Source organism: Streptomyces sp. 6N223, from assembly GCF_052246635.1.
Taxonomy (GTDB): domain Bacteria; phylum Actinomycetota; class Actinomycetes; order Streptomycetales; family Streptomycetaceae; genus Streptomyces.
In genome coordinates this window covers 1-55,509 of sequence record NZ_JBQQCA010000051.1, presented here as the reverse complement: position 1 = coordinate 55,509, position 55,509 = coordinate 1, and the positions used below count along the sequence as shown (strand labels likewise).

The window sequence follows — 55,509 nt, the reverse complement described above, 5'->3', positions numbered from 1 at the left end:
GGCGGCGCCGGCCGCGACCGCCCGGGCGGCAGGACTGCAAGCTGAACAATCGAGGCTAGCGGGCACGAGATCCCGTGTGGACAACCTCCAGCGCCGTGTACTCCGCCCGCCCCTCGTCGGCGCGGTCGGGCAGGAGGAGCAGGGTGCAGGCGCGCTCGATGCGAGCGTCCAGCCGCTCCCAGGCCCCGAGGGAGCCGAGCAGGGCGGCCGGGTCGGCGTGCGACCGGCAGGCGGCCCGGGCGAGGCAGGCCGCCGCCCATGCGTTCTCGTCGGCGTCCGGTGCCGCGGCCGAGAGGCGCTTCGCCGCGTCGGGCAGCCCGGCGGCGGCCGCCAACTCCGCGGCGGCCGCGCGGGCGTAGGCCGCGTACACGTCGCCGGGCACGCCGTCGGCGAAGGCTCGCGAGACCAGCGCCTCGGCGTCGGCGAACTCGGCGGTGTGCAGGGCAAGCCGGGCCTCGACGAACGTGACGGCGGCCGGCAGCACCCCGCCGCCGGCCACCTCCGTGATCCGCGCCCGCCACAGCGCCAGCGATGCGTGCTCCCCGAGCAGGCCGTACGCCAGGAAGGTGCAGGCCACCGCCGGGGCCATCCAGAGCGGGGCCGGGCGGCCGGCGAGCTCCCACTGGTCCCACATCCGGCTCGCGTGCTCCACCGCCTCGTCCAGCCGGCCGGTCAGCACCAGCGGCGGAACCAGCCGGCTGGCCGTGATGTGCGTGTGGCGCAACAGGTCGTCGTCCAGGCCCGCCCGCGCCGCGGCCAACCCGCCGGGCAGGTCACCGATCATCATCGCGTAGGCGCACGCCCGGCCGAGGGTGTTGCAGATCTCCGGCGCGTAGTACGGGTCGTCGCGGTCCATCAACGGCAGCAACGCCAGCCGCTCCCGGGTGATGCGGTAGGCGTCCCGCAGCCGTCCGGCATGCAGCGCCGCCGTGCCCGTCGCGCAGAGCCCGGCGCTGATCAGCGCCGGATCGCCGGCCGCCCGCGCGGCCCGGACGGCCTCGGCGGCCAGCGCCGGGTCCGGGCTCGCGTCCCCGGCCAGCCATGCGGTCGCGGTGGCCAGGACCGCCGCGACCACCGGATCATCGGCGGCACCGGCACCGGCACCGGCCGCGATCGCCTCGTCCAGCAGCCCGTGCAGGCGGTCGCGGGGGATCGGCGTCTCGAACGCTTCGGGGTAGCGGGCCGCGGTCTCCACCGCCCGAGCCAGATCGACCGCCCGCTCCGCGCCGCCCTCACGCGCCGCCGCGGCCAGCAGCAGCTCGAAGACATGCTGGTTGGACGTGGTGCTGACGTGCGCGCAGCCGGCCGCCGTGCGCAGGTCGCGGGCCGCCTCGGCGGGCGTGGTCGCCCGGGTGGCGGCAAGCCGGTAGTGCCCGAAGGACTCCATGAGGTACCGCCGCGCGTAGCTCAGGTGCGCCAGCGACGCGGCGAGCCGGTGGGTCACCGGATCGGGCTCGGGCGCCGCCGCGGCGATGGCCGCCCGCAGGTCGGCCGCGGTGGCGTCGAAGTCGTCCCGCCACGCGCCGTCGAGGCGGCCCTCGAGCGCGAACGCGGTCTCGGCCGCCCAGCGCAGATGGCGTTCCCTGGTCGAGGCGCCCTCACCGGCGAGCTCCAACTGCTCGAGCGCGAAAGCCCGGACCGTTTCGAGCAGCCGCCACCTGCTCGGCGTGCCCCTCAGGTGCACCACCAGGGTCTTGTCCACCAGCCGGCCGAGCAGGTCGGTCGCCCCGGCCCGGTCACCGGCGATGGCGACCGCGGCGGCCACGTCGAACGCCCCGGCGAACGCGCCGAGCCGGCGAAACAGCGCCTGCTCCTCGGCGTCGAGCAGCTCGTAGCTCCACGAGATCACCGCGCGCAGCGAGCGGTGCCGCTGGTCGCCGCCCCGGCCGCCGGACAGCAGGCGCAGCGCGTCCTCCAGCGCGGCGAGCAACCCGGTGGCGCCCAGCGAGGCGCTGCGCGCGGCGGCCAGCTCGATCGCCAGCGGCATCCCGTCCAGCCGGGCGCACAGCTCCGCGATCACCTCCGGCTCGGCGACGAACTCCGGATCCGCGGCGAGCGCCCTGTCGCGGAAGAGCCGTTCGGCGTCACCGGCCAGCGGCAGCGGCGCGATCGGCACGGTGCGCTCGCCGGGGATGCTCAGCCGCTCGCGGCTGGTCACCAGGATCCGGGTTCCCGGGCAGGCGGCCAGGATACGTTCGGCGAACGCGGCCGCCTCCTCGATCACGTGCTCGCAGTTGTCGAGCACCAGCAGCGACCGGCCGCCGCCGAGCCGCGCCGCGACCGCCTCCTCGAGCGGCTGGTGCGAGCCCTCGGTCACACCGAGCGTGGTCGCCACCGCCCGGGCCACGAACCCCTCCCGGACCGGGACCAGATCCACGAACGCCCCACCGGACGGAAACGCCGGCCCGGCCGCCTCGGCCACCGCGACGGCCAGCCGGGTCTTGCCGACGCCACCCGGGCCGAGCAGGGTCACCAGGCGGGCGTCGTCGATCGCGGCCAGCACCGCGGCACGCTCCGGCTCCCGCCCGACGAACGTGGTGGTCGCCGCCGACGGCAGGCCGGCGAGGCGCCCCGGCTCCCGCCCGCCGGCGCCGGCCTGCCGGGCCAGCTCGGCCAGAGCCCACCGGTCGCTGAACCCGTACTTGCGCAGCAGCGACGACACGTGGCTCTCCACCGTGCGTACCGAGATGTGCAGGCGGTTGGCGATCTGGGCGTTGGACAGGCGCGCCCCGATCGCGGCAAGCACCTCCGCCTCCCGCTGGGAGATCCGGCCGGTGCCGGGCAGCTCAGCCACAGCCGCGTCATCCCCTCACTCGTAGCCGTCTCCGCGAACCCATCCGTGGACCCATCCGTGGTGGACGGCGGCTGGCACGGATGCCCCGGGATCCCGGTCGGACCGATGCTGGACACAGCCGACCCCGAAGGAGGGCGTCATGACCACCCTAATGTCCAACCCGATGTCGAACCTGGTGTCGAACCCGGTGTCGAACCCGCGCAGCGAGCTGGACCAGCTGATCGTCGCGGTGCGCCGGGCCGTCGCCCGCAACGCGGACTGGCGGCAGACCGCGGTTTTCGTGGCCGACGCCCTGCGCCGGCACATGCCGCCGGCCGACCTGCTGCTCACCCCCGCGCAGCGGATCGGCGAGCGCGGCACCCACAGCAGCCAACGCCTGCACGTCGAGCCTGACGGCTCGTTCTCGATGGTGGCGATCGTGTGGCAGCCGGGGGCGGTGACCAGGATCCACGACCACGTGACCTGGTGCGTGTTCGGCGTGCTGGAGGGTGTCGAGCACGAGGATCTGTACACGCTGTCCGAGGACGGCACCCACCTGCTCGAGGCCGGCGTCAACCCCAACCTGACCGGCGAGGTCAGCGCGTTCGCCCCGCCCGGCGACATTCACCGGGTGCGCAACAACTCCGAGACCACCGCCGTCTCGCTGCACATCTACGGCACCGATCTCTCCCGCATCGGTTCCAGCGCGCGGCGCTGGTACGACCTGCCGGTGCGGGGCTGACAGCGGTGTACGCCCTGGTCGGCGCCGCACCGGTGGCAACCGGCGGCGCGGCCTCCGGGACCCGCACGACGAAGAACGTGACCAAGAAGGAGCACTGGCATGACGATCCAGCGGATGGACAACGTCAGCATTGTTGTCGACGACCTTGAGGCCGCTACCGCGTTCTTCCTTGAACTCGGCATGGAGCTGGAGGGCGAGGCGACAGTCGAGGGCCGGTCGGTGGACCGCATGGTCGGCCTCGACGATGTCCGGGCCGACATCGCGATGGTGCGGACGCCGGACGGCCACGGACGACTGGAGCTGACGAAGTTCCACTCGCCGACGGCGGTCGGCGCTCAACCGAACGCACCGGTGAACACGCTGGGCATCCGCCGCATCATGTTCGCCGTCGACGACATCGACGACATCCTCGCCCGCCTGCGCGCCCACGGCGCCGAACTCGTCGGCGAGGTGGCGCAGTATGAGGACAGCTACCGGCTCTGCTACGTCCGCGGCCCCGAGGGCATCCTCGTCGCGCTGGCGGAGCAGATCGGCTGACGGGTCCGTGGCGGCCGAACTGGACGTCGTCGATGGCATCCCGGACGAGTATCTGGAAGCGAGCGGCACCTACAAGATGACGCCCGAGCAACGGGTCGAGTGGGAGGCGGAGGTGCGTTCGCTCTACCGCGACGGCATGGTCCGGATCGTCGTGACCCCGACGTGGGCGAAGCTGATCGACTTCGAGACGACCCTGCCGAGCCCGGTCGAGGAGCTGATCCGGCAGCGGGAGGAACGCCAGCGCGCCTGAGCGCCGCGCGGTCGCCCGCGCCTCACACCCCACCGCGCGGTGGGGTCTGCCCGGAGCCGAAGGCGTTCTCAGCGGTGTGTCGGGGCGCCGCTCGTCACTGGCCCACCAGGCCGGGATGGAGGGTCTTGGTGAAGACCACGCCGCCGCCGAGCTCGCGCAGGCGGACCGTCAGCTCGCCGCCGTCGCCGTCGATCTCCACCTCGCCGTAGAACTGGTAGCCGCCCAGGGGGTTGCCGAACTTCTCCGGCGCCTTCACGAAGACGCGCTCGGGGCCGAAGGTGGCGTCCAGCTCGCTGGCCGGGCCGGTGCCGGCGTTGAGTGGGCCGGTGACGAACTCCCAGAACGGCTCGAAGTCGGTGAACGCCGCCTGTGCGGGCTGGTAGTGCTGCGCGGACGTGTGGTGCACGTCGGCGGTCAGCCACACCGTGCCGGTGATCCGCCGGTGCTTGATGTGGCGCAGCAGCTCGGCGATCTGGAGCTCGCGGCCCAGCGGGGCGCCGGGATCGGCGTTGGCGATCGCCTCGAAGTCGGTCTCGCCGTCCGCGATCACCAGGCCCAGGGGCATGTCCGCCGCGATGACCTTCCACACCGCGCGGGAGCGGGACAGCTCGGCCTTGAGCCACTCCAGCTGCTCGCGGCCGAGGATGCCCTGGGTGTCCTCCGGCTGGCGGTTGGGGGAGTTGGCGTTGCGGTAGGTGCGCATGTCGAGGAGGAAGACGTCCAGCAGCGGGCCGTAGCGCATCGCCCGGTATATACGGCCCTGCCGGGAGGAGGGCGAGATGGGGAAGTACTCGAGGAACGCCTGGCGTGCCCGTGCCGCCAGGACGTCGACCGACTTCTCGGTGTAGCGTTCGTCGTCCAGGATCTCGCCGGGATACCAGTTGTTGACCACGTCGTGGTCGTCCCACTGCGCGACCGTCGGCACCTGGGCGTTGAACCGCAGCAGGTTCTCGTCCAGCAGGTTGTAGCGGAAGTTCCCCCGGAACTCGGCGAGGGTCTCGGCGACCTTCGCCTTCTCCTCGGTGATGACGTTCCGCCACACCCGCCCGTCCGGGAGCTGCACGGTCTCGGTCAGCGGATTGTCGGCGTAGATCGTGTCGCCGCTGAAGAGGAAGAAGTCGGGGTCCAGGCCGCGCATTTCCTCGAACGCCCGGAAGCCGCCGATGTCCGGGTTGATGCCCCAGCCCTGCCCGGCGAGGTCGGCGGACCACGTGAACCGCACCCCGTCGCGCCGGCGCTCGGGCGCCGTGCGGAAGGTCCCGGTCGCGGGCTCGCTGGTGAGCCCGGGGTCGTCCGGGTCGGCCAGCAGCACCCGGTAGTGCACCTGCTGGCCGGGCGGCAGGCCGGCCAGCGCGGTGGTCCCGGTGTAGTCGGTGCCGGGGGCCAGCAGAGGGCCCTGAAAGCGGCGGGCGTTGCGGAACGACTCGGTCGCCGCGGTCTCGACGATCATGCGGGCCGGGCGGTCGGAGCGCGCCCACACCAGCCCCGAGGTGCAGGTCACGCTCCCGGCCTGTACGCCCCACCGCGCCTCGGGACGCCCCGACCGCTTCTGCGCGGGCGCGCGGTTGGCCATCGCGGGCAGCGCGAGTCCCGTCAGCCCGGCCGCGGCCACGGCGGCGGCCCCGCCTCCGATGACCGCGCGGCGCCGGGCGACGCGCCTCGAACTCGCCCCGGATATCGGCTCGTTCATCGCCGTTCCCTTCGATCAGGTCGATGGGGCCTCAGCCTAGTTCGTGTCCGGGGCGGTGGGCCTGTCACATGCGCTCGGGCGCCGTGATGCCGAGGAGGCCCAGGCCCCGGGCGAGGGTGGCGCGGGTGAGGTGGCACAGAGCCAGGCGGTTGGCGCGGCTCCCGGGGGTGTCGGCCTTCAGGACGGGGCAGGACTCGTAGAAGTCGGTGAACGCCTTGGCCAGGGCGTAGAGGTACGCCGCGAGGCGGTGGGGCTCCAGGGTGGCGGCGACGGCGTTCAGGGTGGCGGCGAACTCGTCCAGGAGGAGGGCGAGGGCGCGCTCGACGGGCTGGAGGGGGACGTCGGGGACGAAGCGCGGCGTCGCTTCAGTGGCATTGGCCCTGGCCCTGGCCTTGGCCTCGGCCTCGGACCTGCGGAGGATGGAGGAGATCCGGGTGTGGGTGTACTGGAGGTACACGCCGGTCTGGCCGCTGAAGGAGACCATGCGCGCGACGTCGAAGGCGTAGTCCTTGAGCCGGGAGGTCGACAGCTCGGCGTACTTCACCGCGCCGACGCTCGCCACCCGGGCGATCTCCTCCAGCTCCGCCGGGGCGAGGCCGGTCTCCCGCTCCGCGATGATCTGCCGGGCCCGGTCCAGGGCGTCGTCCAGCAGGTCGGCCAGCCGGACCGTGCCGCCCGCGCGGGTCCGGAACGGGCGGCCGTCCGGGCCGTTGACCGTGCCGTTCTTGACGTGGACGGCCTCGGTGCCGTCCGTCAGCCAGCCGGCCCGCCGGGCCGTTCGGAAGACCATCTCGAAGTGCTGCGCCTGCCGGGCGTCCACGGCGTACAGCAGCCGCGTGCCCTTCAGCTCCCGGATGCTGTAGCGGATGGTGGCCAGGTCGGTGGCGGCGTACCCGAAGCCGCCGTCCCGCTTGCGCACCAGCAGCGGCACCGGCTGGTCGTCGGGGCCGAGGATGTCGTCGAAGAAGACGACGAGGGCGCCCTGGCTCTCCTGAAGGATGCCCTTGTCGCGCAGTTCGGCCACGACGTCGTTGAGCCAGGGGTTGTAGAAGGACTCGCCCTTCACGTCCTCGGGAGTGAGGAGCACGCCGAGGCGCTCGTAGACCCGCTGGAACGCCCGCTGCGACTCGCCGACGATCTCGCGCCAGACGGCGGTGGACTCCTCGTCCCCGGCCTGCAGGGCGACGACGCGCCGCTGCGCGCGTTCCTTGAACGCCGGGTCGGCGTTGAACGCCTCCTGCGCGCTCCGGTACAGCGCCTGGAGGGCGGAGACCCCCTCGGTGCGCCAGTCCCATCCAGGGCGTTCGAGGATGTGCTGGATGAGCATCCCGAACTGGGTGCCCCAGTCGCCGATGTGGTTCTGCCGCACCACCTCGGCCCCGAGGAAGCCGAGGACGCGGACGAGGGCGTCGCCGATCAGCGTGGAACGCAGGTGACCGACGTGCAGCTCCCGGGCGACGTTCGGCGCCGAGTAGTCCACGACCACCCGCTGCGAGGTCTGGGTGGGGGGAACGCCGAGCCGGGGGTCGGCCAGCCGCGCGGCGAGACGTTCGAGGAGGGCCGCGTCGGAGAGGGAGATGTTGAGGAAGCCGGGGCCGGAGACCTCGACCGAGGTCAGCCACGGCAGGCCCTGGCCCGCCAGGCGGTCGCGCAGCGTGGCGGCGAGGTCGCGGGGCCTCAGGCCGGTGCGCCTGGCGAGCGGCAGGGCGGCGTTGGACTGGAAGTCGGCGCGGTCGGAGCGTCGCACCAGCGGGTCGGTGTTCGCCAGTTCGGCGGGGAGGGCCTCGCCCATCGCCGCCGCTACGGCGGCCTCCACCTCGTCGGCCAGTGACCGGACCTGCTGGGCCTGCTCGGCCATGTGCGCACCATCCCTTCGGCTCTGTTCGATTCGTCCCTTCCTACCGTGGGCGCGGGCCGGCCGGCGACGGGTTTTAGGTTGGGGCGCGCATGAGGCGGGGCGGGCATGAGGCGGGGGCGGATGGCCTTCGCCCCCGCTCCGACGATGCGGGTCAGGTGGCGAAGATGAGGTACAGGTCCCAGCCGCCGGCGTCGGCGGGCTCGCAGGCGAAGTCGTCGGCGCCGCCGGGGTGGGTGGGGTAGAGCCATGGCTGCGCCGCGGCCACGCACTCGTCGTAGGTGGGGTAGGTGTCGTGGTACTGCCAGTAGTCCATGACGCTGACGTCTGAGGCGCCCGGTGCCGCCGCCGCCGTCCCGCCGGCGAGCGCGACGCCGACGGCCACTGCGACTCCAACCACCGCCGTGCGCAGGCGAGTTCTCATGGAATGCCTCCCTCGGGCAGAGTGACTGCCGCTCATTAAACGGGGAGGTGGGGCACACGACAAGGCGTCTTTGAAACGTTATACGCACTCCTGCGGAACGGGGGGCGCGTGGGTGCCGCTATGCCTGCCGGGCCTGCCGGGCATTCAGCGCCTCCGTCTGCAATGACCTGAGCAGACCGTAGGCCGTCTGGATGAAGGGCGCGCGGAGGGTGGAGGTGCTGGTGTTGGCGAAGGCGGCGAGGGCGGTGCCGGTTTCCGGGGAGAAGCCGGCGAAGGAGGTGAAGCCGCGGCTGCCGCCGGAGTGGAAGTAGACGCTGTAGGTGGGGAAACGCCGCAGGTTCCAGATCAGGGCGGTCTGCTGGTGGCCGGCGTGGGCGAGGCGGGGGCGGAGGACCTCGGCGACGGCGCGGGCGAGGGGGGCGGGCGGGCGGAGGTGGGCGTGGAGGAAGCGGAGCATGTCGTGGGCGGAGGTGCAGACGCCGCCCGCCGCCGGGAGGCCGTAGGTGGTGGCGGACGGGATGGGGTGACCGCGCCGGTGGCCGGGGGCGAGGGCGGCGGGAGCGGCGGGGGCGTTGGGGGTTGCGGACAGGACGGCGGTGTCGCGGAGGACGAGGGGGGCGGCGATGCGGGTGGCGACGAGGTTGGGGTAGGTGTCGCCCGTGGCGTTGGCGAGGAGCTGGCCGAGGAGGCCGACGCCGAAGTTGGAGTAGCGCACGCGGCGTCCGGGGGCGGGGCGGGGGCGGATGCGGGCGGCTGCGTGGGCGAGGTCGGCGGCGGTGTAGTCGGCGTAGGGAAGGGTGTACCAGCGGGGCAGGGCGGAGCGGTAGAGGTTCGGGGGCAGGCGCGGCAGGCCAGAGGTGTGGGTGGCCAGGTGGAGGAGGGTGATGTCGCCGGCGCGGCCCCGGCGGGGGCGGGCGTGGGGCGGGAGGTGACGGGTGATCGGGTCCGTGAGGCGTACCTCGCCGCGCGCATGCATCTCGGCGAGGAGCAGGCCGGTGAAGGTCTTGCTGAGAGAGCTGGCCTCGAAGCGGGTGTGGGGGGTGCAGTCGCCGAGGCAGGCGGTGTGGAGGCGTTCGCCCTGGATGGTGGCGAGGGCGATGGCGGTGGCGCGCGGGGCGGCGGCGGCGAGGGCGGCGAGCCGCTGTCCTGGCTCCCCGGCACCGGTGCCGGTGCCGGTCACCGGGTGCTGCCCAGGGCGCGGGAGAGGGCGAGGGTGCCGGCGATGGCGGCGACGACGGTGGGGTGGTGGTGGGCGAGGAAGATTTCGGCCGGGTCCTCGGGCAGCGGCCGGTCGTCGTGGGGCATGAGCCCGTCGTCGTGCTGCACGGCGGCGAGCCGCTGCCACGGCTCGGGACCGCAGACCGGCTCGTCCAGGCAGGCGTCGACGATCAGCAGCTCGCAGATGAGGTCCCACTGGCCGACCTCCGTCCACGCCTCGACCCAGACGGGCAGCCAGAGGCGCAGGTACTCCTGGAGCGGCTCGGGCAGGCCGTCGCGGATGGCGCCCCAGTCGGTGAGGTGGAAGACGGTGTGCGTGACGCAGTAGGCGGTGAACCAGTCGACGGCCCACGGCTCGGGGGTGCCGCCCAGCCAGGTCGCGTCGGCCAGCGCGCGCCAGTCGCGGTCGTCGTGGCCGCGGTGGGCTTGGTGGGCAGGGAGGCCGCGGCGGGCGGGGAGGCCGACGATGCGGGCGGCGTTGGCCACGGCCAGGCGGCGGTTGGGCATCACCTCGGCCGCCTGGGCGGTGCGCAGCGGGCGAAGGTGAGCGAGCAGGCGTTCGAGCCGGGGGTGGCGGTAGCCGGCGCGGGCGAGGTGGGCGTAGAGCTCCAGCGGGTCGGTCATGTGGGGGTGGCGGAGCTGGCGTTCGTAGAGCAGGTCGCCCTCGCGGAGCTGCTCCCAGGCGAAGTCGAGGAGGCGGCGCGCGGTCTCCGCCTCGCGGGGGCCGGTGACGCCCTCGCGCAACGCCAGCGAGGCGACGAGCGCGGTCTCGCCGAGCGGCTTGTAGTCGTGGTCGGGGTCGGTCATGGAGATGGTGATGTCGGCGGGCAGCGCGCCGAGGGTGTGATGCTCGCCGAGCCAGGCGAAGGCGCGGCCGGCGAGGCGGTGGGCGGTGGCGGCGATGGGCGCCGTGGGCGGCGTTTCGCTCATGAGGGCTCCCCGGAGGAGGTCGGGTGAGGGTCAGGCGAGGGTCAGGACGCGTCGGCCGATCTCGGCCTCGAGAACGGTGCGGGGCTCGACGCCGCCGAGGAGCAGGACGTGGTCGAGCAGCGGGCCGGGCTCCAGCGGCAGCGGGTGGCGGCCTTCGACTTCCAGCAACGCCAGCCAGCGGCCGAGGCGCGCGGCGAGGGCGTGGTCGCGGCGCAGCAGCGCCCAGGCGGCGCCGCGGGCCAGCGATACGCGGCCGTGGCGGGCGGCCTCGTGCACGGAGGTGTCGATGCCGGGGAGTGCGAGGGGTGAGAGCTGAGCCATCGTCACCGACCAGGCGCGCCAGGCGGGGGGGTCGGAGTCCGGCGGCGTGGGCGTGGGTGCGGCGTGGGGGGCGGGGGCGTCCAGGCCCGTGAGCTGGGCGAGGACGTGGTCGCGCCAGGCGGCGATCTGGGCGTCGCGGTTCGCGTCGTCGTCGGCGTCGGCGTCAGCGGGGGCGTTCGCCGTGGCGTTCGCGGTGGCGTGGGCCGGGGGGAAGAGGCGCAGGGACTCGGCGACCACGGCGGCCTCGATCATGGGCGGCGCCGAGCGGGTCAGGGCGTGGGGCGCGAGCGCGTCGGCGCCCAGGATGCGGACGGCGGCCAGGGCCGGGCGGGGGTCGGGGGCTGCCTCGACGAAGTCGGCGAGGTAGTGCGGCGGGCCGGGGCCGGGGCCGTGGCCGGAGTCGGGGCCGGAGTCGGGGCCGGTGTCGGCGCTGAGGGCGCCCAGGACGTGGGTGGCGAGCACGGCGGCCGACTCGGCGAAGTCGGTCCGCGTCCGCGCGGCGTCGGCGTTCGGCATCCGGTGGATCACCTCCGCGGTGGGCGGTGTGTCGGAGCGGCGGGGCATGTTAGGGGCACGCGGCGACGGGCGCATCCCGAGGGGAGCATCGCCAACCGCGCGCCGGTGGTGCCGGTCGGAGCTAGACCTTCTTCGGTGCCTTGGGCTCCTTGGGCTCCTTGGGTGCGGCCACCAGCAAGGCGAGCACATGGCCGCCGGCCTCGGGGGCGAAGCGCGGAGCGTCGCTCGTCGGCGCCTCTCGCTGGAGCGCCAGTCCCAGGACGGCTTCCTGCTCGGCCGGCGGCGCGAGCCCGGTGGCCTTGGGCCGGGTTATCTGGCGGTTCGCCATTGTTCTCTCCTCTCGGATCGTTGTGAACGAGTGCCGCGCAGGGGGGCGCGACCTCCTCTTCACGGTAGACAAAGTTGGATAAAAGGCACAAATGCTGGATTCTGCACCATGTGAAAAAGGAGAAACACTTGAAACTCGAACAACGCGCGCGACGCCGCAGGTGTGCGGGCGGCTCGTTCGGCGTCGGGCACGTCCCAAGGTCCAAGCCGCGGGCGGGAACGCCGGGTTCGAGCCGTCGCCGGTGTGAACCACGCGCGTGGCGGCCGTAGCGCCGAGTCTTGCGGAACGCCATGAACTGGCGTGCCATGAACGGAGGCCAAGACCGAACGGAAGACCCGACGAAGGGTGTCTCATGCGCCATGTCGAGATCGGCGTCAGCGACGTCGGGCGCTCGCTGGACTTCTACCGCGGGCTGCTCGGGTTGCACCCTGTCCCCGCACCGCCCGCGCCCGGCGTTCACTGGCTCGGCACGGGAGGCGACCAGGCCCTCGTGAAGCTGGTCCAGGCCGCCGAGAACAGCACCCTCGGCGGCTGGTCAGGCGACGACCTGCAACGCGGCCTGCGCCACGTCGGCTTCAAGGTCGGCGACGTCCGCCGCCAGGCCGAGCGGCTGCGCGCCGCCGGGGTGGAGTTCACGCTCGAACCCCTGCGCGCGGTCGGCGACGTCACCATCGCCTTCTTCCGCGACCCCGACGGCACCCTGCTGGAGATCATCGACGGGCACCTGCACTACCACACCGTCTACGACGAACGTCTCGCCGCCCGCGAACGCCGTGCCGCCGAGGCCCGGCCGCCGGAGGCCGGGCCGGTCCTCGACCACGTCGCCGTCACCGTCGCCGACCGCGACGCCGCCCTCGCGCTCTACCGCGACCGGCTCGGCTACCCGCTGATCGGGCGGCTGGTCCACGACCAGGATCCGCGCGGTTTCGCCATCGACTATCTCCAGGCGGGCCCGGCCGTGCTGGAGCTGTTCACCTTCGCCGCGCCCACCGCTCCCCCGCCGCCCGGGCCGGACGACCGGCGGCTCGGGCTGCGCGGCATCGCCACCGGACTCGGCCCCGGACTCGGCCCCGGCGTCCCCGCCGACCCCGACGGGGTCCGGCTCCTGCCCTGACAACAGTCGGCGGCGAGCCGGACTGCGAGACTGAGTGTCATGACCAACGATCTTCCCCCTGCCCTCCAGTTCCCCGACGGCTTCGCCTGGGGGACGGCGACCGCCAGCTACCAGATCGAGGGGGCGGTGGCCGAGGACGGCCGCGCGCCGTCGGTGTGGGACACCTTCGCGCACACCCCCGGCAAGGTCCAGGCGGGCGACACCGGCGACGTGGCCTGCGACCACTACCACCGCTACCCCGAGGACATCGCCCTGCTGGCCGAACTGGGCGTCACCCACTACCGCTTCTCCCTCGCCTGGCCCCGCGTCCAGCCCACCGGGCGCGGCCGGCTCAACCCCGGCGGGGTGGACTTCTACAGCCGCGTCGTCGACGGGCTGCTGGAGCGCGGCATCACCCCGTGGGTGACCCTCTTCCACTGGGACCTGCCGCAGGCCCTGGAGGACGCGGGCGGCTGGCCGAGCCGGGACACCGCGCTGCGGTTCGCCGAGTACGCGGCGGCGATCCACGAGCGGCTCGGCGACCGGGTCCGGGACTGGACGACGCACAACGAGCCGTGGTGCGCGGCGTTCCTGGGCTACGCCGACGGCCACCACGCGCCGGGCCGCACCGACGCGGGCGACGCCGTGCGCGCCGCCCACCACTTGCTGCTCGGGCACGGCCTGGCGGTCGGCGCGCTGCGCGAGCAGGGCGCGCGCCACCTCGGCATCACGCTCAACCTCTACCCGGTCGACGCGGCGAGCGCGTCGGAGGCGGACGCCGACGCCGCGCGCCGCATCGACGGGCTGATGAACCGTCTCTTCCTCGACCCGGTGCTGCGCGGTTCCTACCCGGACGACGTGCTGAAGGACCTGACGTCGGTGACGGACGCGGGGCATGCCGGGCATGTGCGCGACGGTGACCTGGCGGCGATCGGCGCCCCGCTGGACTTCCTCGGCGTCAACTACTACTCGCGGCACGTGGTGCGGGCGGGCACGGCCCGGCCGGGGCGGCCCTCGCACTGGCCGGGCGCGGAGGACGTGGAGTTCGTGCGGCGGCCGGGCGTGCCGGTGACGGAGATGGGCTGGGCGATCGACCCGGAGGGGCTGTACGAGATGCTGACGCGGGTCACGCGGGAGTACGGGCCGCGGCCGGTGTATGTCACGGAGAACGGGGCGGCGTTCGACGACCGCGTGGCCGAGGACGGCACCATACGCGACGAGGCGCGGCGGGCGTACCTGGACAGCCACTTCCGGGCGGCGCACCGGGCGCTGGCGGACGGGGTGGACCTGCGCGGGTACTTCGTGTGGTCGCTGATGGACAACTTCGAGTGGGCGCACGGGTACAGCAAGCGGTTCGGGCTGGTGCACGTCGACTTCGCGACGCAGCGGCGGACGATGAAGGACAGCGGCCGCTGGTTCGCGGCCGTCACCCGCGCGAACGGGCTGCCGGCGGCGTAACGGGGGGCGGCGGCGTAACGGGGCGTGGCGGCGGATGTCGGTCCGGCGGCGCATACTGGCTGCTAGCCCTGCTGCCCGCCCAACCACACGGGAGGACCCGTGTCGATGATCCCCTCGCTGCGCCAGGCCGTCCGCCTGGGACACCGCGACCGCCGCCGCCCGGGCCGGGTGGATTTGTCCCATCCGGCGCGCTCGCCGCTCGGCTCGGCCGTCGTCAACTGCGCGGTCTACCGGGACGGCGTGCGGCAGTCGGGGAACCTCCCGCCCAAGGAGGCGCTGGCGCAGGTGCGCAGCGCCCAGGGGCGGGCGTTCGTGTGGATCGGGCTGCACGAGCCGACGCAGGCCGAGTTCGCGGACATAGCCACGCTCTTCAAGCTCCACCCGCTGGCGGTCGAGGACGCGGTGGAGGCGCACCAGCGGCCGAAGCTGGAGGCGTACGACGACACGCTGTTCGCGGTGCTGAAGACCGTGCGGTACATCGCCAACGACCGGCTGACCTCCACCAGCGAGGTGGTGGAGACCGGCGAGGTCATGGTCTTCGCCGGGCGGGACTTCGTCGTCACCGTGCGGCACGGGCGGCACGGCTCGCTCGGCCCGCTGCGGGAGGACCTGGAGCACACGCCGGAGCACCTGGCCCAGGGCCCGGCCACGGTGCTGCACGCCATCGCCGACCACGTGGTGCACGAGTACGAGGTCGTCACCGACGCCATCCAGGACGACATCGAGTCCGTGGAGGCCGAGGTCTTCGCCGACCGGCGCGGCGCGGACTCCGGCCACATCTACCAGCTCAAGCGGGAGCTGCTGGAGCTGAAGCGGGCCGTGACCCCGCTGACGGGTCCCCTGCGGCGGCTGGCGGAGGAGCCGTTCGCGATCGTCACCCCCGACATACGCCGGTACTTCGGGGACGTCTGCGACCTGCTGGCGCGCACCTGCGAGCACCTCACGGGCTACGACACACTGATCGACTCCATCCTCCAGGCCAACCTGGCGCAGGTGACCGTCAAGCAGAACGAGGACATGCGCAAGATCAGTGCCTGGGTGGCGATCCTGGCCGCCCCGACCATGATCTGCGGCGTCTACGGCATGAACTTCGATCACATGCCGGAGCTCACCTGGACATTCGGATACCCGATGGTGCTGTCGCTGATCGCCACCGTCTGCGTGCTGATGTACCGGGGCTTTCGGCGCAACGGCTGGCTGTGACGGAGAATGGGGACGGGGATGGGGATGGGTGGAGCGTGCTGTGCGCCGGGGCGTGGCCCGGCGGAGCCAGAGCGGGAGCCGGTGGCCGTGGCCGCGCCCGTGCGCGTCGCGCTGACGGACGGGGCCGGGGCCGGGGAGATGGTGGCGCTGCCGGGCGGGGCGTTCCTGATGGGGGCCGACGACGAGGCCGGCTTTCCGGCGGACGGCGAGGGGCCGGTGCGCGAGGTGCGGGTGGCGGCGTTCGAGATCGACGTCCACGCCGTGACCAACCGGCGCTTCGCGGCGTTCGTCGAGGCCACCGGGTATGTCACGGACGCCGAGCGCTTCGGCTGGAGCTTCGTCTACGCCGGGTTCCTGCCGGCCGAGCTGCGCCGGCGCTCGCGGCGGCCGGAGGTGACGCCGTGGTGGTGCGGCGCGCCGGGCGCGGACTGGCGGCGGCCTGAGGGACCGGGGTCGTCGGTCGAGGACCGCTGGGACCACCCGGTGGTGCACGTGTCGTGGGCGGACGCGGCGGCGTTCTGCGACTGGGCGGGCCTGCGGCTGCCGACGGAGGCGGAGTGGGAGTACGCCGCGCGCGGCGGGCTGGTCGGCGCTCGGTACCCGTGGGGAGACGAGCTGACGCCCGGCGGCGAGCACCGCTGCAACATCTGGCAGGGCCGCTTCCCCTTCAAGAACACGGGGGAGGACGGATATCTCGGGACCGCGCCGGTCGATGCGTACGAGCCCAACGGCTACGGGCTGTACAGCGTGTCGGGGAACGTGTGGGAGTGGTGCGCCGACTGGTTCAGCCCGGACTGGCACGTCACCGGCCCGCGCCGCGACCCGGCCGGCCCGCCGGAGGGCGAGGCGCGGGTGATGCGCGGCGGCTCGTACATGTGTCACGAGTCCTACTGCAACCGGTACCGGGTGGCGGCCCGCAGCAGCAATACGCCGGACAGCTCGGGTGGCAATATCGGCTTTCGCTGCGCGCGCTAGGGTGCGCGCGCCAGGGGCGGCCGCGGCCTAGGCGAGTGAGTCGGTGATGCGCTCCTCCAGGCCGACGTAGTGCTGGCGCACGGCGTCCCTGGCCTGCTCGGGGTCGCCGCTGAGGACCGCGTCGAGGATCGCGGCGTGGTTGCGGTAGATCTCCATGGGGTCGCGGTGCGGCACCGAGGGCGCCGCCCGGTGGTAGGCGACCCAGAAGAGGTCGAAGAGCCGGAGCAGCATGGCGTTGCCCAGGTCGGTGAAGAGCAGCCGGTGGAAGGCCCGGTCCTGCTCGGCGAAGCTCTCCTTGCGCTCGGCGCGCTCCAGCATGGCGGCCAGCTCCGCGCGCAGCGCGGCGACGCTGGCGGGGGTCAGCTCCCGCATGGCGTCGGCGATCATGGCCGACTCCAGCGCCTTGCGCAGCGCCACCAGCTCTCCCAGGGCGCGCGGGCCCTGCATCAGGCCGTAGGGGAGGTTGTCGAGCAGCGGGGCGAAGGAGAAGTCCTTGATATATACGCCGCTGCCCCGCCGGGTCTCCAGGACGCCGGTGGACTCCAGCGCCTTGACGGCCTCGCGCACCGAGTTGCGGCTGACGCCGAAGATGCGCGCCAGCTCGGCCTCCGGCTTGAGGGGATCGCCGGGGCGCAGGCCGTGCTCGATGATGTAGTGCCGTATCTCGTCCTGCACGGTCTTGTGCACGGGCGCGGCATCGGGCAGCCGCTGGAATGTCCGCCGCACGGGTCTTTTCCGCTCTGTGTCGCTCAACTCGTACCACACCCTTGACAGCGTTTGTGTCATGATCCTACGGTCCCACCAACTTGTAGGATATCCATCAGCATGCCCGGGAGGGCCGGTTCGGTGCTGAGCCTGAAGGACCTCACGGTCGAGTTCACCACGCCCGCCGGCGTGGTGCGGGCCGTGGACGGCGTCAGCTACGAGGTCACGACCGGCGAGACGCTCGGCGTCGTCGGGGAGACGGGCTCGGGCAAGAGCGTCACGGTGCTGGCGGCGCTCGGCCTGCTCTCGGCCGGGAACGTCCGCCGCGTGAGCGGGCAGGCGCTGCTCGACGGCGCCGACCTGCTGGCCATGCCCGAGCAGGAGCTGCGGCGGGTGCTGGGCCGGGACGTGGCGATGGTCTTCCAGGACCCGATCTCGGCGCTCAACCCGGTGCAGCGGGTCGGCGACCAGATCGCGGAGACGCTGCGCGTCCACGACCACTCGCTCTCCGCCCGCGCGGCACGCGCCCGCACCGTCGAGCTGCTGGAGCTGGTCGGCGTTCCCCACCCCGAGGGCCGGTACGACGGATATCCGCACCAGTTCTCGGGAGGCATGTGCCAGCGGGCGGTGATCGCGATGGCGATCGCCAATCAGCCGCGGGTGCTGATCGCCGACGAGCCGACGACGGCGCTGGACGTGAGCGTGCAGGCGCAGATCCTGGACGTGCTGCAGGTCGCGGCGCGGGAGACGGGCGCGGCGACGGTGCTGATCACGCACGACCTGGGGGTGATCGCGGAGACCGCCGACCGGGTGTGCGTGATGTACGCCGGGCGGGTGGTGGAGACCGGCTCGGTGCGGGAGCTGTTCGCGCGGCCCCGGCACCCGTACACGGCGGCGCTGCTGAACTCGCTGCCGCGGCTGGACGTGACGGTGCGGCGGCTGGCGCCGATTCCGGGGCAGCCGCCGGATCCGATCCGGCTGCCGGAGGGGTGTGCGTTCGCGCCGCGGTGCCCGGTGGGGGGCGACCGGGAGGTGTGCGCGGTGCAGCGCCCGGCGCTGCGCGCGGCCGCGGACGGCGGGGGCCTGAGCGCGTGCCACTTCCCGGACGAGGTGGGCGAGGGCTCCGCCCCCGTACCCCCGGCCGCCCTCACCCCGGCACCCCACCCGGGGGCGGGGACCGTGGGCGGGGAAGAACGGGCCGTCGCGCCGGTGCTGGCCGTGCGGGACGTGCGGAAGCGGTTCCCCATCCGGGGCGGGGTGTTCGCCCGCGCCTCCGGGTGGGTGCATGCCGTGGACGGCGTCTCGTTCGAGATCCAGCCGGGGCGCACGCTCGGGCTCGTCGGGGAGTCGGGCTGCGGCAAGTCCACGCTGGCGCGGATGATGCTGCGGCTGATCGACCCCACCGGCGGCTCGATCAGCGTCGCGGGCCGCGAGCTCGCGCGCGCGGGCCGCGCCGAGCTGCGGCACGTGCGGCGGCAGGTCCAGATGGTGTATCAGGACCCGTTCGCCTCCCTCAATCCCCGGCTGACCGTGGGCGACAACGTCGCCGAGCCGCTGCGCCTCGCCGGCGGCTTCAGCCGCACCGCGCGGCGGGCCCGCGTGCTGGACCTGTTCGACCGGGTCGGGCTGCTGCCGGAGCACGTCGACCGCTTCCCGGCGGAGTTCTCCGGCGGGCAGCGGCAGCGCGTGGCGATCGCGCGGGCGCTGGCGCTCCAGCCCCGGCTGCTGATCCTCGACGAGCCGGTCTCGGCGCTGGACGTCTCGGTCCAGGCCCAGGTGCTGAACCTGCTGGCCGACCTCCAGGCCGAGTCCGGGATGGCGTACCTGTTCGTCAGCCACGACCTGTCGGTGGTGCGGCAGGTGGCCGACGAGGTGGCCGTGATGTATCTCGGCAAGATCGTGGAGACGGGACCGGCCGACCGCGTCTACCGGCAGCCGTGTCACCCCTACACGCGGGCGTTGCTGGCGTCGGTGCCGATCCCCGATCCGGCGGGGCGGGAGAAACGCCTCAGGGCGCCGCTCGGCGGGGACGTGCCGAGCCCGGCGGATCCGCCGTCGGGGTGCCGCTTCCGGACGCGGTGCGCGTTCGCGGAGGAGCGGTGCGGGCGGGAGGAGCCGGTGCTGCGGGGGCTGGAGGGCGGACTGACGGCGTGCCACTTCGCCGAGCGGGTCGTCCTCGCGGACGGCCCGGCGGCGGACGGCGGGGCGGAGAAGGTGGTGGGCCCATGAGCGACGAGCCACTGCGCAAGGACCCCGAGGACTCCGCCCCCGGCCCGCCGGCCGCCCACACCCCGGCACCCCACCCAGGGGTGGCCGACGACGACGCCCAGCCCGGGGCGGCCGACGACGGCGCCCAGCCCGGCGCGACTGACCACGGCGCCCAGCCCGGGGTGGGGTGCCGGGGTGTGGGCGGCGAACGGGGTCCGGGGCGGAGCCCCGAGGGGAGGGCGGGCGGGGGAGACTCCCCTCCCCGCCGGGGCCCCCAGCGATTCGGCGCCGTGCGGCGGTTCGCGCGGTCGCGCAGTGCGCTCGTCGGGGCCACGGGTCTCGGCGTCCTCATCCTCGTCGCGCTGCTCGCACCGCTCGTCGCGCCGTTCGATCCGAATGAGCAGAGCGAGGAGAACCTCCTCGGCCCCGGCGCCTCGCACCTGCTCGGCACGGACGAGCTGGGGCGGGACATCCTCTCCCGCCTCATCTTCGGCGCCCGCGCCTCGCTCCTCGTCGGCTTCGGCGCCGCCGCGCTCGGCGCGCTCGTCGGCGTACCGCTCGGGCTCGCCGCCGGCTACCTCGGCCGGTGGGTGGACTCGGTGGCGATGCGGCTCCTTGACCTGCTGCTGGCCGTGCCCGGCATCCTCCTCGCCCTCGTCATCATCGCCGTGCTCGGCCCGGGCCGGGGGAACCTCATCCTCGCCATCGGCATCGGCGCCGTGCCCGAGTTCGGGCGGCTGACGCGGGCGGCGACCCTCGCCATCCGGGAACAGGACTTCGTCGTCGCCTCGCGCGGCATGGGCGCGCCCCCCGCCGACACCATGTTCCGCACCGTGCTGCCGAACATCCTCGGACCGATCCTGGTCCAGCTCGTCGTGACCGCCTCCCTCGCGGTGGTGGTCGAGGCGGGGCTGAGCCTGCTGGGGCTCGGCACCCCGCCGCCCGCGCCGTCCTGGGGCGCGATGCTCCAGGAAGCGCGCTCGTACCTCTACCAGAGCCCCTGGTACGGGGTCTTCCCCGGTCTCTGCCTGGCCTTCACGGTCTTCTGCCTCGACCGGGTGGGACGTGGGCTGCAACGGGCGGTGGGCACGGCGGTGTCCAGCGGAGCGCGGGAGGGGACGCTCTGATGTACGCCTACCTCGTCCGCCGCCTGTTGCAGTTCGCGGTCGTCCTCTTCCTCGGCTCGATCGCGGTGTGGGCGTTCGCCTTCGCGCTGCCCGGCGACCCGGCGACCGTGCTGACCGGCCCGGACGCCTCCGGAGCCGAGCTGGCCGCCACCCGCGAACGCCTCGGCCTGGAGCGGTCCGTGATCGAGCAGTACGGCGTGTGGCTCGGCAACGCCCTCACCGGCGACCTCGGCACCTCCTACTTCTCCGCCGAGTCGGTGTGGTCCACGCTGATGGACACCGTGCCGGCCACGGTGCAGCTGGCGGCGTTCGCCATGACGCTGACGCTGCTGATCGCGCTCCCGGCCGGGCTGGTCGTGGCGCTGTGGCCGCGCTCGGCCGCCGGGCGCGCCATCCAGGCGTACCTCACACTCGGCCTGTCCATCCCGGCGTTCTGGCTCGGGCTGCTGTTCATCATCGCCTTCGCGGTGCAGCTCGACGCGCTGCCCTCCACCAGCGACTACGTGCCCTTCCTCACCGACCCCGGCGGGGCGCTGGAGGCCACGATCCTGCCCGCGCTCGCCATCGCCGTGCACGCCTCCAGCGTCGTCGCGCGCTTCCTGGCCGCCTCCATGCGGGAGGTGATGGGCCGCGACTTCATCCGCACCGCGCGGGCCAAGGGCGTGCCCGAGCGGCGCGTGATCTGGCGGCACGGGCTGCGCAACGCCGCCCTGCCGACGGTCACGATCGTCGGAATCCAGCTCGGCGGCTTCCTCGGCGGCACGGTCGTCATCGAGGCGGTGTTCAACTACCCCGGCCTCGGGCGGCTGCTCTACACCTCCATCGGCGAACGCGACTACGCCGTCGTGCAGGGCGGCGTGCTCTTCGTGGTCGCCGCGTTCCTCTGCCTGAACCTGCTGGTCGACATCGTCTACGCCTACCTCGACCCGCGCATTCGCCTTTCCTGACACACACCGTTGTTTGTGAGGAGCCTGCCATGGCAGTACCCGCCTCCCGGCGGCCGAGCGCGAGCCCGAGTCGCCGATCCCTGCTGAAGGCCGGAGGGGCCGCCTCGGCCGGCTCGCTGCTCGGCGTGCCGCTGCTGGCCGCCTGCGGCGAGGGGTCAAGCGCCTCGGACGGGCGGCTGACGCTGGGGACGACGCAGATCATGCAGTTCGACCCCTACCAGACCAACTCCGCGATCCACATCCACGCCTTCTACACCTACCTGCTGGACTACGCCGACGGCTACAAGGCCCGGCCGGCGGGCGCGGAGCGCTGGGAGTTCGCCGCCGACCACCGCTCGGTGGAGATCACGCTGCGGGAGCAGACCTTCCACTCCGGCGGCGCGGTGACCGCCGACGACGTGGTGGAGGGCGTGCGGCGGGCCAAGGATCCGGAGGCGGGCTACACGATGGCCGAGCCCTCGGCGTTCATCGACGGCGCCACGGCGACCGGCCGGCGCACGGTGCGGCTGGACTTCACGGCGCCGACGCCCGACGAGCTGGTGCTGGACTGGATGTTCGCCTTCCCCCTCGTCCCGGCCGGCCGCAACGACGCGGCCAGGCTGGAGACCGAGCCGGCCGGCTCCGGGCCGTTTCTGATGGACTCCTTCACCCGCGACCGGCAGCTGGTGGTCCGCCGCAATCCCGACTACTGGGACCGCGGCCTGCCGCGGCTGGACGAGATAGAGTTCCGCTTCTTCCGCGACGAGGAGTCCCTGGTCAGCGCCCTGGAGTCGGGCGACGTGGACGGCGCGGTCTACCTGGCGCCGCGGCACGAGGACCGGCTGCTCGACCGCTTCACGCTGGTGGAGGGCGGCGGCCGGATGGACCTGTTCTTCATGAACGCCTCGCGCCCGCCGTTCGACAACAAGGCGCTGCGGCAGGCGCTGGCGCGGGCGATCAACCGGGAGCGGATCATCGAGCAGGTCCGCTTCGGCATCGGCGAGCCCATCTACACGGCGTTCATGCCCTCCTCCCCGGCGTTCGACGAGGAGTTCATGACCTCCAGCGCCTACGACCTGGCGGCGGCCGAGGCGATGCTGCGGGACGCGGGCGGCCCGCGCGAGGCCACCGCCGGCGTCGGCGACGAGCCGGGCGCCATCGACATCCTCCAGATCATCCAGGCGGACTTCGAGGAGATCGGCTTCACGCTGAACATCGACCCGATGGAGCAGACGACGTTCCTGGAGGAGCTGTTCGCCAGCAACCTGGAGTGCTGCGTGGCGGCGCAGCCGAACAACCTCCAGTCGCCGTCGCTGGTGGCGCGCGGCCGGCAGATGCTGCCGACGACCGACAACGTGATGCTCGGCGAGAACCTGCCGCGGGCGTACGCCGACGCGGTGGAGGAGGCGAGGACCGCCGTCACGCCGGACGCGCAGCGCGCGGCGTGGGCGCGGCTGAACGAGGTGCTGGTGGAGGAGGCGTGGGCGGTCGGCATCGCGACGCGGCCCTCGCTGCACGGGCTGGACAGGTCCGTGTCCGGACTCGCCGTCGACCAGCGCGACTTCCTGGAGCTGACCGACACCCGCAGGGACTGACCGCGCGCACGCACGGACCGAACGAAAGAGGGAACCCATGGACGCCTTGCCGTACGCGACCGCCGACCCGGTGATGAGCCTGCTCACCGCCGTGTTCACGCCGTTCGACGAGGACGGCGGCCTGGCGCTGGACACCGTGGAGCGGCAGGCCGACGCGGTGCTGGCGTGGGGCTCCCCCGCGGTCTACGTCGGCGGCACGGCCGGCGAGGGCGCCTCGCTCAGCACGGCCGAGCGGATGCTGCTGCTGGAGCGGTGGTGCGAGGTGGCCGACGGGCGGCTGGACGTGATCGCGCACGTCGGGCACACCAGCCTCGGCGAGGCGCGGGCGCTGGCGGAGCACGCGCAGCGCGCCGGGGCGCGGGCCATCTCCGCGGTGCCGCCCTACTTCCACCGGCCGGACAACGCCGCGGCGCTGGCCGACTTCGTCGCGCGGCTGGTGGAGGCGGCGCCCGGGCTGCCGTTCATCTACTACCACATCCCGTCGGTGACGGGGGTGGGCCTGCCCGCCGGCGAGCTGCTGCGGGCGGCGCGGGAGCGGGTGCCGGGCTTCGCGGGGGTCAAGTTCGCCCACGGCGACCTGGCCGACCTCCAGGTCTGCCTCAAGCTGGCGGAGGAGACGCCGGGTTGCGAGGTGTACGTGGGCAGCGCGCGGCTGCTGCTGGCCTCTCTCGCGCTCGGCGCGCGCGCCGCCATCGGGTCGGCGTACAACTTCGCCGCGCCGCTGTACCGGCGGATGCTGGACCATGTGGCGCGCGGCGAGCAGGCGGAGGCGCGCGCCTGCCAGTTCCTGGCGCAGGAGGCGATCGACGCGGCCTGCGGGTACGCCGGCGAGCTGGCCGGCTTCAAGGCGGCCAGCGCCCTGGTCGGTCCGGACTGCGGCCCGTGCCGCCCGCCGCTGCGTTCGCTGGACGCGGGCCAGCGAGCGGCACTGCGCGCCGCGTTGACGCGGATGGGCTTCCTGGAGGCGGTGGCGGCCCCGGGCGCCGCTGCGGCGGCACCCCAGGCGGCCGGGGGCGGGCCCGCCCTCCGCCCTCCGGCGGAGACTGCCCACACCCTCGAAGGGGTGGGTGGGCACGGCACCCGGGGCGCGGCTCCGCAGGGGGCCCGGCGCGCGGCGCCGCAGGGGAACGGGGGCGCAGCCCCCGGCGGGGCGATGGGCGGGGTCCGGGGCGCGGCCCCGGGTGGGGCCGCGTGACCGGCGCGGACGCGCCGAAGCGGCCGAACGTGCTGCTGGTCCAGGCCGACCAGTTCCGCTGGGACTGCCTGGGCGCGGCCGGGCACCCGGACGTGCGGACGCCGCACCTGGACCGGCTCGCGGCGGACGGCGTGCGCTTCGCCGAGGCGTTCTGCCCGCTGCCGATCTGCACGCCCTCCCGCTACTCGCTGCTGACCGGCCTCTACCCGCACCAGCACGGCGGCTGGACCAACCACTCCACGCTGCCCCCGGCCCTCGACACCTTCCCCAGGGCGCTGCGGCGCGCCGGCTACCGCACCGCCGCCGTCGGCAAGATGCACTTCACGCCCACCTACCTCGACGTCGGCTACGACCGGATGGCGCTGGCCGAGCAGCACGGGCCCGGCCGCTACGACGACGACTACCACCGTGAGCTGCGCGAGGCCGGGCTGGCGCCGGTCGTCGACCTCGTCGACCAGGAGGCGCACCTGCGGCCGCTCGCCCCCGCCTCGTACTGGCGTTCCTTCGGCACCGGCCGCTCGGACCTGCCGGAGGAGTGGCACTCGACGACGTGGATCGGCGAGCGGGCGCTGGCGGAGCTGGAGGGCTGGACGGCGGAGGGCGGCGGCCTGCTGCACGTGTCGTTCGTCAAGCCGCACCACCCCTTCGACCCGCCCGCGCCCTGGGACGAGCTGTACGACCCGGCGGCGCTGGCGCCGCCGCCCGGCTGGACCGAGCGCGTCCCCGCGGCCGATCTGCCGCACCGGCAGGGCTACTTCGACTACGCCGACGAGGCGCTGACCGAGCCGGTGCTGCGCCGGGTCATGGCGCACTACTACGCCAGCATCACCCAGCTGGACCACCAGATCGGGCGGCTGCTGGACCACCTGCGTGACGCCGGGCTCTACGACGACAGTCTCATCATCTTTACATCCGACCACGGTGAGTATCTTGGTTTTCACCATCTGCTACTAAAGAATGGTCCCATGTACGACCCGCTGGTGAAGGTGCCGCTGCTGGTGAAGTTCCCGGCCTCCGGGGCCGGGGGCGAGCGGCGCGGGGAGCGCAGCGAGGCCCTGGTCTCGCTCGTCGACCTGGCCCCCACCATCCTCGCCGCCTGCGCCACGGCCGAGCTGACGACCCCTCCCCCGACCCCTGGCCTGAACCTGGCCGACCCCGGTGCCGACCGGGCGTGCGTCTTCGCCGAGAACCGCACCTTCGGCCCGGTGGCCATGGCCCGCACCCGGACCCACAAGCTGCTGCTGAGCGGGGATCACGACCGCGCGCCGGATGCCCTGTTCGACCTGGCGGCCGACCCGCACGAGCTGCACAACCTCATCGACGGCCCCGGCAGCGCGCGCTCCCTGAGCGAGCTGCGCGCCGCCCTGACGCGGTGGGCGCTGTTCGAAGCACCGGTGCCGACGTACCTGGACGAGGACGCGGCACAGATCGGCGCACCGAACGTGCCGCCGCCCGACGCCGCCCGGCGCGCCGAGCACCGGGCCCACTTCGAGGCCCGCGTCCGGCGGGCCCTCGACTCCCCCTGAATCCCGCGACTCCCGGACGGAGTGAGCATGACCAGGCTGCGGAAGGCCCGATCGGCCCGCCTCATGACCGCCGGCCTCGTGCTGGCGACCTCCTTCGCCGCCGTAAGCGGTGGCGGCACCGCGCACGCCGCCCCCGGACACACCGTGTGGTACAGCACGGTCTTCCAGCAGGGCGAGGGCGGATACCACACCTTCCGCGTCCCGGCGGTGGTGCAGGCCGCCGACGGCACGCTGCTGGCGTTCGCCGAGGGCCGCGTCAACGGCTCCGGCGACAACGGCAACATCGACCTGGTGATGAAGCGCTCGGCGGACGGCGGCGTCACCTGGGGCCCGATCGAGGTGATCCTGGACGACGGCACCAACAAGTTCGGCAACCCGGTGCCGGTGCTGGACCGGGAGACCGGGCAGATCGTGCTCAACACCACCCGCACCGGTGGCTCCGTCACCGGCGACGACATCCGCTGCGGCGCGGCCGACGCCAAGGAGACGCGCCGCTCCTTCATCCTGTTCAGCGACGACAACGGCACCAGCTGGACGGAGCCGGTGGAGATCACCACCGACGTCCGGCCCGACAGCTGGCGCCACTTCGTGGGCGGCCCGGGCCACGCCATCCAGCTCACCCGCGGCGAGCACGCCGGGCGCCTGGTGGTGCCGGGCAACCACTCGGTCGCCCCGCCGGAGGACTCCGGCATCGACTGCCTGGACGACCGGCTCTACGGCGCGCACTCCCTCTACAGCGACGACCACGGCCGCACCTGGGAGCTGGGCGGCGTCGACACCCCGCTGACGGGCGTGGTCAACCCCAACGAGTCGTCCGTCGCCGAGCTGAGCGACGGCACGGTCTACTTCAACGCCCGCGACCAGTACGGCAGCAGCGAGGGCACCCGCGCCGCGACCGTCAGCAGCGACGGCGGCGCCTCGTTCGACCACCCCTACGAGGACGTCCCCGACCTGGTGGCCCCGGTGGTGCAGGGCTCGGTGCTCGCGCTGTCGGGCACCGACCCGGGCCGCCTGGTCTTCTCGGCCCCCGGCTCCGCCTCCGTGCGCGAGGACCTCACCCTCTCCGTCAGCGACGACGACGCCGAGACCTGGAGCACCGGCCCGGTCATCCACGACGGCCCCGCCGGGTACTCCGACCTCGTCGAGATCGCCGCCTCCGGCTCCGTGGGCGTCCTGTACGAGAACGGCGTGCCGACCCCCGAGTACCCGACCCCGCCCTACTACCAGCGCATCACCTTCGCTCACCTTCCGATGGACATGCTGCCGTAACGCGCCTACAGCAGCGGCGCCTCGACGGTGGCGAAGGAGTGGGGCGGCAGCTCGACGCGCAGGCCCGTGCCGTCGCCCGTGCGGGTCACCCCGTCGAAGGGGCGCGGGGCCACGGCCGCCGGGTCGGCGTAGGTGTTGTGGGCCTGGGGCGAGTCGGCGGTGAGGATGCGGGAGACGGCCTCGCCGATCGCCCGGCCGCGCAGGTCGAGGGTGAGGGCGGCGGGCTCCTCGGCGTCCAGGTTGGTCAGGGAGATCAGCACCGCGCCGTCCCGCACGCTGGCCGAGATCGAGACCGTCTCCAGCTCCTGGTCCTCCCCCACCCGCCGCGTGGTGCCCTCGGTGCGCAGGTGCACGGCGAGCGAGGCGGCGTCCTGGTGGCGCCGGTTCATCTCGAAGACGTGGTACGTCGGGGTCAGCAGGAGCTGGGCCGGGTCGTCCTCGCTGGTGAGGATCATCGCCTGGAGGACGTTCACGGTCTGCGCGATGTTCGCCATCACCAGGCGGTCGGCGTGGCGGTGGAAGATGTCGAAGTGGAGGCTGGCCACCAGGGCGTCCCGCATCGCGTTCTGCTGGTGCAGGAAGCCGGGGTTGGTGCCGGGCTCGACGTCGAACCACGTCCCCCACTCGTCGCAGACCAGCCCGACCCGCTTGCCCGGGTCGTAGCAGTCCATGACGGCGGCGTGCCCGGCGATGATCTCGTCGATCCGGCGGGCGGCGGCCATCGTGCGGTAGTAGTCGTCGGTCGTGAAGTCCGTCGCGCTGCCCTTCGCGTCCCACGTCCCGGGGACCGTGTAGTGGTGGAAGGAGACCGCCTGGTAGAGGGGGCGCGGCTGGCGCTGGCAGCCCAGGTGGTTCAGCTGCTTCATCAGCGCCTCGGTCCAGACGTAGTCGTCGCCGGCGGCGCCCGCGGCGATGCGGTAGAGCTTGTTGTCGCCGTGGTCGCGGCAGTAGGTGGCGTACTGGCGCGCCAGGTCGGCGTACGCCTCGGCCCGCATGTTGCCGCCGCAGCCCCAGGTCTCGTTGCCCAGGCCCCAGAAGCGCACCCGCCACGACTCCTCGCGCCCGTTTGCCTTGCGCAGCCGCACCATCGGGCTGTCGCCGTCGCGCGTGAGGTACTCCACCCACTCGCTCATCTCGCGGACCGTGCCGCTGCCGACGTTGCCGCTGATGTACGGCTCGGCGCCCAGCAGCTCGCACAGCGCCATGAACTCGTGGGTGCCGAAGTGGTTGTTCTCCTCGACGTTGCCCCAGTGGGTGTTGACCATCCGGGGGCGCTCGTCCCTCGGCCCGATGCCGTCCATCCAGTGGTACTCGTCGGCGAAACAGCCGCCCGGCCACCGCAGGTTCGGGATGTCCAGGGCCCGCAGCGCCTCGACGATGTCGAGCCGGATGCCGCCCTCGTTCGGTATCGGGGAGTCCTCGCCGACCCAGAAGCCGCCGTAGACGCAACGGCCGAGGTGCTCAGCGAAGTGCCCGTAGAGGTGGCGGCTGATGGCCGGGCCCTCAATGTCGAGGTTGATGATGGCGGTGCCGCGCCGTACGGACATGGTGCCTCTCTCCTGGCTCGCTGTCGCCCGGCCTCCACCGGGCTCTTTTATCGATACAGGACGCTAAGCGGCCACTCTCCGGCCGTCAAGCGTCATGTGCCGCATACGGCCCTGGGGATCGCAGTACCCTGCCCCTGATCACACGCTGCGGTCGGTAGTCGCGTCGTGAGCGAAGAGGGCAGCGCCGAGCAGAGGGATGGCGCGGCCGTGCCTCGCAGCTGGGCATCAACTCCTGCCGGGACGACCGCCTGTCGTAGCGCGCCTCACTCCGTCACCTGCTGGATGCCCGCCTCCCCCGCCGCCACGTACACGCTGGCGCGGGTGGTGACCGGCGCGCCGGGCTGCGTGACGTACGGCACGACCCGGTAGTCGGTACGCCACTCGCTCCGCGTCAGCTCGCACCGCGCGTAGCCGCGCTGCACGCTGTGGAAGCGCATGTGCGGGTTCTCGGCCAGCCAGACGCGCCCCAGCTCGTCCTGGTCCACGCCGTCGCCGCCGGAGCTGACCGACGTGCCGAGGAACTCCGTGCCGATCGTGGCCGACTCGGGGTTGCCGAAGTCGGCCTTGAGGTCGGCGGCGACGGCGCGGTGCGCGTCGCCGGTGACGACGACGAAGTTCTCCACGCCGCGCTGCTGGATGCCATCGAAGACGCGCTGCCGCGCGGCGGCGTAACCGTCCCAGGTGTCCATGCCGAACGCCTGGAGCTCGCCCTCGGCCGAGTCGGCCTGGAACATGAAGATCTGATTGGCCAGCACGTTCCAGGTGGCCCGGGAGCGGCCGAGTCCGTCGAGCAGCCAGCGCTCCTGCTCCTCACCGAGGATGGTGCGTGCCGGGTCGAGCCGCTCGGCGCAGTCGAACTGCCGCCCGTCGCCGCACGCCTGGTTGTCGCGGTACTGCCGGGTGTCGATCACGTTGAACTCCGCCAGCTGCCCGTAGGTCAGCCGCCGGTAGAGGCGGGCGTCGGGGCCGGCGGGCATGGCGGATCGGCGCAGCGGCATGTTCTCGTAGTACGCCTGGAACGCCGCCGTGCGGCGCGCGAGGAACGCCTCGCCGCCGTTGTCGTCGCCGTCGAGGTCGTCGGCCCAGTTGTTGTCCAGCTCGTGGTCGTCGAGGATCACCACCCACGGGAACGCGGCGTGGGCCGCCTTCATGTCCGGGTCGTACTTGTACTGGCTGTAGCGCACCCGGTAGTCGGTGAGGGAGAAGATCTCCGCGGCGGGGAGGTGGGCGCGGCCGATCTCGTCGTGGCCGGGGCCCTCGTAGATGTAGTCGCCGAGGTGGACGACGAGGTCGAGGTCCTCCTCGGCGAGGTGCCGGAAGGCGGTGAAGTGGCCGTCGGAGTAGTTGTTGCAGCTGACGAAGCCGAAGGAGAGCGAGTCGGGCGAGGTGCGGGCGGAGGCGGCGGTGCGGGTGCGGCCGGTCTCGCTGATCTCGCCGCCGACGCGGAAGCGGTAGAAGTAGTCGCGGCCGGGGCGCAGTCCGTCCACCTCGGCGTGAACGGCGTAGCCCAGCTCGGGCGTTGCGAGCTCCACGCCGGAACGCACCACCCTGCGGAAGCGGTCGTCCTCGGCGATCTGCCAGGTGACGGGCAGGGTCCAGCGCTCGCCGAGGCCGCCGAGGCCGTCCTCGGCCAGCGGCTCGGGGGCGATGCGGGTCCACAGGACCACGCCGTCGGGCAGCGGGTCGCCGGAGGCGACGCCGAGCGCGAAGGGATCGCTGCTGAAGCGGGGTTGGGCCTGGGCGCGCGCCGGTGCGGCGGTGGCGACGGCCAGCGGCAGGGTGCCCGCGGCGAGACCGCCGGAGGCGTAGGTGAGGAAGCGACGGCGGCTCGGTCCTGGGTTGTCCACGAAGCCCTCCAACGTGGCGAGTTGATGCCAAACGAGGTGGATCGAACCAGAGGGGCCCTTCGGGCCGACGAGCGCGGGGTGAACGCAGGGAACCCGGCAGGGGACATCTCCCCCACCGCGGCCCTCCCCGAAACGGAGATCGGGGGCGAACGGCCCGGCGGTGCCCGGTCGTTCGCCCCCGATGCGGGTGTCAGCCCTCGGTCAGTCGCTCAACGCCTCCGTCAGCGACGGGTACCAGGCGTCGGCGATCTTGCGGTTGCCCGCGTCGTTGGGGTGGACGCCGTCGTAGGTGTCGGTGGCCGTGTCGAAGCCGGTCCACTGGTCGACGACGGTGACCGGGGACGCCTCGGTGCTGAGCGAGGCGGCCCAGTCGGGGATCGCGGCGTTCAGGTCGACGACCCCCTCAGCGCACGTGGCGCAGGACTGGGCGGAGTCCATGGGGATGATCTGCGCGACCAGGATCTCCATCCGCGGGTTGTGGGCCCGCATCTGCTCCACCAGCGTGGTGTAGGCGGCGAGGATCGTGTCGGTGGAGCGGGCGCTCCACACGTCGTTGGTGCCCAGGTGCATCAGGACGACGTCGGGGTTGGTGGCCGACAGCCAGGCGGGAAGCTGGTTCTGGTCGGCCATGTTGGTGGCGAGGATCCCGCCGTGGCCCTCGTTCTCGCCGTCGTACGCGAACCCGCAGCCCTGGCCGGCCAGCGTGCCGACGAAGTCGATGCCGGCGTAGCCGGCGTCGACCAGGTCCTGCCAGAGGAGGGCCCGCCAGCAGCCGGGTGAGCCGGTGATGGAGTCGCCGAGCGGCATGATCCGCACCGGCTCCTGCAACGGCCGGTCGGCGTCGGCACCTTGAGCGCCTTGAGCGCCCTGAGCGGCGGCGGGCTGGAACAGGCACAGCGCGGCGAGGGCGGCGAGTGCGGCGAGGGCGGGGACTGTGGCCCGCCGCCACCACGTGCGGCTTCTTCTCATGACGGTACTCCCGGAATTCAGGGTGGTCCGCCGGACACGCGACACATCCCGTGCGACCGCGCGCAGCCCCCGGCCGGTGGCATGTACATGTTCCCCTACCCCGCCCCTTCCCGAAACCAGGGGGTCACGCCGCGAGGCGGCGGCCGCGGTGCGCTGGCAGCAGGCGGACCGGCAGGGCGCGGAAGCCGTGCGAGATGAAGGAGTCGGTCGGCCGCGCCCCGGCGGCGTCGGCCAGGCTCAGCCCGGGAAAGCGCGCGAAGAGCGCGGGCAGCGCCACCGACGCCTCCAGCCGGGCCAGCGGCGCCCCCAGGCAGTAGTGAAAGCCGTACCCGAAGGCCCCCTTGGAGACGCGGGGATCGGTCAGGAGCTGCTTGGTGAGGGTGTGTCCGGTGATGGCCCAGGCGGTCACGCCGCCGGGCAGGACTACGCGAACGGCCGGCCCGGCGGCGCGGAGGCGCGCGGCCTCGCCGCGGATGTCGCGGCCCTCGGGGTCGATGACGATGGGCCGGGCGGTGGACCGGCCGTCGGGCCGGCCGTCGGGCCGGCGGGGGACGCGCCGGCCTGTGGTGCGGTTGACCATGGGCTGGTTCCCTTCTGATCGGGTGCGATCGGCGTGAAGCGGGCTGGCAGCGCGGTCAGGGCCCGGTGGAAGGGCCCCGGGCGCCAGGTGAGCTGCCCGTAGGGAACGGCGAGGTGGATGTCGCACAGCCACGCCGTGAGGCGGTCGATGGCGGCGGTGGCGATGAGCACCGCGGGCTGCCTGGCGGGGCAGGAGTGCGGCCCCGCGGCGAAGGACAGGTGGGCGCCGGTGTCGGCGCGCGGCCCCGGCGGCAGGTCGGCGGGGCAGGTGTTGGCCGCCGTGTAGGAGATGACCACCGGGGTGCCGGCGGGGATCCAGGTGCCGTGCAGGTCCACGTCCCGGCGGGGGAAGTGGATGGAGAAGTTCATCATCGGCGGGTCGTTCCACAGCACGTCCGCGATGGCGTCGGAGGCGGTGAGCGCGCCGGCGGAGATGGTGCGGTAGTAGCGGGGGTCGGACAGCATCCGGGAGAGGGCGTTGCTGATGAGGCTGGTCATGGGGGTGTAGCCGGCGCTCATCGCGGTCAGCAGCTGGTCGACGACCTCCCGGTCGGTCAGCCGGGCCGGGTGGTCGAGCAGCCAGGAGGTCACGTCCTGGCCGCGGCGGCGCTTCTTCAGCGCCACCAGGTCGGTGACGTACCACTCGATCACGGGGAACGCCTCGGCGACCTCCTCCGGCGAGGCGCTGTCGAACATCTTGCTCATCGCGGCGACCATGCCGGGCCCGTGCGCGTCGGGGAGGCCGAAGATGGCGTTGAAGACCAGCAGCGGCAGCTCGCCGGCGTACTGGGCGACCAGGTCGGCCTCGCCGTGGCTCGCGAAGCCGCGGATGAGGGAGTCGGCGGCGCGGTGGGTGACCTCGCGCAGCTCGTGCGGCTCGATCAGGCTGAGGCTGTCGCTGATCGCCTGGCGGTAGCGGGCGTGCACGGGGCCGTCGTTGTAGAGGGCGTTCGGCCGCCAGCAGACCATCGGGGCGATGGGGCTGTCCGGCGGCAGGGTGTGCTGCCACACGCGCGGGTCCTTGGAGTAGGTCTCGGTGTCGTGCAGCACCTCCAGCGCGGCGCGGTAGCTCGTGACCAGCGTGGCGTTCACCCCAGGTGCCAGCTCCACGGGCGCGCAGGCGCCGTACGCCCGCAGCCGGGCGAAGACGGCGTGCGGGTCGGCGGCGAACTCCGGCACCCACAGCGGCACGCGCTCCGTCACGCCGGGGCAGGTTCCCGGGCCCAGGCTGCCGGGATGGTGGGTCGGGGTGGTCACGTCTGCTCCATGGCGATGGGGGCTCCCCCGGTGCGGAGCGGGGGGAGGGTCAGCAGGTGCTCCGCGAGCGCCAGCAGCGCGGCCAGGGAGGTGGGCCGGTCGCGGGCGTCGCAGGCGATCAGGGGGGTGTGCGGGGCCAGGTCGAGGGCCTGGCGCAGGTGTTCGGCGGGGTAGCGGGGCGAGTCGGGGAAGATGTTGAGCGCCACCGCGTACTCGATGCCCTGCTCCTCGATCAGGCCCATCACCTCGTAGGAGTCCTGGATGCGCCGGGTGTCGGCGAGGATCAGCGCGCCCAGGGCGCCGCGGGTGATGTCGCGCCACAGCGCGTGGAAACGCCGCTGGCCCGGCGTGCCGAACAGGCACAGCGCCAGGTCGTCGCCGAGCGAGAGGCGGCCGTAGTCCAGGCCCACCGTGGTGGTGGTCTTGTCCCGCACGCCGTCGAGGTGGTCGACGACCGCGCCGGTGGCGGTCATCACCTCCTCGGTCTTCAGCGGGGGTATCTCGGACAGGGTGCGGATGATCGTGGTCTTGCCGACGCCGAACGGGCCGCTGACGATGACCTTCACGAGCTGCTGGTCGGGGTTGCGCAGGTAGATGCCCCTGGGTGGAGGGTCATTGCCGGCACTGGCGCCGGCGCCGGCATCTGCGCTGTCACCGGGACTGGCACCGGCACTACTGGAGGGCACGGAGTCCACGGATCACCCTTTCCAGGAGCTGGGGGTCGGGGCGCTGGTCGCCCTCGACGGGGGTCGGGGCGCGCACGATCAGCAACCCCTCGTCGAACAGGTCGCTGGCGAGGACCTTGACGAAGCTGACGGGGAGGGAGAGGTGGGCGGCCACCTCGGCCAGCGGCAGGGCGCCGGCGCGGAGGATCTCCAGCACGCGCTGCCCGGCCGGGGAGACGCCGGAGGGCACGCGGTCGGTGGCGGCGCGCAGCACGGTGAGCCGGTCCAGCACGTTGCGGCTCGGGCGGGTGCGGCCACCGGTCCAGACGTAGGGCGGAATCAGCCGCCGGTTCATGCCGGGTATCCGTCCCCCGCGGGTCGGGGTGCGGGTGTGGGCGCCGCCGTCCGGCGGATGTCTCTGCGGGGTGGGCTGACCATGGCCTTGCCGAGCGTCTGGACCTGTTTCTGCATCTCGTAGCAGACGTTGTCCATGGCGACGCCGGAGCCGGTGAAGACGGCGAGGTAGGTGCCCTCGGCGGCGGGGATGACGAAGACGTAGCCGTCGTGGGTCTCGACCATGACCTGCCGCAGCAGGGAGCGGCCGCCGAAGTAGGTGTGGCTGGTGCCCCTGCCGGAGGCGAGGAGGGAGGCGAGCACCGCCGAGAGCTTCTCCGCGCTGTCGTGGTCGAGCCCCGAGTGGGCCTCGAAGAAGCCGTCGGCGGTGATCACCATGGCGTGCTGCACCTCGGGGATCTCCAGGATGGGATTCAGGACGAAGGAGAGGTCGGCCTTGGGCCTGGCGACGGGGACGGGCAGGGGGGCGCGGGCGTTCATCGGCTGTCCTTTGCGGGGTCTGCGGAGTCGTCCTGTTCGTCGTGAGCGGCCGGGTTGTCGCGGGCGGCGGCGCGCCCGCGCGCGGTGCCGCGCTGGAGCGCGCCCATGCGGGCGGCCGCCTCCGCGGGGTCGCACGGCAGCGCGGCACCGGGCTCCCCTTCGGGGGAGGCACGCACCGTCCGCCGGTGCCGCCGCTGCGGCAACGGCGGCGGCAGCCCGCCCGCGGCGTCCCCCCGCCCGGCCATGGCCGACCCCGCGGGTCCCTCGACGCCATCGAGCCCACGCGGCCCTGCGGGCGCGGCGGGCCCGGCCACGCCGAGGATTCCGCTCACAGCAGCGGGGTCGACCGGCCCGGCGAGGCAACCCGGCCCGCCGCGCCCCGGCCCGGCCGGTGCGGGGACGCCGCCCGAGTCGGCCAGGCCGTTCGGGGTGACGGGGTCGACCGGAACCGCGAGACCGCCCGACGCCCCGACGCGGCCCGGACCGTCAGGGCCGGACAGCCCACTGGGGCTGAGGGAGCCGGGCAAACCAGGCGAACCGGCACGGCCGCCAACGCCGGTGGGGCCGACGGGACCATCGGTGGCCGGCCCCGACGCTCCGTCAGCTTCGCCCCCGAGACCCGTGCGAGAAGCGGAAGGGCCGTCAGCGTCGGCCGGCTCTGGACGGCGGTTCGGACTGGCAGATCCGGCCGGGCGGGCGGCTCCGCCGGGACCAGCGGGACCAGCGGGACCAGCGGGGCTCGCCGGATCGCCGGCGGCCGCGGGCCCCGGTGGCGCCGGCGGCTCGACGGCCGGGGCGGCCAGCCCCAGCGGCGATGTGGCCGGGGCCGGCGACGGACGCACGGGCGCCGGAGCGCCCGCGGGGATGGGAGGTTGCTCGTCCTGGTCGAGCGTGGTCAGCAGCTCGGCCGGGACGAAGACGACCGCCTTGACGCCCGCGTAGTGGGAGGGTTCGAGCGAGACCGACAGGCCGTACTGGCGGCAGAGCCGCCCCACCGCCGCGAAGCCCGAGCGCGGCGGGTCGCCCAGCTCGGCGAGGAACACCTCTTCCGTGCCGGCCAGCATCCGCCGCGCCTTGCCGAACTCCTCGGCGTTCATGCCGATCCCGGCGTCGTTGATGACGACGACCGCGCCGTTGTGCGCCTGGTGGAGGCTGACCTCGACCGGCAGCGTGCCGTGCGAGTGGTGGACGGCGTTCGCCAGGAGTTCGGCGATCACGATCGCCACCGGCTCGGCGGCGCGGTCGACGACCGCGACCGGATCGGGGAGGTGGTCGACGATCTGCACCCGCTCGTAGCTGGGGATGCGGGAGCTGGCGCCCAGCACCAGGCCCCGCAGCGGCGACTTGGTGCGCACCAGCCCGGCGCCCGCCCCGCAGACGACGCGCGTGACCTGGAGGCGGCGCAGGATCTGCTCGTTGAGGTAGTCCAGGCCCGTCAGCTGCTCGGCGAGCTCCGGGTCGTCGTACTTGTGCAGCATCTCGTCGACGGTCGTCTGCATCTGATAGCACATCGTCTGCAGCTTGGTCGTGGCCCCGCGCATGGCGGCCTGGGCCGCGCCGTCCACGCGGCGGCGTTCGCTCATCAACGCCGCCGACGCCGAGGTCAGCACCGAGGCCAGGGCACGGCCGGCGTCGGAGTCGGCGAGCCGCTGGTGACGCGGGCCCGGCACCCGCACGTGCGCGTGGCGCAACGCCCTGGCGAGGGCGGGCAGCCGGGTGGTGGCCAGGTGCCGGATCTCCTCCGTCAGCATGCGCTCCCGTCGTTCCGCCTCGGCCAGCCTCTTCCGCAGCGCCACCGACTCGGCGCGGGCGGTCTCCGCCCGGCGCCGGACGGCGGCCCGGCGGCGCTGCCAGGGCCAGACGACCATCAGCAGCGCGGCAAGAGCACACCCCGCCGCCAGGCTCGCGACCAGCACTGGCGCTATCTGCATCGTTCCCACTCCACTGAGTAACGAAAGGTGTGTAGAACGGGCCCTTGACGGGGGGACGTTGGGTGTCCGGGACGCGGGCTCGTCCCGTGGCCGCCTCGGCTGGGCCGGCCGCGTACGGCGAACCGGCGGTGCGGAAGGAAGCGTTCCGCCTCCCGCGAGTGGCCGAGGCGAAGTCAAGCAGCCGGGGCTCACCCGACGCAAGGCGGCCCGATCCGGACGTATGTGCGCTCAACTACACGTCCGTACGGCGCGTCCCACACATCGACACGAGACCGCCGCACAAGCGTCGCCAATGGCGCGAAAACACCTGGAAAGGGGCGTCCGAGTGGACACGGTCGGCACGAGTGAGCCGATGGAGGCCGGGAACGCCGAGGACACAGACGGCGCGTTGAGCGGCGCAGACGGCGCTGAGAAAGAGCCGCGCGCCTGGCGCGTGCTTCTGGGGTACGTCCGGCCGCACCGGAGGGCGCTGGCCGCCGGCGCGCTCCTCTCGCTCGCCACCGGCGCCACCGGGATAGCGCTGCCCCTCGTCGCGCAGCGCCTGATCAGCGACCTCGCCGAGGACCGCCCCATCGGCTCGGCGCTGATCCTCATGTCCCTGCTGGTGGCGGCCAACGCCGGCATCGGCGCGCTCGGCTCGTACGTGCTCCAGCGCACCGCCGAGTCCGTGGTGCTGACCGCCCGCCGCACCCTGACCTCCGCCATGCTGCGGCTGCGGATCTCGGCGATGGACGCCAGCGAGCCGGGCGACCTGCTCTCCCGCGCCACCTCCGACACCACGCTGCTGCGGGCCATGACCACCGACTCGCTGGTGGGCCTGGGCACCGGCGGGCTCACCCTGGTCGCGACCCTGGTGGCGATGGCCCTGGTCGACCCCGTGCTGCTGGGTGTCACGCTGGGCGTGATAGCCGTCGCGGGCGTCGTCATCGGCCTGATCGTCCCGCCCATCAACCGGGCCAGCCGCCGCGCCCAGAAGTCGATGGGCCAGATGGGCGCGGCCCTGGAGCGGGTGCTGGGCGCGATGCGCACGGTCAAGGCGTCCGGCGCGGAGGAGCGGGAGGAGGCGGCGGTGCACGCCGCCGCGCACGAGTCGTGGCGGCAGAGCCTGAGCGCCGCCAAGTGGCAGGCACTGGCGGGGAACACGGCGGGGCTGTCGATGCAGGCGGCGTTCATCACCGTGCTGGCGGTCGGCGGCGCGCGGGTGGCCACCGGCGCCATCGAGGTCGGCACGCTGGTGGCGTTCCTGCTCTACATCTTCTACCTGATGTCGCCGATCCAGCAGGTGGTGGGCGCGGTGGCGCAGTACCAGGTGGGGGCGGCGGCGATCGGGCGCATCCTCCAGGTGCAGCGGATGCCGGCCGAGCCCGTCGCACGCGGGGTGGCGTACGCGGGGGCGCCTGCCGCCGCGCCCGCCTCCGTCGTCTTCGACGACGTGCGCTTCCGGTACGCGCCGGACCTGTCGTACGTGCACGACGGCGTGAGCTTCGCGGTGCCGCCGCGCGGCATGACGGCGTTCGTCGGCCCCTCGGGCGCGGGCAAGACCACCGTCTTCTCGCTGATCGAGCGGTTCTACGACCCCGACTCGGGCCGCGTGCTGCTCGACGGCCGCGAGGTCGGCGACTGGGACCTCGCCGAACTCCGCGCCGCCATCGGCTACGTGGAGCAGGACGCGCCCGTGCTGTCGGGCACGCTGCGCGACAACCTCCTCTTCGGCGCGCCCGACGCCGACGAGGACGCGCTGGCCGAGGCGCTGCGCACCACCCGCCTGACCTCACTGGTGGCGCGGCTGCCGGAGGGCCTGGAGACGGTGGTGGGCCACCGCGGCACCAAGCTGTCGGGCGGCGAGCGGCAGCGGGTGGCGATCGCCCGCGCGCTGCTGCGCCGCCCCCGGCTGCTGCTGCTCGACGAGGCGACCTCGCAGCTCGACGCGGTCAACGAGGTGGCGCTGCGCGACACGGTGGCCGAGGTGTCGCGCGACACCACGGTGCTGGTGGTCGCGCACCGGCTGTCCACCGTGACCTCCGCCGACCGGATCGTGGTGATGGACGCCGGGCGCGTGCAGTCCGTCGGCACGCACGCCGAACTCGTCGGCGCGAACCCGCTGTACGCCGAGCTGGCCGCCACGCAGTTCCTGGCGGAGGTGCGCTGACCCGGAGGCACCGCCCCCGGACCTCACCTTTGCCGCCCACACCCCGGCACCCTGCCCGGGGGTGAGCGCCGTCGTCAGCCGTCAGGTCGGGACGCGCTCGCGCCAGGTCGGCAGCAGTTCGTCGAGCAGCGCCTCCGTCTGCGCGGGCAGCGCCTGCCCCGCTCCGAAGAGCTGCGCGTGGTGGGCGACCAGCCACTCCGCCGCGCCCGTCAGCCACTCCTGGCGGCCGGTCGCGTGCGCCGCCCGCAGCAGTTCGTTCCACAGGCGCTCGTCCATCGGCGCCGCCGCCAGCGCGGTCCGCACCGCCGTGTACGCCTGCTCCGCCTCGCCCGAACGCAGCTGCTCCGCCGCGAGCGTGAGCGCGATGTCGGCGACCAGCAGCGGGTACTGGGCATCGACGATCTCGTGCTCCAGCCAGCCGTAGCGGCCGTCGCCGCGCTGCCCGTCCAGCAGCGCGCCCCGCGCCAGGCTCAGCGCGTCGGCGAGCTGCCGCTTACGCTGGTCGGCCGGGGTGTCGGAGGCGCGCGCCACCGCAAGGTAGTGGAGGGTGCGCAGCACGTCCCAGTCGGAGACGACGCGCTGACCCAGCGTCAGCCTCCCGTCCGGGGTGAGCAGCAGCCGCGTGATGCCGTCCGCGCCCTGGCCCAGCCACTGCCGCAGCCGGTCGATGAACGCGTCCCGCACGTCGTCGGAGACGCCGCGCGGCCACAGCGCCGAGGCCAGCACCCGGGGGTGCACGCCCTCGCGGTGGAGCATCAGCATGGCCAGCGCCTCGCGGAGCTGCGCGGCACGCTCCGGCTCCGGGTCGGGCAGGCCGGTCAGCTCGTACCCGCCCATCAGCTGGGCGTACACCTCGGGCTTGCCGCGCTCGCTGAGGTCGACCAGGAACGCCAGCCCGGCCGCGCGCGGGTCCGACGGCGCGCCGCCGCCGGTGGCGGGTTCGCGGGTCAGCTCGGTGAACAGCTCGACCACGGCGGACCGGTGGGCGCCGGGCAGCATCTGCGCGACCAGTTCCAGGCCCATCACCGGCTCGCGCAGCACGCCGTCGGGCGTCACCTCGAACTCCCAGGCCGTGCCGGGGAGGTCGGTGCGCTCGGCGGTGACGAGGTATCCGATGCCCAGCGGCGCGGAGACGGACGCCAGCGCGGCGAGCCGCTCGGCCTGCTCGCCGGTGGGCGGCACGCCGATGATGACCAGGTGCGGCGCCCACTGCTGCTGCCGGGCGGGGCCGGTGCGGCCGGTGAGGATCGAGTCCTGCCCGGTGGTGCGCAGCGCGCCCCGGCGCAGGTTCGACTCGGTCTCCATCACCTCCAGCAGCCCGTTGACGTCCTCCAGGTGCCGGACCCGGGTCGGGGCCAGCGCGGTCAGGTCGGCGCCGAAGCCGACGAGGGACACCGTCATGCGGTCGGACCAGCCGCTGGTGGCCAGCTCGGCGGCGATGGAGGTCAGCACGGCCTCGCGGTCGGCGGCGTTGCCGGTGACGGAGACCAGGCCGGGGACGGCCTCCAGGTTGAGCAGCAGCCGCAGCTCGTCCCGCTTGCCGAGGCTGACCAGGCCGGGGTAGGGCGCCTCGGCGTCGGGCCCCTCGCCCTCGACGGGCGGCGGCGGCAGGTGGGAGCGGTCGATCATCCAGTACGTGTCGCCCTGGCCCATCTGCCAGGGCGCGGGCGGCGTGCCGGCCGGTGCCGAGAGCTGGAGGTGCAGCTCCTGCTCGCTCAGCCAGGCGGCGTAGACGCTGGGCAGCACGCGGCCCGCCGCGGCCAGCGCGGCGGAGAGCTGGCGCAGCGCGCGGTCGAGGAACTTCACCGCCTCCGGGTCGGCGCCGACCAGCAGCGCGTCGCGGGCGTTGAACGCCGAGGGCGTTCTCGGCGTGAGGCCGTCGCCGACGCTGCGGCGCATCACGCCGGCGGCCGACTGCCACAGCGTGTTGCGGCGGGTGCGGCCCAACGCCAGCAGCAGGCCGGCGGCCAGCAGCGGCGCGGACATCAGCGCCTCCGGCAGCCCGAACTCCTCCTCCGACTCCTCGGCTTCCTCCGCCGCTTCCCCTTCTCCGCCGGACTCCTCGCGCTCCTCCGTGTCGTAGGCCTCGCCGGAGCCGTCGGTGCCGCCGTCCGGCGGGTTGTCCGGCGGGTAGACCAGCTCGGAGCGCTCGGCGTCGGTGTCGTCCGGCTGCTCGTCCGGCTCGTCGGGCTGGTCCGGCTGCTCGTCCGGGTCGGGCCACTCGGTGTCGCCGCTCTTGGCGTAGTCCGAGATCTGCTCGGCCTCGTCCTCGCTGATCTCCTCCAGCTCGTAGGGGGCCTCGACGAGTTCGCCGCCGTGGGCGTCGGCGGGCATCTCCAGGATCCAGCCGGGCCGGATGAGGCTCGCCTCGGTGAGGCGGGAGCCGTCCGGCTGCACCCGGTCCTTGTTGAGCTGGTAGATCTCCTTGTAGCGCAGCCCGTCCCCGAGGTGGCGCTCGGCGATGCCCCACAGCGTGTCGTGGTGGCGGCCCTCCGGCGGCTGGATGCGGTAGTACTTCGTGGGCGACTCGGCGTGGTCGCCGCCGCCCTCGTCGGGGATGGCGACGGCGGGCTCGGCCTGGGTGACGCCGCCGGGGCCCACCACGCGCCCGCCCGCGTCGGTCGCCCGGTCCCCGCCGGGCGTCTGCTGCGCCTCGGCGACCGGGGCGTTGCCGCCCTGGTTCTCGAAGAACGTCGGCATGCTGTTGAGCGCCGGCGTGAGGGACGCGGCGGCGGAGCTGAGCAGCAGCAGGGCGCTCACGAGCTGCCGCGCCAGCATCTGGCTGGGCCCGGCGCCCGGCACGCGGCGCGGGATGCCGACGCCGCTGACCGCCGCCCGCACCTCCACCAGCACGCAGGCGGTGAACTGCGCCCAGGCCAGCCACACCAGCACGCCCATGAACTTCAGGAACGCGTCGGTGCTGATCTCCTCGGTGAGCGCGTCGGCCGCGGGCATCTCCTCCGGCAGCGGCCAGCCGATGAAGTAGGCGAGGGAGAACGGCACGCCGGCGACGAGCAGCACGAGGGCGATGAAGGCGAACATGGCCTTCATCACGTCGCCGAAGCTACGCCCGACCCTGACGTTCACGGGCGTGCGGTTCCCGCGGTTTGTGGGGGTGGTGCCGGCCATGACGTGTGCTCCTGCTCCCGTTCGCTGCCGAATCGTCGTCGCGTTGTTCGTCGTAGGGTCGGTTAACCAGTCTGCGCCTCGGCCGTGGCCTCGCCCCAGACCTCCAGCGGACCGTCGTAGAGCATGCCGGTGAAGATGGGGGTGTAGGTGACCCTGATCCGCACCGTGACCTGGTTGGCCTGTGTTTCCCCGGAGATGCAGTAGGACGCCTGGACGTCGGCGTCCGACAGCCCGATCTCATTAGCGTACTCGGCGATGTTCTGCTCGCAGTTGCCGAAGTTGATGGGCGCGGGCGGCCCTTCCTCGCGCAGCGCCTCCACGTCGATGTCCTGCGCCGCGTAACGGGCCGCCTGCTCGGCGTAGTCCATGGCCCGCTCGCGCTGCGAGATGGCCATGCCGCTGTCCACCACGAACGCCGCCAGCGCCAGCACGACGAGCGCGAACAGCACCACGGCGATGGCACCCGAGCCCCGGTCGTTCCGCAGCCGCCGCAGCGCGGGCAGCGCGGTCAGCGCCCGCAGCCTGGTCGTCAACCCCCGGCGTCGCCTCATTCGATCCTCCGGTAGGGATCGATGGGCGAGCTGGACGTGCCCTCCATCCTCGTCTCCAGGCCGATGCCCATCAGGTCGAGCCCGCGCACCTCGCAGGAGACCACGACGGTGAACAGCCCTCCCAGCGCGAACCCCGACCCGTCCACCTCCACCGTGCCGCCGACGCACACGTCGTCGAGCTGGTCGGTCACCGCCTCCCGCGCCGCCGCCATGGCCGCGCCCGCGCTGCGCTCCAGCGAGCCGGCGCGGGCGGCGTCGCGGGCCGCGCCGTAGACCGCGCTGCGGCCCGAGACCGTCTGGCCGAAGGAGACCAGCACGAGGATGAAGAGCATGATCAGCGGGGCGATGAAGACGACCTCGACGGTCGACAGGCCGCGGTCGCCACGTGCCGAGCTCCCCGTTCGCCCCCGTACGCGCATGACTCCCCTCACTGCCCGAAGTCCGGCGTGAAGCGCTCCATCGGCCCCTCGGAGGTGGCGGTCACGGTCAGATCGATCCACGGCAGGATCGACGGCACGTCGGCCTGGACCGTGACCTGGACCGTGAACGGCGCGGTGTCCGTGGCGACGACCTCGGGCTCCTCGTCGAAGAGGCCGCGCCCCAGCTCGTCGAGGTAGTCGTGCGCCGTCTCCTCCGACAGGGGCACCCAGTTGTCGTTGTTGTACGCCTCGGCGCGGGCCGTCCTCGCCCCGGCCTGGGCGGCGGCCTTGGCCACGGTCTCGGCGAAGGAGTACATTGCGAACTGCACCGCCCCGAAGATCATGAAGAACAGCACGGGCGTGAGGAAGACGAACTCGATCGCGGTGGCGCCGCGATCGGAGCGCGCCACCGCCGCGCCCCGGTCGGCCCCGTGGGCCAACCGGCGGCGCACGAAACGCGACAGCCGCCTCCCCCGTCTCCCGCTCATCAGCAGTTCTCGGCGGTCCCGTCGGTGCCCTCGATGCAGTTGCTGACGTCCTCGGCCCGGTCGTTCAGCGCCTGCGAGATGACGTAGCCGACGGCGGCGACCACGGTCACCACCACGGCCGCGATCACGACCCACTCGATGGCGGACGCGCCGCGATCCTCCTGGGCCCGGGCGCGCTCGACCCGCCCACGCACGAAGGTGATCAGGAAATCCGTCGCCGGATGGCGAAATCCCCGCATCATGTCTGTACTTCCTCTCCAGCTCTAGGTGTCGGCCGTCAGGTCAGGCGGCGCCGTCGAAGACGCGCATTCCGGCCGGGAAGATCAAGAAGATCAGAAATCCCACGCACAGCAGCAGCTGCGCGATCAGCATGGACTGCGATTTCTCCCCCGCACCTCCTTCGATCTCCGCGAGTTCGCGGTGCCGCATGGTCTCGGCGCGCGCGGAGAGCGAGGCGCGCACCTTGGCGCCGTCGTCGGCGACGAGCGCCAGCGACACCGACAGGTCCTTCAGCTCCTCCACCCCGACCTCGTCGCCGAGGCGCCCGAGCGCCTGCCACTGGGTGAGGCCGGTGATGCGGGCGTCGGCCAGCGAGGTCTGGATGCGCCGCAGCGCCCAGCCGTCGCTGACCTCGGCGGCGGCCTTCAGCGCCTCGGGCAGGCCGCGCCCGCCCGCCAGGCTCATCGCCACCAGGTCCAGGTACGCGCCCACCACGCGGCGGAAGTCGCGCCGCTTCTCCTTGGCGTCGCGCCGCACCTCCAGGTCGGGCAGGAAGAAGAAGCCCGCGGCGAAGGCGAGAGCCACCCAGACCGGGATCACCGGGCTGAAGCCGAAGCCGATCACCGCGGCGGCGCTGAAGACGAACGGACCGAAGAACAGCCCTGCCCCGGCCAGCACCACCTTCTGCGCCAGGAATCCCTCCCAGCTGCGGTCCAGCAGCGCCAGGTCGGCCCGCAGCGAGCGCAACTCCCATCCGCGCTGCAGGTAGATGTCCGCGACCCGCTCCCCGATCCGCGCCTGGAGCTCGTCGTAGCGGCTCTTCTGCTTGGCCTGCTCCGACGTGCGGGACGGGTTGGGGGCGTAGATGGGGCCCGCGCCGCCGCGCATCCGCAGCGCGTCGATGCGGGCGACCGTGGAGACGGGGCTGCGGTGGGTGGGCACCAGCGCCCGGATCAGCGCGTACAGGCCGAGGCCGACGGCGGCGCCGGCCAGGACCGCGAGCGTGATGTCCGAACTCATCGGCCGCGCCCTCCTCTCTCTCCGGCTCCCCGGGGCTGCCACCCGGTTCGCGTCTCCTCCTGCGGCATTTCACGCGCCGCGTGCCCCGGGCGGTTCCGCGTGCCCTCGCGCAGCCCGGGCGGCGTCTCCTGCACGGCCCCCTCCGAGCCGGGCTCGCGGGGCCGCAGCACCGCCACCGGCTCCGGCCGGGACATGAAGCGCTCGGGGACCTCGATCTTGGCCAGCTGCCGCATCCACCAGAAGCCGAGGCCGAAGAGCGCGGCCACGACGGCCAGCACGGCCTGCCCCAGCGGGTCGCCGTAGGGCTTGACGAAGCCGGGGTTGAAGATGGCCAGGCCCAGCGGGAACGCCACGCTGACCGCGACCACGATCTGCACGCTCCGCCGGGTGGAGGCGCGCTGGGCGAAGACGCGCTGGCGCATGTCGACCTCCTCGCGGGCCGACTTGGCCAGCGCGCCCAGCACCTCGCGCAGGCCGGGGCCGCGCAGCCGGGCGTTGAGGATGAGGGCGGCAATGATGAGGTCCGCGGAGGAGTCGTTGAGCTCGTCGGCGAACTCCTGGAGCGCGTCCGGCATCGGGGTGCGGGAACGCAGCCGGTCCACCAGGTTGTTCAGCGGCTCGCGCAGCGCGGGCGCGGCGGCGCGCGCGGAGGCGGGGATGGCCTGCTCAAGGCCGACCGCGCCGGCGATGGTGTCGCGCAGCGACTCCGTCCAGCCGGCCAGCGCCTCGATGCGCCGGATGCTGAGGCGCTCCTCGGCCGCGCCGCCGAAGAGCTGGTTCCAGGTGAACGCCAGCAGCGCGGACGCGGCGGCGGCCACCGGCCAGCGGGTCAGCAGCAGCACCAGGATCGCGGCGACGCCGGCGTAGGTGCCGCGCCTGCCGAGGAACGCCGCCAGCTCGGCGGAGCGGCGCTGCGCCCGGGCGCGCTCCTCGGCGGTCTTGGGCGGCAGGCCGCGGATCGCGGCGATCAGCAGCGCCAGGCCGCCGCCGACGGCCGTGCCGCACAGCAGCGCGTAGAGCGTCTCCAGCGAGAACAGGCCGGACGATACGGGCATGGACTCAGGTCACCCCCAGACCCCTCGGTAGCCGTACGCCGCGAGCTCCTCGGCGTTGCTGAGCGCGGCGTTGGCGCGCATCACGCCGTCGGGGCCCTCGGAGAAGACCTCGCTGGACAGGACGCGGCCGTCCACGCCGTTGACCTCCCGGATGGAGCTGACGAAACGCCGCAGCCCGCCGCCCTGGTGGTAGGTGTTGCGCCGCTCGATGAAGACGACGTAGTTCACGGCGCCGGCGATCAGCATCTGGCTGGCCTCGATCGGCAGCCGCTCCTGCGCCTGGAGGGCGTAGGTGGAGATGCGGTTGAAGACTTCCTGCGAGCTGTTGGCGTGGATGGTGGAGAGCGAGCCGTCGTTGCCCTGGCTCATGGCGTTGAGCATGGTGACGATCTCGTCGCCGAGCACCTCGCCGACGATGACGCGGGAGGGGTTCATGCGCAGCGAGCGGCGCACCAGCTCGGCCATGGAGATGGCGCCCTGGCCCTCGGAGTTGGGCAGCCGCTCCTCGAACGCCACCACGTTGGGGTGGAGCTCGGGGAACTGGTCCAGGCCCAGCTCCAGCGCGCGCTCGACGGTGATGAGCCGTTCCTCGGCCGGGATCTCGTTGGCCAGGGCGCGCAGCAGCGTCGTCTTTCCTGCGTTGGTCGATCCCGCGATCATGATGTTCTTGCGGGCGCGGACGGCGGCGGTGAGAAAGCTGCCGATCTCGGGGGTGAGGGTGCCGTTGCCGACGAGGTCGGCGAGGAAGACCTTGCCGAGGCGGGCGCGGCGGATGGACAGCGCCGGGCGCTTGGTCACGTCCATGACGGCCGAGAGGCGTGAGCCGTCCGGCAGCCGCAGGTCGAGCTGCGGGTTGGCGGAGTCGAAGGGCCGGGAGGACAGGCCGGAGTAGGCGCCGAGGATCTGGATCAGCTCGATCAGCTCCTCGTCGCTCTCGGCGACGGGCTCGCCGCGCGTCTCGCGGCCGTTGGCGTAGCCGATGAAGACCTGGTCGTAGCCGTTGATGTCGATGTTCTCGACCTCGGGGTCGTCCAGCAGCGGCTGGAGGCGGCCGACGCCGAAGAGCGCGGCGTGCACGGCCGAGGCGTACCCCTCCTCGGACTGCGCGTCGAGGGGGGCGCGGCCGGCGGCGATCTCCTCGCGGACGTACTCCTCCAGCACGCCGGCGATCACGGCGCGGGCGTACTGGCGCTCGTCCTCGGACGACATGGGGCGTACGCCGCTGGCCTGGTCGATGCGGCGCTGTTCGGCGAGGCGGTCGCCCGCCTCCTGGCGGAACCGCTTGACGAGCTGGTGGTTGACCTCGCTCACGGCGACCTCCGGTCGCCGAGGCCCTGTCGGCGGCGGCGGGCGGCGTCACGGCCGGCCGCGCGGCACGGTGTGCTCATCGTCGTCCTCTGCGGCCCGGCAGCCGCGCGCGCTCCGTTCATCGCGGCGCTCCGGGCGTGCCGGTCTGGGGCTGCTGGGGCTGCTGCTGGCCGGGCTGCCCGTAGCCCTGCTGCTGCGGTCCCGGATAGCCGTAACCCTGGCCCTGGCCCTGCTGCTGGCCCTGCTGCTGGCCCTGCGGCTGGTAGCCCTGCTGGCCGTAGGCGGGCTGGCCGTAGCCCTGACCCTGCTGGGCGTACCCGGCCGGGGCGGGCGGCGGGGTGGCGGCCTGCTGCTGGGCGGCCTGCGCCTGCTGGGGGGCGGGCGGCTGCACGCGGTGCTCGCCGGTGTGCCCGCCGGCGGAGGGGTTGAGCTCGGCGCGGTAGGTCTGGTGGACGTCGACGACGAGCTGGCGGGCGGAGCGCACCAGCAGCGACTTGTCCAGCCGCCCGCGGCGGCGGCCGGCCAACTGCTCGGCGCCGGCGGTGTCCTCCGCGATGAGGCCGACGACGCGGGCGCCGGACTGGGCGGCGATCAGCATCTCGTTGAGCTGCGAGGCGAGCTTGCCGCCCTGCTGCGGGTCGGCGATGAGCACGACGCCGATCTGCGGCTGCGCGAGGGGCGCGGCGCCGCGCTGCGGGCCGTGCAGCTTGGCGTGGAGGGCGGCGGCGCGGTCGCGGACGTGGGCGATGTTCTCGGGCTGGGTGCGGGTGACCAGCAGCAGCAGCGCGGCGTGCGGCAGCAGGGCGTTGGCGGGCGAGTGCGCGTCGAGGCGGCCGAGGTCGGCGAGCACGTCGGCGGCGGCCTCCTGGTGCGGGGACTGGGCGAGCTCGGCGAACGCCCGGCCCAGGGCGTTCCACTGGCCCGTCAGGCCCGCGGCCTGCTCGGAGGCGGCCAGGCCGACGATGACGTCGAGGCCGCCGGAGAGCCGCTGGGCGTGGTCCCACAGCTGCTCGGCGGCGATGCCGCGGCGCGCGGTGGCGGCGAGCGAGAGTATGCCGGTGCTGGGGTCGAGGGGACGGCCGTTGGCCCCGACGGATCGGTAGACCAGGTCGCCGCCCGCCGGGTCGGCCTCGGCGAGCAGCGCGCGACGCGGCCACAGCGCGGCGAGGGCGACGGCTGTGGTGGTGACCCCAGGTGCGCCCTTGTCCGCTGCCAGTGCGATCAGCGCCATCAGCTTTCTGCCCCTCAACCCTGCGAACTCTGTGAGCCCTGCGATGTCCTGTTCACGCCTGCGTACGGTTCAGTCGGATATTCGTCGTTCGTCGATGTTCATGGTCGATCACCGTCGATCACCGATCCGCTCGTCCGATTCCTCTGGTTCCTCTAGTTCGATTCCTCGCGGGCGACCTCGGCCACCGAGACGGCGTCCTCGGCGGCGGCCCTGGCGAGGCTCGGGACCGCGTCCACGTCGACGCGGAGCTGCAGCGCCAGCGCGCTGTTGCCGTCCACCTCGTCGTCCTCGCCGAAGATCTCCGTCACCCGCGCCCCGGAGACGAGCACCGGCTCGGGCACCGTGCCCTCCGGCTCCTCCTCGGTGGCCGCGTCCCCGACCAGCAGGACGTCCACGGTGTCGCCGACCTCCAGGCCGGGCGGGTAGTGGCCGGGCTGGAGGTTGACGCCGACGAGCGCCTGGCCCTCCGGGATGCCCGCGTCCGTGGTGAGCATCTTGCCGACGAGCACGGAACCCTCGACGAGGTCGGTCGCGGCCCGGAAGTCGTCGAGCTGGTCGCGCTGGCTCCACTCGACGTACGCCACGCCGGTGTTGTCGGCGACCATGACGGACTCGATCGCATCATCGGGGATGGGCTGGCCGGCCGGGACCTCTTCGGTGATCTTGATGGCCTCGATGCGCTCGCCCGCGCGCAGCACGAGCAGGGTGGCGCCGAGGGCGCCGACGAGGACCAGCAGCGCGGCGAGGGCGGCGAGTGCGGGCTTGCGCTCCCTGGGCGGCGTGGGCAGCCGGTCCCCCGCCATCGGCCCGACCGCAACCGGCCGCTTCGCAGCCGCAGATACCCGGTCCTCAGTCTTCATGACGCCAAACACCAACCCCGCTACCGACAGGAAAAGCCTGCGGAAAGAAGTGATCTGATTACTCCGACAAGCCTTTGGAACCGTATCAGCCACTTCTGCGGGCCTACAACGACGAGACTGTCACGCCAGTGCAACACCCTCGCTTCCACTCCCGGCCCCCGCCCGCCACCGCGTCAGCGTGCCGATCGTCAGAAACGCGGTGAACGCCAGCGCCGAGCCGGCGAACGCCTCCCGGTGGAGGTGGGGCGTGGGCGGCAGCAGGCTCGGCGTGACCTCGCCCCGGGGGTCGGCCAGGACGCGGACGCGCTGCCCAGCGCGGAGGCCGTCGCAGCCCCACACCTCGCCGATGGTCCCGCCGGTGTCCGCGTCGGCCACCTCGCACCGCACGCCCGCCCGCCAGTCGTCGAGCCGGGCGCTGACGATGCCGCGCCGCCACTCGCCGCGCTCGTGCAGCGCCTGCTGCTGGGCGTAGCCCGCGCCCGCGATGAACATCCCGACGGCCGCCGCGCACGCCCCGGCCGGGTACCACCAGCGCGCGCCCGCGCGCACCACGACGACCAGCAGGCCGAGCGCCACCGGCATCGCCGCCCACCACGCGGCCTCGCCCAGCAGCCGGGTGGCGCCCGAAACGGTCGCTGCGGCGAGGACGAGGACCACGGCGGCGTCCAGCGGGCCGACGCGAACGGCCCACGCCGACAGCGGTTTCCAGCCGAGCGCCGGCGGATCGCCGCGGGGGCTGAAGCCGCGCGGCGGCACCGCTTTGCGCACGCACAGCACGCCGGCGGCCAGCAGCACGGCGCCGGACCCCGCCAGCAGGATGGCGAGCACGAGCGGCGTGACGTCGTTCTCGTCGCGGCCCGGGTCGTAGTACGCGGAGGCGGTGACCAGCACGAACGCCCCTAGCGGCGCCTGGAGCAGCCCGGCGAGGAAGTACAGCGCGCGCCGCACCGGCCTGCCGCGGGGACGGAACTTCCGCTCGGCGATCTGCAGCGGCTGATGGTGCGGGTGCTCGGGGTCCATGATCATCCGCCGCCCGGCCAGCAGCAGCGGCCGCAGGTCGGGGTGTTCGCCCAGCCACGCCCAGGCGCGCAGCCGCCCGCGCAGGTCGCCGCGCCCGCGCCGGAACGCCAGCGCCTGCACGGCGACCGCCAGCCCCGCGGCGAGCGCGCCCGCCACCAGCAGGGCGGCCACCCGGCCGGCCTCCCACTCCCCGCCCCAGGTGCGCCACTCGTCCCAGGCGGCGAGCCCGGCGAGGAACGCGAGGCCGCCCGCCGCCAGTTGCACCGCGCGCCACACCAGGCGGCGCAGCGCCAGGTCGTTGCGGACCCCGTTGTCCAGCGCGCGCCTGCGTGAGGCGAGCAGGTCCACGGGGCGGATGTGGCGTTCGAACCGATCGCCGGAGGCCAGGGCCGCCTCTGCGTCGGGCGGGTACGGCGGCACGGCGGGCAGCTTTATCCCCGTGTTTATCCCCGTGTTTGTCCCCGTGTGTGGCCCCGTGTTTGTCCCCATGGTGCCGGGAGGCTACCCGGGCCCGCGTGGGCACGTTACCGCGTACTCAGGCGGCGTCCTGAGGAGTTGAGTACCTTCGCGGATACCCGGGCCGGGCGCGGGACGGGACCGTGGGGGCCATGAACGGGCAGATGGGGCAAGGGCTGGGGCTGTACGCGCTCAAGCCCTGGTACGCCGGCCGGCTGGCCGGCGCGCTGGGGTGGCTGGCGCGGCGCCGGACCTCGCCGGATGCGGTGAGCGCGACGGGGATCGCGGCGGGGGCGGCGGCCGGGGCGGCGCTCGCCTGGCTGCCGGGGCCGGGGGCGTTCGCCGGGCTGGTGGTGGCCGCGCTGCTGGCGGCCCGGCTGGCCTGCGCCAACCTGGACGGGGCGCTGGCGCGCGAGACCGGCCGCACGACGCGGCGCGGCGCGGTCCTCAACGAGGTGAGCGACCGCGCGGCCGAACTCGCGGCGTTCGCCGGGTGCCTGGCGCTGGCCGACGCCCGGCTGGTCGCCCTGGCGGCGCTCGCCGCCACGCTGCCCTCCTGGGTGGCGCTGGCGGGGGCGGCGGCCGGGGCGCCGCGCGTGCAGGGCGGACCGGTGGGCAAGACCGAGCGGTGCCTGGGTCTGGTGGTCATCGCCTTCACGGGGTGGGCCGTTCCGGTGCTGGCGCTGCTGGCGGCCGGGTCGGCGGCGACGGCCGGGCTGCGGCTGGCCCGGGTGTGGCGGGCGCTGGGGACGCCGTGATGGGCGCGCTGGCACTGGTGGGGTCGGCGTTCGCGGTGAGCGGCATGGCGGTGTGGCGTTCCGGGCGGCGGGAGTTGCGGGAACGCTGGCTGAGCTGGCTGGTCATCGTGCCCGTGGTCGGCGGGTCGCTGGCGCTGGGCGCGCCGGGAGCGGCGCTGCTGGCGGCCGGGGCCGGGGTGGTGGCGGCGGCCGAGTACGGCGGGCTGGCGCGGCTGCGGGCGGTCGAGATCGCGGTGATGGGCGGGGCGGTGACGGCGTTGCCGCTGGCGGCCTGGCTGGCGCCGGGCCACGTCACGCGGCTGCTGTTCGTGGTCCTCATCGCCGCCGCGCTGGTGCCGGTGCTCGCCGGGGACGACGTCGCGGGCGCGGACCGGGCGCGCGGCGCGGTGTTCGGGGTGGTGTGGCTGCTGCCGCTGACGGGCCTGGTGCTGCTGGGCGACGACGCGCTGCCGCTGTGCGCCGCCATCGCCGCCGCCGACGTCTGCGCCTGGTGCGGCGGGCGGTGGCTGCGCGGCCCGTCGCTGTCGCCGCTGAGCCCCGCCAAGCGCTGGGGCGGCGTGGCCGGCGGCGCGGCGGGCGGCGTTGCCGTGCTGTGGCTGTGCGGCGCGGCGACGCCGGAGCTGGCGCTGGCCGTCGCCGTGGGCGCCCCGCTGGGCGACCTGCTGGAGTCGATGCTCAAGCGCGGCGCCGGGGTGAAGGACGCGGGCGGCTGGCTGCCGGGCTTCGGCGGGCTGCTGGACCGCATCGACTCGCTGCTGGTGGCGCTGGCCGTGGCGGTGGTCGCGTCGTGACAGGGCTGTTGGGCGCATTGGCGCGCAGGGCGTTGTGGAGGCGCGTGCTGCGCGCCACCGGCGGGCTGCGGGTGGAGGGCCCGGTGCCCGGCGGGCCGTGCGTGGTGGTGGCCAACCACGCCTCGCACGCCGACACCGCCGCGCTGCTGGCCGCCCTCCCGGCCCGGCGCCGCCCGCTGGTGGCCGCCGCGGCCGACTACTGGTTCGGCCGTCCGCTGCGGGCAGCCGTCTGCCGCGGACTGGCGGCGGGCTTCCCGGTGCGCAGGGGCAGCGAGGGCGGCCGGGGCTTTACGGATCTGGCGGCGGCTGCCCGGCTGCTGGCGGCCGGTCACACGGTGGTGGTCTTCCCGGAGGGAACGCGCTCGCGCGACGGCACGGTGGGCCGGTTCCGCTCCGGCGCGACCCGGCTGGCCGAGCTGGCCGACGTGCCGCTCGTGCCCGCCGGGCTGGTGGGGACCGACCGCCTGCTGCCCGCCCACGGGCGGCTGCGGCGGGCGGCGGTCACGGTCCGCTTCGGGGAGCCGACGCGCGACCCGGCGGCGGCGTACCGGGAGGTGTGCCGCCTGGCAGAACGACAGGCACAAGCGGAAGAAGCGAACGAGAGGGCGGGGACCCATGAACAGCACCGCGACGACGGGCAACGGGACAAAGAACGGCAAGAGAAACGACAAGGGAAACGGCAGGGGAAAGGACGACAAGGGAAAGCAAGGAAACCAGGGAAACAAGGGAGACAAGGGAGACAAGGGAAAGAGGACGAGCGCGCTCGGGTGGGCGTTGATGCGGGGGCTGCTGGGCACCGTGGGGCGCACCAGCGAGGGGATACGCATCGGCTACCGGCACGGCTTCGACAGTGGCTCGATGCTTGACTACGTGTACGTCAATCGCTCGCGCGGCCTGCTCGGCGTCGGGCGGCTGATCGACCGCGTGTACCTCAACGCCGTCGGCTGGCGCGCGATCCGGGCGCGCGGCGCGCTGCTGCGGCGCACGCTGCGCGCGGAGATCGACCGCCGTCCGGGCCGCACCGTGCGGATCCTGGACGTGGCGGCGGGCCCCGGGCGTTACCTGCTCGACCTGCTGGACGGCTACCCGGCCGACCGGGTGTCCGTGGTCTGCCGCGACCTGGCGGTGATGGGGCTGGCGCAGGGCCGGGCCCTGGCGCGGCAGCGCGGGCTGGCCAACATCCGCTACGAGCGCGGCGACGCCCTCGACCCCAAGCCACCCGAGCCGGGCGAAGCGGGGGAAGCGGGCGAGGCCCCGGACGTCATCGTCGTCTCCGGGCTGTACGAGCTGCTGCTGGACGACGAGACGATCCGCGCCTCGATGGCGAGGCTGCGCGGGCTGCTGGCGCCGGGCGGGGCGTTGGTCTTCACCACGCAGACCCGCCACCCGCAGCTGGAGTTCATCGCGAACGTGCTGCCCAACCGGAACGGCGACCTGTGGCGGATGACGTGCCGGCCGGTGGCGGAGACTGAGCAGTGGGCCCGGCTGGCGGGCTTCCCCGAGGTCGTCAGCGAGCACGAGGAGGTGGGCCTCTTCACGGTGAGCACAGCACGGACATGAGTGGCGTCTTTGCGCCGTGACCTCGGGTTTTCCTTACGCAAGGCGCGTCGCCCTTGTTACTGCTGGACCCGTTCGACACCACTACCCGAACGGGGAGATGCACGTGTACCCGTCCCAACGGAGGCCCGCCCGCCTGCGGGCCCTCGTCCCGGCCGCGGCGGTCCTGGCCGCCCTGGCGCTCAGCGCCTGCACCTCGGACGACGAGGGGGAACCGGCGGACACCGACCTCGGCGACGCCACCGAGCAGACCGAGGAGGCGCCTCCGCCGGAGGAAGAGGAGACCGCGGCAGAGGAGGAGGCACCGGCCGAACAGGCGGGGGGCGGCGACGTCCAGCCCGTGGAGCCCGGCACGTACGAGTACGCGCTCGGCGACACCAGCGACCCCGTCCCCTTCGAGGAGGGCGAGGCCCAGGCGGTCATCGAGCTCACCACCGACCAGGTCGACATCGGCGAACACGCGGACCTGGAGGGCGTCTTCGAGCCCGACCAGATCGAGGGCATGAGGCCGGCCCACATCTACATGACGGTCACCAACCTCAGCGGCGCGACGCTGGAGTCCAGCGACCCGGCCTACGGCGCCTCGACCGTCAACGCCGACGGCTCGTTCGGCGCCCCGGCGATCCTCTTCGGCAACACGATCCCGGGCGGCTGCCCGGACGGCACCACGGACGCGATGGACATCGCGGTCGGCGACACGGTCGAGCAGTGCACGACCGTGCTGATCCCGGAGGGCACCGAGCCCTCCGAGATCACCTGGATGATGAGCGGCGGGGAACACGAGCTGGCCTGGTCCGTGAACTGATCTGTGAACTGATCTGTGAACTGATCTGATCAACCGACGTCCCGAGGGGGACCCTTGAGGTCCGCGTGCCCGCCGAGCTCCGCCAGCTCGGCCAGGGGCACGGGGACCGCGAGCGGGCGTTGCGCGAGGGGGTGCAGATCCTCGCGCCGCACCGCTCGGCCGCCCTCGCGGGCGGCCAGCAGCGCGGCCGTGGCGAAGCCGCAGATCCGGCCCTGGCACAGGCCCATGCCCGGCCGCGCCAGCAGCTTCGCGGTCCGCGGGTCCGCGGCGCCCAGCCCTTCGCGGGCCGCGTCCACCTCGCCCACCCGGACCTCCTCGCACCGGCACAGCACGGTGTCGGGAGTGAGCCACTCGCTCCACCGCTCCGGCACCGGGTGGGCGCGGTGCATGGCCGTGGCGAACGCCTCGGCGCGGGCGACGCGCTCGGCCAGCCGCCGCGCCCGGCGGCGCCCGGCCGGGGACGGCGCCCGCCCCTGATCCACGGCGGCGGCGAGCCCGGCCAGTTCGCCCTCGGCCACCGCCTTGGCGGCGCCGCCGACGCCCGTCGCCTCGCCCGCGACGTAGACGCCGGGCACGCTGGAACGCCGGGCCCGGTCCACGGCGGCGACGAGCGAGCCGTCCGCGCCCAGCCGCGTGGCGGCGCCGACGGCCAGCACCAGTTCGAGGGAGGGCGTGAACCCCCAGCCCAGCGCGACCAGATCCGCCGCCACCCGCCGCTGTCCCCTCGGGAGGACGCGGCCCGAGGCGTCCACGCGCGCGAGGGTGACGCCGGTGGCCTCGGCGGTGCCGTGAACGCGGGCGACGACGGTGCGGGGCAGGTAGGGAACGCGGTGGCGCAGCAGCGAGGCGGCGTACCCGGCGGCCTCCAGCGCCTTGCCGGGCGCGGCCGACGCGGCCAGCGGATGCCGCAGCCAGCGGGCCGGGTTGCCCGCCTCGCAGACGGCCGCCACGCGGACCCCGGCGGCGGCGAGTCCGGCCGCCACCGGCAGCAGGAACGGCCCCGTCCCGGCGACGACGACGCGCCGCCCGGCCAGCGTGTGATGACCCTTGAGCAGGGCCTGCACGCCGCCGGCGGCCATGACGCCGGGGAGTGTCCAGCCGGGGATGGGGAGGTGGCGGTCGTACCCGCCCGGGCAGAGGATGACGGCGCGGGCGGCGACGGCGCGCGTCGCGCCGCCGGTGAGGTGCAGGGTGAAGGGG

At 73.8% G+C, this 55,509-nt stretch carries 50 protein-coding genes; 20 read left to right on the top strand and 30 right to left on the bottom strand.

The window, feature by feature from the left end:
- Window positions 1-55: 55 nt before the first annotated feature.
- Window positions 56-2,794 carry an ATP-binding protein gene (locus ACTWQH_RS25745; RefSeq protein WP_443289128.1) on the bottom strand — a complete coding sequence of 913 codons (2,739 nt, stop codon included), beginning with the start codon at window positions 2,792-2,794 and terminating at the stop codon, window positions 56-58.
- A 139-nt stretch (window positions 2,795-2,933) separates the two neighbouring features.
- On the opposite strand from ACTWQH_RS25745, the gene ACTWQH_RS25740 reads away from it, so the two are divergent.
- The 3 genes from ACTWQH_RS25740 (at window position 2,934) to ACTWQH_RS25730 (ending at window position 4,302) form a co-directional block, all read left to right on the top strand.
- Entirely contained in the window at window positions 2,934-3,515 is a 582-nt protein-coding gene (locus tag ACTWQH_RS25740; protein WP_443289127.1) for a cysteine dioxygenase, read from the top strand.
- Window positions 3,516-3,614: 99 nt separating this feature from the next.
- Window positions 3,615-4,052, top strand: a complete 438-nt coding sequence (locus ACTWQH_RS25735; protein ID WP_443289126.1) for a VOC family protein — start codon at window positions 3,615-3,617, stop codon at window positions 4,050-4,052.
- A 7-nt stretch (window positions 4,053-4,059) separates the two neighbouring features.
- Complete coding sequence (locus tag ACTWQH_RS25730) at window positions 4,060-4,302, top strand: hypothetical protein (RefSeq protein ID WP_443289125.1); 243 nt, start codon at window positions 4,060-4,062, stop codon at window positions 4,300-4,302.
- Between the two features lie 94 nt (window positions 4,303-4,396).
- Here ACTWQH_RS25730 and ACTWQH_RS25725 read toward each other — a convergent pair whose 3' ends face one another.
- From ACTWQH_RS25725 to ACTWQH_RS25695, 7 genes are all read right to left on the bottom strand, one after another.
- Entirely contained in the window at window positions 4,397-5,992 is a 1,596-nt protein-coding gene (locus ACTWQH_RS25725) for an alkaline phosphatase D family protein (protein ID WP_443289124.1), read from the bottom strand.
- Between the two features lie 64 nt (window positions 5,993-6,056).
- Window positions 6,057-7,850 (bottom strand): arginine--tRNA ligase, encoded by a 1,794-nt coding sequence (gene argS / locus ACTWQH_RS25720; protein ID WP_443289123.1) that lies wholly within the window; start codon window positions 7,848-7,850, stop codon window positions 6,057-6,059.
- A gap of 151 nt (window positions 7,851-8,001) precedes the next feature.
- The gene (locus ACTWQH_RS25715) at window positions 8,002-8,271 is read right to left on the bottom strand and encodes a hypothetical protein (RefSeq protein WP_443289122.1); all 270 of its coding nucleotides are present in this window, start codon (window positions 8,269-8,271) and stop codon (window positions 8,002-8,004) included.
- Between the two features lie 118 nt (window positions 8,272-8,389).
- A complete protein-coding gene (locus ACTWQH_RS25710) occupies window positions 8,390-9,451 on the bottom strand; it encodes a serine hydrolase domain-containing protein (protein WP_443289121.1) in 1,062 nt (353 codons plus the stop codon).
- Window positions 9,448-10,419 carry a DUF6895 family protein gene (locus ACTWQH_RS25705; protein WP_443289120.1) on the bottom strand — a complete coding sequence of 324 codons (972 nt, stop codon included), beginning with the start codon at window positions 10,417-10,419 and terminating at the stop codon, window positions 9,448-9,450. The genes ACTWQH_RS25710 and ACTWQH_RS25705 overlap by 4 nt, the downstream gene beginning before the upstream one ends.
- Before the next feature lie 30 nt (window positions 10,420-10,449).
- Window positions 10,450-11,256, bottom strand: coding sequence for a hypothetical protein (locus ACTWQH_RS25700; protein WP_443289119.1), 807 nt, complete (start codon window positions 11,254-11,256; stop codon window positions 10,450-10,452).
- A 121-nt stretch (window positions 11,257-11,377) separates the two neighbouring features.
- Window positions 11,378-11,584, bottom strand: a complete 207-nt coding sequence (locus ACTWQH_RS25695) for a hypothetical protein (protein WP_443289118.1) — start codon at window positions 11,582-11,584, stop codon at window positions 11,378-11,380.
- A 352-nt stretch (window positions 11,585-11,936) separates the two neighbouring features.
- Between ACTWQH_RS25695 and ACTWQH_RS25690 the strand changes: the two genes are divergently transcribed.
- The 4 genes from ACTWQH_RS25690 to ACTWQH_RS25675 all read left to right on the top strand — a co-directional run bounded on the left by ACTWQH_RS25690 (window position 11,937) and on the right by ACTWQH_RS25675 (window position 16,313).
- On the top strand, window positions 11,937-12,698 hold the full coding sequence (locus ACTWQH_RS25690; protein ID WP_443289117.1) for a VOC family protein: 762 nt from the start codon (window positions 11,937-11,939) through the stop codon (window positions 12,696-12,698).
- Window positions 12,699-12,737: 39 nt separating this feature from the next.
- Window positions 12,738-14,135 carry a GH1 family beta-glucosidase gene (locus tag ACTWQH_RS25685; RefSeq protein WP_443289116.1) on the top strand — a complete coding sequence of 466 codons (1,398 nt, stop codon included), beginning with the start codon at window positions 12,738-12,740 and terminating at the stop codon, window positions 14,133-14,135.
- Between the two features lie 105 nt (window positions 14,136-14,240).
- Complete coding sequence (locus ACTWQH_RS25680; RefSeq protein ID WP_443289130.1) at window positions 14,241-15,338, top strand: magnesium and cobalt transport protein CorA; 1,098 nt, start codon at window positions 14,241-14,243, stop codon at window positions 15,336-15,338.
- 18 nt (window positions 15,339-15,356) lie between these two features.
- On the top strand, window positions 15,357-16,313 hold the full coding sequence (locus ACTWQH_RS25675; RefSeq protein ID WP_443289115.1) for a formylglycine-generating enzyme family protein: 957 nt from the start codon (window positions 15,357-15,359) through the stop codon (window positions 16,311-16,313).
- 27 nt (window positions 16,314-16,340) lie between these two features.
- On the opposite strand, the gene ACTWQH_RS25670 is transcribed toward ACTWQH_RS25675, so the two are convergent.
- Entirely contained in the window at window positions 16,341-17,039 is a 699-nt protein-coding gene (locus ACTWQH_RS25670) for a FadR/GntR family transcriptional regulator (protein ID WP_443289114.1), read from the bottom strand.
- 99 nt (window positions 17,040-17,138) lie between these two features.
- On the opposite strand from ACTWQH_RS25670, the gene ACTWQH_RS25665 reads away from it, so the two are divergent.
- Genes ACTWQH_RS25665 through ACTWQH_RS25635 form a run of 7 tightly spaced genes read left to right on the top strand, consistent with a single transcriptional unit; the run spans window position 17,139 to window position 26,864 of the window.
- A complete protein-coding gene (locus ACTWQH_RS25665; protein ID WP_443289113.1) occupies window positions 17,139-19,247 on the top strand; it encodes an ABC transporter ATP-binding protein in 2,109 nt (702 codons plus the stop codon).
- A complete protein-coding gene (locus ACTWQH_RS25660; protein ID WP_443289112.1) occupies window positions 19,244-20,353 on the top strand; it encodes an ABC transporter permease subunit in 1,110 nt (369 codons plus the stop codon). The genes ACTWQH_RS25665 and ACTWQH_RS25660 overlap by 4 nt, the downstream gene beginning before the upstream one ends.
- The gene (locus ACTWQH_RS25655; protein ID WP_443289111.1) at window positions 20,353-21,300 is read left to right on the top strand and encodes an ABC transporter permease; all 948 of its coding nucleotides are present in this window, start codon (window positions 20,353-20,355) and stop codon (window positions 21,298-21,300) included. The genes ACTWQH_RS25660 and ACTWQH_RS25655 overlap by 1 nt, the downstream gene beginning before the upstream one ends.
- Window positions 21,301-21,329: 29 nt before the next feature.
- Window positions 21,330-22,874 (top strand): ABC transporter substrate-binding protein, encoded by a 1,545-nt coding sequence (locus ACTWQH_RS25650; RefSeq protein ID WP_443289110.1) that lies wholly within the window; start codon window positions 21,330-21,332, stop codon window positions 22,872-22,874.
- Window positions 22,875-22,911: 37 nt separating this feature from the next.
- Window positions 22,912-24,069: a dihydrodipicolinate synthase family protein gene (locus ACTWQH_RS25645; protein ID WP_443289109.1), complete on the top strand. Its 1,158-nt coding sequence runs from the start codon at window positions 22,912-22,914 to the stop codon at window positions 24,067-24,069.
- Complete coding sequence (locus tag ACTWQH_RS25640; RefSeq protein WP_443289108.1) at window positions 24,066-25,595, top strand: sulfatase-like hydrolase/transferase; 1,530 nt, start codon at window positions 24,066-24,068, stop codon at window positions 25,593-25,595. The genes ACTWQH_RS25645 and ACTWQH_RS25640 overlap by 4 nt, the downstream gene beginning before the upstream one ends.
- 27 nt (window positions 25,596-25,622) lie before the next feature.
- Complete coding sequence (locus ACTWQH_RS25635) at window positions 25,623-26,864, top strand: sialidase family protein (protein WP_443289107.1); 1,242 nt, start codon at window positions 25,623-25,625, stop codon at window positions 26,862-26,864.
- A 5-nt stretch (window positions 26,865-26,869) separates the two neighbouring features.
- On the opposite strand, the gene ACTWQH_RS25630 is transcribed toward ACTWQH_RS25635, so the two are convergent.
- The 9 genes from ACTWQH_RS25630 to ACTWQH_RS25590 form a co-directional block, all read right to left on the bottom strand.
- Window positions 26,870-28,411 (bottom strand): alpha-N-arabinofuranosidase, encoded by a 1,542-nt coding sequence (locus ACTWQH_RS25630; protein ID WP_443289106.1) that lies wholly within the window; start codon window positions 28,409-28,411, stop codon window positions 26,870-26,872.
- A gap of 263 nt (window positions 28,412-28,674) precedes the next feature.
- Entirely contained in the window at window positions 28,675-30,258 is a 1,584-nt protein-coding gene (locus ACTWQH_RS25625) for an alkaline phosphatase D family protein (RefSeq protein ID WP_443289105.1), read from the bottom strand.
- 201 nt (window positions 30,259-30,459) lie between these two features.
- Complete coding sequence (locus ACTWQH_RS25620) at window positions 30,460-31,227, bottom strand: SGNH/GDSL hydrolase family protein (RefSeq protein ID WP_443289104.1); 768 nt, start codon at window positions 31,225-31,227, stop codon at window positions 30,460-30,462.
- Window positions 31,228-31,351: 124 nt separating this feature from the next.
- Window positions 31,352-31,636, bottom strand: a complete 285-nt coding sequence (locus ACTWQH_RS25615; RefSeq protein WP_443289103.1) for a hypothetical protein — start codon at window positions 31,634-31,636, stop codon at window positions 31,352-31,354.
- A 14-nt stretch (window positions 31,637-31,650) separates the two neighbouring features.
- A complete protein-coding gene (locus ACTWQH_RS25610; RefSeq protein ID WP_443289102.1) occupies window positions 31,651-33,063 on the bottom strand; it encodes a cytochrome P450 in 1,413 nt (470 codons plus the stop codon).
- A complete protein-coding gene (locus tag ACTWQH_RS25605) occupies window positions 33,060-33,629 on the bottom strand; it encodes a GTP-binding protein (protein ID WP_443289101.1) in 570 nt (189 codons plus the stop codon). Before ACTWQH_RS25605 ends, ACTWQH_RS25610 begins: the two co-directional genes overlap by 4 nt.
- Window positions 33,630-33,735: 106 nt before the next feature.
- Entirely contained in the window at window positions 33,736-34,083 is a 348-nt protein-coding gene (locus ACTWQH_RS25600) for a DUF742 domain-containing protein (protein ID WP_443289100.1), read from the bottom strand.
- Complete coding sequence (locus ACTWQH_RS25595; RefSeq protein WP_443289099.1) at window positions 34,080-34,562, bottom strand: roadblock/LC7 domain-containing protein; 483 nt, start codon at window positions 34,560-34,562, stop codon at window positions 34,080-34,082. The genes ACTWQH_RS25600 and ACTWQH_RS25595 overlap by 4 nt, the downstream gene beginning before the upstream one ends.
- Window positions 34,559-36,493 (bottom strand): hypothetical protein, encoded by a 1,935-nt coding sequence (locus tag ACTWQH_RS25590; protein WP_443289098.1) that lies wholly within the window; start codon window positions 36,491-36,493, stop codon window positions 34,559-34,561. The genes ACTWQH_RS25595 and ACTWQH_RS25590 overlap by 4 nt, the downstream gene beginning before the upstream one ends.
- A gap of 352 nt (window positions 36,494-36,845) precedes the next feature.
- On the opposite strand from ACTWQH_RS25590, the gene ACTWQH_RS25585 reads away from it, so the two are divergent.
- Window positions 36,846-38,642 carry an ABC transporter ATP-binding protein gene (locus tag ACTWQH_RS25585; protein ID WP_443289129.1) on the top strand — a complete coding sequence of 599 codons (1,797 nt, stop codon included), beginning with the start codon at window positions 36,846-36,848 and terminating at the stop codon, window positions 38,640-38,642.
- 81 nt (window positions 38,643-38,723) lie between these two features.
- On the opposite strand, the gene ACTWQH_RS25580 is transcribed toward ACTWQH_RS25585, so the two are convergent.
- From ACTWQH_RS25580 to ACTWQH_RS25530, 11 genes are all read right to left on the bottom strand, one after another.
- Window positions 38,724-41,771 (bottom strand): BTAD domain-containing putative transcriptional regulator, encoded by a 3,048-nt coding sequence (locus ACTWQH_RS25580; protein WP_443289097.1) that lies wholly within the window; start codon window positions 41,769-41,771, stop codon window positions 38,724-38,726.
- 62 nt (window positions 41,772-41,833) lie between these two features.
- The gene (locus tag ACTWQH_RS25575; RefSeq protein WP_443289096.1) at window positions 41,834-42,322 is read right to left on the bottom strand and encodes a TadE/TadG family type IV pilus assembly protein; all 489 of its coding nucleotides are present in this window, start codon (window positions 42,320-42,322) and stop codon (window positions 41,834-41,836) included.
- The gene (locus ACTWQH_RS25570) at window positions 42,319-42,741 is read right to left on the bottom strand and encodes a TadE/TadG family type IV pilus assembly protein (RefSeq protein WP_443289095.1); all 423 of its coding nucleotides are present in this window, start codon (window positions 42,739-42,741) and stop codon (window positions 42,319-42,321) included. The genes ACTWQH_RS25575 and ACTWQH_RS25570 overlap by 4 nt, the downstream gene beginning before the upstream one ends.
- 8 nt (window positions 42,742-42,749) lie before the next feature.
- Window positions 42,750-43,229: a TadE/TadG family type IV pilus assembly protein gene (locus ACTWQH_RS25565; RefSeq protein ID WP_443289094.1), complete on the bottom strand. Its 480-nt coding sequence runs from the start codon at window positions 43,227-43,229 to the stop codon at window positions 42,750-42,752.
- The gene (locus ACTWQH_RS25560; RefSeq protein WP_443289093.1) at window positions 43,229-43,471 is read right to left on the bottom strand and encodes a hypothetical protein; all 243 of its coding nucleotides are present in this window, start codon (window positions 43,469-43,471) and stop codon (window positions 43,229-43,231) included. Before ACTWQH_RS25560 ends, ACTWQH_RS25565 begins: the two co-directional genes overlap by 1 nt.
- Window positions 43,472-43,511: 40 nt before the next feature.
- A complete protein-coding gene (locus ACTWQH_RS25555) occupies window positions 43,512-44,468 on the bottom strand; it encodes a type II secretion system F family protein (RefSeq protein ID WP_443289092.1) in 957 nt (318 codons plus the stop codon).
- Window positions 44,465-45,523, bottom strand: coding sequence for a type II secretion system F family protein (locus ACTWQH_RS25550; RefSeq protein ID WP_443289091.1), 1,059 nt, complete (start codon window positions 45,521-45,523; stop codon window positions 44,465-44,467). Before ACTWQH_RS25550 ends, ACTWQH_RS25555 begins: the two co-directional genes overlap by 4 nt.
- A gap of 9 nt (window positions 45,524-45,532) precedes the next feature.
- On the bottom strand, window positions 45,533-46,834 hold the full coding sequence (locus ACTWQH_RS25545) for a CpaF family protein (protein ID WP_443289090.1): 1,302 nt from the start codon (window positions 46,832-46,834) through the stop codon (window positions 45,533-45,535).
- Window positions 46,835-46,949: 115 nt separating this feature from the next.
- Window positions 46,950-48,062, bottom strand: a complete 1,113-nt coding sequence (locus tag ACTWQH_RS25540) for a hypothetical protein (protein WP_443289089.1) — start codon at window positions 48,060-48,062, stop codon at window positions 46,950-46,952.
- A 152-nt stretch (window positions 48,063-48,214) separates the two neighbouring features.
- A complete protein-coding gene (locus ACTWQH_RS25535; protein ID WP_443289088.1) occupies window positions 48,215-48,865 on the bottom strand; it encodes a hypothetical protein in 651 nt (216 codons plus the stop codon).
- A 177-nt stretch (window positions 48,866-49,042) separates the two neighbouring features.
- Window positions 49,043-50,362 carry a hypothetical protein gene (locus ACTWQH_RS25530; RefSeq protein WP_443289087.1) on the bottom strand — a complete coding sequence of 440 codons (1,320 nt, stop codon included), beginning with the start codon at window positions 50,360-50,362 and terminating at the stop codon, window positions 49,043-49,045.
- Between the two features lie 188 nt (window positions 50,363-50,550).
- Here ACTWQH_RS25530 and ACTWQH_RS25525 point away from each other — a divergent pair, with 188 nt between their 5' ends.
- From ACTWQH_RS25525 to ACTWQH_RS25505, 5 genes are all read left to right on the top strand, one after another.
- Entirely contained in the window at window positions 50,551-51,156 is a 606-nt protein-coding gene (locus ACTWQH_RS25525) for a CDP-alcohol phosphatidyltransferase family protein (protein WP_443289086.1), read from the top strand.
- Window positions 51,156-51,947: a phosphatidate cytidylyltransferase gene (locus ACTWQH_RS25520; protein ID WP_443289085.1), complete on the top strand. Its 792-nt coding sequence runs from the start codon at window positions 51,156-51,158 to the stop codon at window positions 51,945-51,947. Before ACTWQH_RS25525 ends, ACTWQH_RS25520 begins: the two co-directional genes overlap by 1 nt.
- 44 nt (window positions 51,948-51,991) lie before the next feature.
- The gene (locus tag ACTWQH_RS25515) at window positions 51,992-52,813 is read left to right on the top strand and encodes a 1-acyl-sn-glycerol-3-phosphate acyltransferase (RefSeq protein WP_443289084.1); all 822 of its coding nucleotides are present in this window, start codon (window positions 51,992-51,994) and stop codon (window positions 52,811-52,813) included.
- A complete protein-coding gene (locus ACTWQH_RS25510) occupies window positions 52,725-53,507 on the top strand; it encodes a class I SAM-dependent methyltransferase family protein (RefSeq protein ID WP_443289083.1) in 783 nt (260 codons plus the stop codon). The genes ACTWQH_RS25515 and ACTWQH_RS25510 overlap by 89 nt, the downstream gene beginning before the upstream one ends.
- Before the next feature lie 103 nt (window positions 53,508-53,610).
- Window positions 53,611-54,309 (top strand): hypothetical protein, encoded by a 699-nt coding sequence (locus ACTWQH_RS25505; RefSeq protein ID WP_443289082.1) that lies wholly within the window; start codon window positions 53,611-53,613, stop codon window positions 54,307-54,309.
- A 29-nt stretch (window positions 54,310-54,338) separates the two neighbouring features.
- Here the strand turns inward: ACTWQH_RS25505 and ACTWQH_RS25500 are convergent.
- The coding region (locus ACTWQH_RS25500; protein ID WP_443289081.1) for an FAD-dependent oxidoreductase at window positions 54,339-55,509 on the bottom strand (1,171 nt) is incomplete at its 5' end.

Coding starts and splice junctions, on each gene's coding strand:
- ACTWQH_RS25655 (WP_443289111.1), top strand. CDS start 20,353: ATGTACGCCTACCTCGTCCGCCGCCTGTTGCAGTTCGCGGTCGTCCTC.
- ACTWQH_RS25510 (WP_443289083.1), top strand. CDS start 52,725: ATGCGGGGGCTGCTGGGCACCGTGGGGCGCACCAGCGAGGGGATACGC.
- ACTWQH_RS25675 (WP_443289115.1), top strand. CDS start 15,357: ATGGGGATGGGTGGAGCGTGCTGTGCGCCGGGGCGTGGCCCGGCGGAG.
- ACTWQH_RS25695 (WP_443289118.1), bottom strand. CDS start 11,584: ATGGCGAACCGCCAGATAACCCGGCCCAAGGCCACCGGGCTCGCGCCG.
- ACTWQH_RS25535 (WP_443289088.1), bottom strand. CDS start 48,865: ATGGCGGGGGACCGGCTGCCCACGCCGCCCAGGGAGCGCAAGCCCGCA.
- ACTWQH_RS25725 (WP_443289124.1), bottom strand. CDS start 5,992: ATGAACGAGCCGATATCCGGGGCGAGTTCGAGGCGCGTCGCCCGGCGC.
- ACTWQH_RS25690 (WP_443289117.1), top strand. CDS start 11,937: ATGCGCCATGTCGAGATCGGCGTCAGCGACGTCGGGCGCTCGCTGGAC.
- ACTWQH_RS25525 (WP_443289086.1), top strand. CDS start 50,551: ATGAACGGGCAGATGGGGCAAGGGCTGGGGCTGTACGCGCTCAAGCCC.
- ACTWQH_RS25645 (WP_443289109.1), top strand. CDS start 22,912: ATGGACGCCTTGCCGTACGCGACCGCCGACCCGGTGATGAGCCTGCTC.
- ACTWQH_RS25560 (WP_443289093.1), bottom strand. CDS start 43,471: ATGATGCGGGGATTTCGCCATCCGGCGACGGATTTCCTGATCACCTTC.
- ACTWQH_RS25735 (WP_443289126.1), top strand. CDS start 3,615: ATGACGATCCAGCGGATGGACAACGTCAGCATTGTTGTCGACGACCTT.
- ACTWQH_RS25660 (WP_443289112.1), top strand. CDS start 19,244: ATGAGCGACGAGCCACTGCGCAAGGACCCCGAGGACTCCGCCCCCGGC.
- ACTWQH_RS25540 (WP_443289089.1), bottom strand. CDS start 48,062: ATGGCGCTGATCGCACTGGCAGCGGACAAGGGCGCACCTGGGGTCACC.
- ACTWQH_RS25590 (WP_443289098.1), bottom strand. CDS start 36,493: ATGCAGATAGCGCCAGTGCTGGTCGCGAGCCTGGCGGCGGGGTGTGCT.
- ACTWQH_RS25520 (WP_443289085.1), top strand. CDS start 51,156: ATGGGCGCGCTGGCACTGGTGGGGTCGGCGTTCGCGGTGAGCGGCATG.
- ACTWQH_RS25585 (WP_443289129.1), top strand. CDS start 36,846: ATGGAGGCCGGGAACGCCGAGGACACAGACGGCGCGTTGAGCGGCGCA.
- ACTWQH_RS25635 (WP_443289107.1), top strand. CDS start 25,623: ATGACCAGGCTGCGGAAGGCCCGATCGGCCCGCCTCATGACCGCCGGC.
- ACTWQH_RS25555 (WP_443289092.1), bottom strand. CDS start 44,468: ATGAGTTCGGACATCACGCTCGCGGTCCTGGCCGGCGCCGCCGTCGGC.
- ACTWQH_RS25630 (WP_443289106.1), bottom strand. CDS start 28,411: ATGTCCGTACGGCGCGGCACCGCCATCATCAACCTCGACATTGAGGGC.
- ACTWQH_RS25575 (WP_443289096.1), bottom strand. CDS start 42,322: ATGAGGCGACGCCGGGGGTTGACGACCAGGCTGCGGGCGCTGACCGCG.
- ACTWQH_RS25600 (WP_443289100.1), bottom strand. CDS start 34,083: ATGAACCGGCGGCTGATTCCGCCCTACGTCTGGACCGGTGGCCGCACC.
- ACTWQH_RS25570 (WP_443289095.1), bottom strand. CDS start 42,741: ATGCGCGTACGGGGGCGAACGGGGAGCTCGGCACGTGGCGACCGCGGC.
- ACTWQH_RS25620 (WP_443289104.1), bottom strand. CDS start 31,227: ATGAGAAGAAGCCGCACGTGGTGGCGGCGGGCCACAGTCCCCGCCCTC.
- ACTWQH_RS25700 (WP_443289119.1), bottom strand. CDS start 11,256: ATGCCGAACGCCGACGCCGCGCGGACGCGGACCGACTTCGCCGAGTCG.
- ACTWQH_RS25565 (WP_443289094.1), bottom strand. CDS start 43,229: ATGAGCGGGAGACGGGGGAGGCGGCTGTCGCGTTTCGTGCGCCGCCGG.
- ACTWQH_RS25550 (WP_443289091.1), bottom strand. CDS start 45,523: ATGCCCGTATCGTCCGGCCTGTTCTCGCTGGAGACGCTCTACGCGCTG.
- ACTWQH_RS25685 (WP_443289116.1), top strand. CDS start 12,738: ATGACCAACGATCTTCCCCCTGCCCTCCAGTTCCCCGACGGCTTCGCC.
- ACTWQH_RS25650 (WP_443289110.1), top strand. CDS start 21,330: ATGGCAGTACCCGCCTCCCGGCGGCCGAGCGCGAGCCCGAGTCGCCGA.
- ACTWQH_RS25665 (WP_443289113.1), top strand. CDS start 17,139: ATGCCCGGGAGGGCCGGTTCGGTGCTGAGCCTGAAGGACCTCACGGTC.
- ACTWQH_RS25580 (WP_443289097.1), bottom strand. CDS start 41,771: ATGGCCGGCACCACCCCCACAAACCGCGGGAACCGCACGCCCGTGAAC.
- ACTWQH_RS25705 (WP_443289120.1), bottom strand. CDS start 10,419: ATGAGCGAAACGCCGCCCACGGCGCCCATCGCCGCCACCGCCCACCGC.
- argS (WP_443289123.1), bottom strand. CDS start 7,850: ATGGCCGAGCAGGCCCAGCAGGTCCGGTCACTGGCCGACGAGGTGGAG.
- ACTWQH_RS25715 (WP_443289122.1), bottom strand. CDS start 8,271: ATGAGAACTCGCCTGCGCACGGCGGTGGTTGGAGTCGCAGTGGCCGTC.
- ACTWQH_RS25740 (WP_443289127.1), top strand. CDS start 2,934: ATGACCACCCTAATGTCCAACCCGATGTCGAACCTGGTGTCGAACCCG.
- ACTWQH_RS25595 (WP_443289099.1), bottom strand. CDS start 34,562: ATGAACGCCCGCGCCCCCCTGCCCGTCCCCGTCGCCAGGCCCAAGGCC.
- ACTWQH_RS25680 (WP_443289130.1), top strand. CDS start 14,241: ATGATCCCCTCGCTGCGCCAGGCCGTCCGCCTGGGACACCGCGACCGC.